General features: G+C 72.0%; 52 protein-coding genes (2 of these 52 running past the window's edge). 21 read left to right on the plus strand and 31 right to left on the minus strand.

The window, feature by feature from the left end; all coding sequences use genetic code 11:
* The 3 genes in view from ABIC61_RS06275 to ABIC61_RS06285 are tightly spaced (each overlapping or abutting the next) and all read left to right on the plus strand, a layout consistent with a single transcriptional unit that may run on beyond the window.
* A protein-coding gene (locus ABIC61_RS06275; RefSeq protein ID WP_079239036.1) for a 3-oxoacyl-ACP synthase III crosses the window boundary here: on the plus strand, nt 1-432 show its 3' portion. The gene continues 642 nt to the left of window position 1, outside the view; only the last 432 of its 1,074 coding nucleotides appear in the window; the start codon falls outside the window, past its left edge; it ends in the stop codon at nt 430-432.
* Nucleotides 429-3,146, plus strand: a complete 2,718-nt coding sequence (locus tag ABIC61_RS06280; protein WP_354029218.1) for an alpha/beta fold hydrolase — start codon at nt 429-431, stop codon at nt 3,144-3,146. Before ABIC61_RS06275 ends, ABIC61_RS06280 begins: the two co-directional genes overlap by 4 nt.
* Nucleotides 3,143-4,114 carry an NAD-dependent epimerase/dehydratase family protein gene (locus ABIC61_RS06285; RefSeq protein ID WP_354029219.1) on the plus strand — a complete coding sequence of 324 codons (972 nt, stop codon included), beginning with the start codon at nt 3,143-3,145 and terminating at the stop codon, nt 4,112-4,114. Before ABIC61_RS06280 ends, ABIC61_RS06285 begins: the two co-directional genes overlap by 4 nt.
* A 119-nt stretch (nt 4,115-4,233) precedes the next feature.
* Here the strand turns inward: ABIC61_RS06285 and ABIC61_RS06290 are convergent, their stop codons facing one another.
* The 11 genes from ABIC61_RS06290 to ABIC61_RS06340 all read right to left on the minus strand — a co-directional run bounded on the left by ABIC61_RS06290 (nt 4,234) and on the right by ABIC61_RS06340 (nt 10,292).
* Nucleotides 4,234-4,821, minus strand: a complete 588-nt coding sequence (locus ABIC61_RS06290) for a gamma-glutamylcyclotransferase family protein (protein WP_354029220.1) — start codon at nt 4,819-4,821, stop codon at nt 4,234-4,236.
* A gap of 99 nt (nt 4,822-4,920) precedes the next feature.
* On the minus strand, nt 4,921-5,112 hold the full coding sequence (locus ABIC61_RS06295; RefSeq protein WP_144751077.1) for a hypothetical protein: 192 nt from the start codon (nt 5,110-5,112) through the stop codon (nt 4,921-4,923).
* Nucleotides 5,113-5,151: 39 nt separating this feature from the next.
* Nucleotides 5,152-5,568, minus strand: a complete 417-nt coding sequence (locus tag ABIC61_RS06300) for an MFS transporter permease (protein WP_354029221.1) — start codon at nt 5,566-5,568, stop codon at nt 5,152-5,154.
* Complete coding sequence (locus ABIC61_RS06305; RefSeq protein ID WP_354029222.1) at nt 5,565-6,500, minus strand: Asp23/Gls24 family envelope stress response protein; 936 nt, start codon at nt 6,498-6,500, stop codon at nt 5,565-5,567. Before ABIC61_RS06305 ends, ABIC61_RS06300 begins: the two co-directional genes overlap by 4 nt.
* A 76-nt stretch (nt 6,501-6,576) precedes the next feature.
* Entirely contained in the window at nt 6,577-6,750 is a 174-nt protein-coding gene (locus tag ABIC61_RS06310) for a CsbD family protein (protein WP_144751083.1), read from the minus strand.
* 88 nt (nt 6,751-6,838) lie between these two features.
* Nucleotides 6,839-7,402 (minus strand): Asp23/Gls24 family envelope stress response protein, encoded by a 564-nt coding sequence (locus ABIC61_RS06315; RefSeq protein WP_354029223.1) that lies wholly within the window; start codon nt 7,400-7,402, stop codon nt 6,839-6,841.
* Nucleotides 7,399-7,974, minus strand: coding sequence for a DUF6286 domain-containing protein (locus ABIC61_RS06320; protein WP_354029224.1), 576 nt, complete (start codon nt 7,972-7,974; stop codon nt 7,399-7,401). The genes ABIC61_RS06315 and ABIC61_RS06320 overlap by 4 nt, the downstream gene beginning before the upstream one ends.
* A 9-nt stretch (nt 7,975-7,983) precedes the next feature.
* A complete protein-coding gene (locus ABIC61_RS06325; RefSeq protein ID WP_144751091.1) occupies nt 7,984-8,298 on the minus strand; it encodes a hypothetical protein in 315 nt (104 codons plus the stop codon).
* Nucleotides 8,295-8,486 (minus strand): DUF2273 domain-containing protein, encoded by a 192-nt coding sequence (locus tag ABIC61_RS06330; RefSeq protein WP_123291766.1) that lies wholly within the window; start codon nt 8,484-8,486, stop codon nt 8,295-8,297. The genes ABIC61_RS06325 and ABIC61_RS06330 overlap by 4 nt, the downstream gene beginning before the upstream one ends.
* Nucleotides 8,483-8,944: an Asp23/Gls24 family envelope stress response protein gene (locus ABIC61_RS06335; protein WP_354029225.1), complete on the minus strand. Its 462-nt coding sequence runs from the start codon at nt 8,942-8,944 to the stop codon at nt 8,483-8,485. Before ABIC61_RS06335 ends, ABIC61_RS06330 begins: the two co-directional genes overlap by 4 nt.
* A 160-nt stretch (nt 8,945-9,104) precedes the next feature.
* Nucleotides 9,105-10,292, minus strand: a complete 1,188-nt coding sequence (locus ABIC61_RS06340) for a helix-turn-helix domain-containing protein (protein WP_354029226.1) — start codon at nt 10,290-10,292, stop codon at nt 9,105-9,107.
* A gap of 81 nt (nt 10,293-10,373) precedes the next feature.
* Here ABIC61_RS06340 and ABIC61_RS06345 point away from each other — a divergent pair, with 81 nt between their 5' ends.
* The 5 genes from ABIC61_RS06345 (at nt 10,374) to pgi (ending at nt 16,007) form a co-directional block, all read left to right on the plus strand.
* Nucleotides 10,374-10,664: a metal-sensitive transcriptional regulator gene (locus tag ABIC61_RS06345; protein WP_305739908.1), complete on the plus strand. Its 291-nt coding sequence runs from the start codon at nt 10,374-10,376 to the stop codon at nt 10,662-10,664.
* Nucleotides 10,665-10,693: 29 nt separating this feature from the next.
* Nucleotides 10,694-10,912 (plus strand): heavy-metal-associated domain-containing protein, encoded by a 219-nt coding sequence (locus ABIC61_RS06350; RefSeq protein WP_354029227.1) that lies wholly within the window; start codon nt 10,694-10,696, stop codon nt 10,910-10,912.
* Nucleotides 10,909-13,125, plus strand: coding sequence for a heavy metal translocating P-type ATPase (locus tag ABIC61_RS06355; RefSeq protein WP_354029228.1), 2,217 nt, complete (start codon nt 10,909-10,911; stop codon nt 13,123-13,125). Before ABIC61_RS06350 ends, ABIC61_RS06355 begins: the two co-directional genes overlap by 4 nt.
* A 16-nt stretch (nt 13,126-13,141) precedes the next feature.
* Nucleotides 13,142-14,152 carry a nitronate monooxygenase gene (locus ABIC61_RS06360; RefSeq protein WP_354029229.1) on the plus strand — a complete coding sequence of 337 codons (1,011 nt, stop codon included), beginning with the start codon at nt 13,142-13,144 and terminating at the stop codon, nt 14,150-14,152.
* A gap of 145 nt (nt 14,153-14,297) precedes the next feature.
* Nucleotides 14,298-16,007 (plus strand): glucose-6-phosphate isomerase, encoded by a 1,710-nt coding sequence (pgi, locus tag ABIC61_RS06365; RefSeq protein WP_354029230.1) that lies wholly within the window; start codon nt 14,298-14,300, stop codon nt 16,005-16,007.
* Nucleotides 16,008-16,215: 208 nt separating this feature from the next.
* On the opposite strand, the gene ABIC61_RS06370 is transcribed toward pgi, so the two are convergent.
* Both ABIC61_RS06370 and ABIC61_RS06375 read right to left on the minus strand, forming a co-directional pair.
* Nucleotides 16,216-17,121, minus strand: coding sequence for a LysM domain-containing protein (locus tag ABIC61_RS06370; protein ID WP_354029231.1), 906 nt, complete (start codon nt 17,119-17,121; stop codon nt 16,216-16,218).
* 82 nt (nt 17,122-17,203) lie between these two features.
* Entirely contained in the window at nt 17,204-17,782 is a 579-nt protein-coding gene (locus ABIC61_RS06375) for a DUF937 domain-containing protein (protein ID WP_354029232.1), read from the minus strand.
* Nucleotides 17,783-17,931: 149 nt separating this feature from the next.
* On the opposite strand from ABIC61_RS06375, the gene ABIC61_RS06380 reads away from it, so the two are divergent.
* Both ABIC61_RS06380 and ABIC61_RS06385 read left to right on the plus strand, forming a co-directional pair.
* Nucleotides 17,932-18,477 carry a hypothetical protein gene (locus ABIC61_RS06380; protein ID WP_354029233.1) on the plus strand — a complete coding sequence of 182 codons (546 nt, stop codon included), beginning with the start codon at nt 17,932-17,934 and terminating at the stop codon, nt 18,475-18,477.
* Nucleotides 18,478-18,606: 129 nt separating this feature from the next.
* Nucleotides 18,607-20,064, plus strand: coding sequence for a sugar porter family MFS transporter (locus tag ABIC61_RS06385; protein WP_354029234.1), 1,458 nt, complete (start codon nt 18,607-18,609; stop codon nt 20,062-20,064).
* A gap of 73 nt (nt 20,065-20,137) precedes the next feature.
* On the opposite strand, the gene ABIC61_RS06390 is transcribed toward ABIC61_RS06385, so the two are convergent.
* Genes ABIC61_RS06390 through ABIC61_RS06400 form a run of 3 tightly spaced genes read right to left on the minus strand, consistent with a single transcriptional unit; the run spans nt 20,138 to nt 22,035 of the window.
* The gene (locus tag ABIC61_RS06390; protein WP_354029287.1) at nt 20,138-21,112 is read right to left on the minus strand and encodes a zinc-binding dehydrogenase; all 975 of its coding nucleotides are present in this window, start codon (nt 21,110-21,112) and stop codon (nt 20,138-20,140) included.
* Between the two features lie 23 nt (nt 21,113-21,135).
* The gene (locus ABIC61_RS06395) at nt 21,136-21,558 is read right to left on the minus strand and encodes an organic hydroperoxide resistance protein (protein ID WP_144712794.1); all 423 of its coding nucleotides are present in this window, start codon (nt 21,556-21,558) and stop codon (nt 21,136-21,138) included.
* Between the two features lie 21 nt (nt 21,559-21,579).
* Nucleotides 21,580-22,035 (minus strand): MarR family winged helix-turn-helix transcriptional regulator, encoded by a 456-nt coding sequence (locus tag ABIC61_RS06400; RefSeq protein ID WP_354029235.1) that lies wholly within the window; start codon nt 22,033-22,035, stop codon nt 21,580-21,582.
* A gap of 142 nt (nt 22,036-22,177) precedes the next feature.
* On the opposite strand from ABIC61_RS06400, the gene mvk reads away from it, so the two are divergent.
* Genes mvk through ABIC61_RS06425 form a run of 5 tightly spaced genes read left to right on the plus strand, consistent with a single transcriptional unit; the run spans nt 22,178 to nt 27,489 of the window.
* Complete coding sequence (gene mvk / locus ABIC61_RS06405; protein ID WP_354029236.1) at nt 22,178-23,170, plus strand: mevalonate kinase; 993 nt, start codon at nt 22,178-22,180, stop codon at nt 23,168-23,170.
* The gene (mvaD, locus tag ABIC61_RS06410) at nt 23,170-24,195 is read left to right on the plus strand and encodes a diphosphomevalonate decarboxylase (protein WP_354029237.1); all 1,026 of its coding nucleotides are present in this window, start codon (nt 23,170-23,172) and stop codon (nt 24,193-24,195) included. Before mvk ends, mvaD begins: the two co-directional genes overlap by 1 nt.
* A complete protein-coding gene (locus ABIC61_RS06415) occupies nt 24,192-25,271 on the plus strand; it encodes a phosphomevalonate kinase (RefSeq protein ID WP_354029238.1) in 1,080 nt (359 codons plus the stop codon). Before mvaD ends, ABIC61_RS06415 begins: the two co-directional genes overlap by 4 nt.
* Nucleotides 25,268-26,332: a hydroxymethylglutaryl-coenzyme A reductase family protein gene (locus tag ABIC61_RS06420; protein WP_354029239.1), complete on the plus strand. Its 1,065-nt coding sequence runs from the start codon at nt 25,268-25,270 to the stop codon at nt 26,330-26,332. The genes ABIC61_RS06415 and ABIC61_RS06420 overlap by 4 nt, the downstream gene beginning before the upstream one ends.
* Nucleotides 26,329-27,489 (plus strand): hydroxymethylglutaryl-CoA synthase, encoded by a 1,161-nt coding sequence (locus ABIC61_RS06425; RefSeq protein ID WP_354029240.1) that lies wholly within the window; start codon nt 26,329-26,331, stop codon nt 27,487-27,489. The genes ABIC61_RS06420 and ABIC61_RS06425 overlap by 4 nt, the downstream gene beginning before the upstream one ends.
* 175 nt (nt 27,490-27,664) lie before the next feature.
* Here the strand turns inward: ABIC61_RS06425 and ABIC61_RS06430 are convergent, their stop codons facing one another.
* Both ABIC61_RS06430 and ABIC61_RS06435 read right to left on the minus strand, forming a co-directional pair.
* Nucleotides 27,665-28,651 carry an SRPBCC family protein gene (locus ABIC61_RS06430; RefSeq protein ID WP_354029241.1) on the minus strand — a complete coding sequence of 329 codons (987 nt, stop codon included), beginning with the start codon at nt 28,649-28,651 and terminating at the stop codon, nt 27,665-27,667.
* The gene (locus ABIC61_RS06435; RefSeq protein WP_354029242.1) at nt 28,651-29,070 is read right to left on the minus strand and encodes an ArsR/SmtB family transcription factor; all 420 of its coding nucleotides are present in this window, start codon (nt 29,068-29,070) and stop codon (nt 28,651-28,653) included. The genes ABIC61_RS06430 and ABIC61_RS06435 overlap by 1 nt, the downstream gene beginning before the upstream one ends.
* Nucleotides 29,071-29,131: 61 nt before the next feature.
* Here ABIC61_RS06435 and ABIC61_RS06440 point away from each other — a divergent pair, with 61 nt between their 5' ends.
* Both ABIC61_RS06440 and ABIC61_RS06445 read left to right on the plus strand, forming a co-directional pair.
* Entirely contained in the window at nt 29,132-30,256 is a 1,125-nt protein-coding gene (locus ABIC61_RS06440) for an alpha/beta hydrolase family protein (RefSeq protein WP_354029243.1), read from the plus strand.
* A 25-nt stretch (nt 30,257-30,281) separates the two neighbouring features.
* Nucleotides 30,282-30,656, plus strand: a complete 375-nt coding sequence (locus ABIC61_RS06445) for a DUF7882 family protein (RefSeq protein ID WP_144751125.1) — start codon at nt 30,282-30,284, stop codon at nt 30,654-30,656.
* 703 nt (nt 30,657-31,359) lie between these two features.
* Here ABIC61_RS06445 and ABIC61_RS06450 read toward each other — a convergent pair.
* The 12 genes from ABIC61_RS06450 to ABIC61_RS06505 all read right to left on the minus strand — a co-directional run bounded on the left by ABIC61_RS06450 (nt 31,360) and on the right by ABIC61_RS06505 (nt 51,498).
* Nucleotides 31,360-33,726, minus strand: coding sequence for a glycosyl hydrolase family 28-related protein (locus ABIC61_RS06450; RefSeq protein ID WP_354029244.1), 2,367 nt, complete (start codon nt 33,724-33,726; stop codon nt 31,360-31,362).
* 97 nt (nt 33,727-33,823) lie between these two features.
* On the minus strand, nt 33,824-35,611 hold the full coding sequence (locus ABIC61_RS06455) for a sulfite reductase subunit alpha (protein ID WP_354029245.1): 1,788 nt from the start codon (nt 35,609-35,611) through the stop codon (nt 33,824-33,826).
* Nucleotides 35,608-41,163, minus strand: coding sequence for a glutamate synthase-related protein (locus tag ABIC61_RS06460; RefSeq protein ID WP_354029246.1), 5,556 nt, complete (start codon nt 41,161-41,163; stop codon nt 35,608-35,610). The genes ABIC61_RS06455 and ABIC61_RS06460 overlap by 4 nt, the downstream gene beginning before the upstream one ends.
* 185 nt (nt 41,164-41,348) lie before the next feature.
* On the minus strand, nt 41,349-42,623 hold the full coding sequence (locus ABIC61_RS06465) for a bifunctional glycosyltransferase family 2/GtrA family protein (RefSeq protein WP_354029247.1): 1,275 nt from the start codon (nt 42,621-42,623) through the stop codon (nt 41,349-41,351).
* 162 nt (nt 42,624-42,785) lie between these two features.
* Nucleotides 42,786-43,061, minus strand: a complete 276-nt coding sequence (locus ABIC61_RS06470) for a hypothetical protein (RefSeq protein ID WP_144751133.1) — start codon at nt 43,059-43,061, stop codon at nt 42,786-42,788.
* Between the two features lie 122 nt (nt 43,062-43,183).
* Complete coding sequence (locus tag ABIC61_RS06475) at nt 43,184-44,749, minus strand: sensor histidine kinase (RefSeq protein ID WP_354029248.1); 1,566 nt, start codon at nt 44,747-44,749, stop codon at nt 43,184-43,186.
* Complete coding sequence (locus ABIC61_RS06480; protein WP_144751136.1) at nt 44,746-45,468, minus strand: response regulator transcription factor; 723 nt, start codon at nt 45,466-45,468, stop codon at nt 44,746-44,748. Before ABIC61_RS06480 ends, ABIC61_RS06475 begins: the two co-directional genes overlap by 4 nt.
* A 10-nt stretch (nt 45,469-45,478) precedes the next feature.
* Entirely contained in the window at nt 45,479-47,614 is a 2,136-nt protein-coding gene (locus tag ABIC61_RS06485) for an ArnT family glycosyltransferase (protein ID WP_354029249.1), read from the minus strand.
* A 123-nt stretch (nt 47,615-47,737) separates the two neighbouring features.
* Entirely contained in the window at nt 47,738-48,550 is an 813-nt protein-coding gene (locus tag ABIC61_RS06490) for a fructosamine kinase family protein (protein WP_354029250.1), read from the minus strand.
* A gap of 91 nt (nt 48,551-48,641) precedes the next feature.
* Nucleotides 48,642-49,703 (minus strand): hypothetical protein, encoded by a 1,062-nt coding sequence (locus tag ABIC61_RS06495; protein ID WP_354029251.1) that lies wholly within the window; start codon nt 49,701-49,703, stop codon nt 48,642-48,644.
* Between the two features lie 416 nt (nt 49,704-50,119).
* On the minus strand, nt 50,120-50,542 hold the full coding sequence (locus ABIC61_RS06500) for an excisionase family DNA-binding protein (protein ID WP_144751142.1): 423 nt from the start codon (nt 50,540-50,542) through the stop codon (nt 50,120-50,122).
* Nucleotides 50,543-50,649: 107 nt separating this feature from the next.
* Nucleotides 50,650-51,498: a LysR family transcriptional regulator gene (locus tag ABIC61_RS06505; RefSeq protein WP_354029252.1), complete on the minus strand. Its 849-nt coding sequence runs from the start codon at nt 51,496-51,498 to the stop codon at nt 50,650-50,652.
* Between the two features lie 70 nt (nt 51,499-51,568).
* On the opposite strand from ABIC61_RS06505, the gene ABIC61_RS06510 reads away from it, so the two are divergent.
* The 4 genes from ABIC61_RS06510 to ABIC61_RS06525 are packed head-to-tail and all read left to right on the plus strand — an operon-like array spanning nt 51,569 to nt 55,937.
* Entirely contained in the window at nt 51,569-52,501 is a 933-nt protein-coding gene (locus ABIC61_RS06510) for a DMT family transporter (protein ID WP_354029253.1), read from the plus strand.
* A 59-nt stretch (nt 52,502-52,560) separates the two neighbouring features.
* The gene (locus ABIC61_RS06515; protein WP_354029288.1) at nt 52,561-54,141 is read left to right on the plus strand and encodes a long-chain-fatty-acid--CoA ligase; all 1,581 of its coding nucleotides are present in this window, start codon (nt 52,561-52,563) and stop codon (nt 54,139-54,141) included.
* A gap of 1 nt (nt 54,142) precedes the next feature.
* Nucleotides 54,143-55,015, plus strand: a complete 873-nt coding sequence (locus tag ABIC61_RS06520) for a GNAT family N-acetyltransferase (RefSeq protein ID WP_354029254.1) — start codon at nt 54,143-54,145, stop codon at nt 55,013-55,015.
* Nucleotides 55,016-55,067: 52 nt separating this feature from the next.
* Nucleotides 55,068-55,937, plus strand: a complete 870-nt coding sequence (locus ABIC61_RS06525; RefSeq protein WP_354029255.1) for a UbiA family prenyltransferase — start codon at nt 55,068-55,070, stop codon at nt 55,935-55,937.
* 53 nt (nt 55,938-55,990) lie between these two features.
* Here the strand turns inward: ABIC61_RS06525 and ABIC61_RS06530 are convergent, their stop codons facing one another.
* On the minus strand, nt 55,991-56,537 hold the 3' end of the coding sequence (locus ABIC61_RS06530) for an FAD-dependent oxidoreductase (RefSeq protein ID WP_354029256.1). The gene runs 605 nt beyond the window's last position; only the last 547 of its 1,152 coding nucleotides appear in the window; its start codon lies off the right edge, out of view; the stop codon is at nt 55,991-55,993.

Raw genomic sequence — 56,537 nt, forward strand, 5'->3', positions numbered from 1 at the left:
CCGGCGGACGCGCACCCGGGCGGACACCGGATCGTCGGCGGCGTCACCCGTGCGGCGACCCAGTGGTACGACCTGTGCGTCGGCAGCGTCGACGGCATGTTCACGGACGCCAAGATGCTGCTCAAGGGCGGCATGGAACTCGTGGTCGCCGCCTGGAACGAGGCCCGTGCGCACTTCGACTGGGCCGACATGGACCGGTACGTGCTGCACCAGGTCTCCGACGTGCACACGAACGCCTTCGTCGAGGCCATCGGCGTCCCGCGTGACAAGGTCCCCACGACGTACGAGCGGTTCGGCAACGTCGGCCCGGCGTCGATCCCGATCACCCTCGCCGACGAGGTCGCCCGCGGGTCGATCCGCCCCGGTGACCGCGTCTTCCTCGGCGGCGTCGGCTCCGGCATCAACACGGCGATGATGGAACTCCGCTGGTGACAGCCGGGCTGCCCCGCGTCGCCGCGAGCACCGCTCCGGCGACGCAGCCGCCCTCCCTGCCCGGGCTCGACCCCGCCTGGTCGCGTCTGATCACGGTGCCCGAGTGGTCCGGAGACCGTCCTGGAGGCACGGATCGCGCCGCGCGCACCTGGCACCTCCTCGACACGGCCGGCTCCCTGGCCGCACTCGGCGCGGAACCGGTCGGGACGCTGCTGTGCGTGCACGGCAACCCGACCTGGTCGTACCTGTGGCGGTCGGTGCTCCGCACCTCGCTCGAGGTCGCTGCCGCCGGCGGTCCCGCCTGGCGCGTGGTCGCGGTCGACCAGCTCGACATGGGCTTCTCGGAGCGCACCGGGGTCCAGCGGGGGCTGCCGCAGCGCGTCGCCGACCTGGGCGCCCTGACCGAGGAACTCGGACTGACCGGGCCCGTCGTCACCCTCGGCCACGACTGGGGCGGCGTGGTGTCGCTCGGGTGGGCGGTCGACCACCCGGACCTCGTGGTGGGCGTCACGACGTGCAACACCGCCGTGCACCAGCCGGACGACGCCCCGATCCCCGCGCCCTTGCGCCTCGCTCTCCGCCCCCAGCTGCTCGGCCGGGCGACCGTCGTGACGCCGGCGTTCCTCGAGACGACGCTCGCGATCGCGCACCCGCGGCTCGACCGTCCTGTCGCCGACGCGTACCGGGCGCCGTACCGCGGTGCTGCCCGCCGTGGTGGTGTCGGTGGCTTCGTGGCGGACATCCCCGTCGACGCGGCACACCCGAGTGCACCCGCGCTCGACCGGATCGCCGCGGGGGTCGCGGCGCTCGAGGTCCCCGCGCTGCTGATGTGGGGGCCGCGCGATCCGGTGTTCCTCGAGCGGTACCTCGACGACCTCGCGGAGCGCCTGCCGCAGGCCGACGTCCACCGCTTCGAGGGCGCCGGGCACCTGCTGCCGGACGACGCCGACGTCGCCGGGACGGTGTTCGACTGGCTCGGCGACCACCTGCCGGACGGCCACGCGCCCGCCGGAGCCGAGCAGCGCCTCCAGTCCGACGACAGCGACCACAGCGCCGACGCGAGCCGCCCGCTCTGGGCGGCACTCGACGACCTGCGCCACAGCGACGAGGCCGCGCTCGTCGAGATGGCCGCCGCCGGCGGACCCCGCACCGTGTCGTGGCGACTGCTCGCCCGACGGGTGGAGGAGATCGCGGCGGGACTCGTCGACCTCGGTGTCCGTCCGGGTGATCGCGTCTCGTTGCTCGTGACGCCCGGTGCCGACCTGACCGCCGTCCTGTACGCGTGCGTGCGGATCGGCGCGGTCGTCGTCGTGGCCGATGCCGGGCTCGGCCTGCGCGGGCTGACCCGTGCCGTCCGCGGTGCCCGACCCGACTGGATCATCGGTGCGCTGCCGGGTCTCGGTGCTGCCCGTGCGCTCGGCTGGCCGGGTCGACGCATCGCGACCGTGGCGCTGCCCGCGCCCGCGCGTCGTGCTCTGCGGGTGGAGCACACGCTCGTCGACGTCGCCCGTCGCGGTGCCCGGCGCCTCGCGCACGGTTCCGCCCTGCCCGAGGCCCCGTCGTCCGACGCGCCCGCCGCCGTGCTCTTCACGTCGGGGTCGACCGGTCCGGCGAAGGGCGTCGTGTACACGCACGGGCAGCTCGGCGCCGTCCGCGACGCCCTTGCCACCCAGTACGACATCGGTGTCGGCACCGGACTCGTCGCCGGGTTCGCGCCGTTCGCCCTGCTCGGCCCCGCGCTCGGCGCCCGTTCGGTCGCACCCGACATGGACGTCACCGCACCGCGGACCCTCACGGCGACGGCCGTGGCGGCGTCCGTGGCCGCAGCCGACGCGACGGTCGTGTTCCTGTCGCCCGCTGCACTGGCGAACGTCGTCGCCACCGCGTCCGCGCTCACCGAGGCCGATCGTGCTGCGCTCGGTCGGGTGCGGCTGTTCCTGTCGGCCGGCGCTCCCGTGTCGGCCGCGCTGCTGACCGCGGCGACGGCGCTCATGCCGAACGCGAGCGCGCACACCCCCTACGGCATGACCGAGGGGCTGCTCATGACCGACGTCGACCTGGACGGCGTGCGGGCCGCCGGCGCCTCGGACCAGGAGGGCATCTGCGTCGGGGTCCCGGCCGCGAACGTCCGCGTGCGGATCGCACCGCTCGACGGTTCCGGGGAGCCGACCGGTGCGCTGACGGACGTACCGGGCGTCACCGGCGAGATCGTCGTGGCCGCGCCGCACGTCCGGGAGCGCTACGACCGCCTCTGGCGGCAGAACCGGGTCTCCCGACTCGGCGTGGAGGACCCTCGCGGGCACCGCACCGGCGACGTCGGGCACCTGGACGACTCCGGGCGGCTCTGGGTCGAGGGTCGTCTGCAGCACGTGCTCACCACGCCGGACGGTGTCGTGACGCCGGTCGGTCCCGAGCAGCGCATCGAACGCGTCGACGGTGTCGGTCGTGCGGGGCTCGCGGGCATCGGCCCGAGCGGGACGCAGCAGGCCGTCGCCGTCGTGGAGACGACCGGTGGTGGCGCCGCACGACGACCCGCGCTCGCTTCGCCCGCGTTGGCGGGAGCCGTGCGGGCAGCCGCCGGGATCCCGCTCGCCGCGGTGCTCGTCGTGCCCGTGCTGCCGACCGACATCCGACACAACTCGAAGGTCGACCGGGCGCGGTTGTCCCGGTGGGCGGCCTCGGTGCTGTCGGGCGGACGGATGGTCCGGCCGTGAGGGTCCTCGTCACCGGCGCCAGCGGGTTCCTCGGCCGGGCGACCGCTGCCGCCGTGCGGGACGCCGGGCACGAGGTCCGGACGTTCCAGCGCCGTCCGTCGGGAGTGTCCGGGGTCTCCGACGTCCTCGGCACGATGACCGACGGCGCCGCGGTCGCCCGTGCTGTGGCAGGAACAGACGCCGTCGTCCACCTCGCCGCGAAGGTCTCCCTCGCCGGCGACCCCGCCGACTTCGCCCGCGTGAACGTCGACGGGACCCGGACGCTCGTCGACGCTGCCCGTGCGGCGGAAGTCAGCCGGTTCGTGTTCGTGTCCTCGCCGTCGGTCGCGCACACCGGTTCGTCCCTCGTGGGCGCCGGTGCCGGGCCCGCCGAACCCGCGCGTGCCCGTGGGGACTACGCCCGCACGAAGGCCGCCGCGGAACTCGTCGCCCTCGGCGCGGACGCCCCGGGCTTCGCGGTCGTCGCGGTCCGCCCGCACCTGGTGTGGGGGCCGGGCGACACGCAGCTCGTCGGCCGGATCGTCGACCGTGCGCGGAAGGGCCGGCTGCCGCTGCTCGACTCCGGCGCAGCGCTCATCGACACGCTCTACGTCGACAACGCGGCGTCCGCGATGGTGGCGGCCCTGGAGCACGCCACCGACGACGACGTGCACGGGAACGCGTACGTCGTGACGAACGGTGAACCCCGCCCCGTCGGCGACCTGCTCGCCGGCATCTGCACCGCGTCCGGGGTGTCGGCGCCGCGGGTGCACGTGCCCGCCGGGGTCGCCCGGGTCGCCGGGTCGGTCGTCGAGGCCGTGTGGCGTGTGCGTCCGGGGGAGGACGAACCGCCGATGACGCGGTTCCTCGCCGAGCAGATGTCGACGGCGCACTGGTTCGACCAGCGTCGGACCCAGCAGGACCTGCAGTGGGCGCCCGCGGTGTCGATCGACGAGGGCCTGGCGCGCTTGGCGGCGGCCGCGCGCTGAGGCCGCCGCGACCCGAGTTTCGCGCTGGGCGACAGTTCTCGGACGCTCCGCCCCGAGAACTGTCGCCGAGCCCGAGTCTCGCGCCCCGGTGGCCGAGTCTCGGCCACAGGCGCCGACGGTCAGGCGTCCTCGGCGGCCACGTAGACCCACGCCGTCGTGCCGGAGGCCAGGCGGACCTCGATCCGCTGGTAGTCCGCGACCTCGTAGTCGTCGACCGCGCGGAGGTGCCACTCGTACCCGAGCGTCAGGACCGAGCCCTCGACGACGTCACTCGACGAACCGCGTCGGAGGATCGGGTGCCGGTCGGACCCGCTCGTCCGGATGACGTCCGGGTCGGTGATCCTCACCCAGTCGAGTCGCCACCCCGGCAGTCCGTCCGGTTCGGTCGGCACGTGCTCGCCGAACAGCGACTCCTGCACGAGCGGCTGGCGGAGCGTCCCGTACGAGAACACCCGGTGCGCGGTGCCGGCAACGGGTCGCTCGATCGGCTCACGGCTGATGGTCGGCGACGCGGTCCACACGAGCGCACCCGCGAGCCCAGTGAGGCCGAGGTGCAGCAGGCCGACGACACCGAGCACGCTGCCCCAGATGACACCCGAGTCGTCCGTGCGCCCGACGACGAGCCCGATGATCCCGACGACGAGGCAGACCAGCGCGAACGCGCCGAGACCGAGGACCCAGCGCTGGCCGGGCGAGAGACGTTTCACGTCGCGAGGGTAGCGGACTGGAGGCGGGGGGGGGGGGGGGGGGCCCCCGGGCGCCCCCCCCCCCCCCCGCCCCCCCCGCCTCCAGTCCGTCACGTGGCGTCAGCGCCCGCTGCGGGCTGCCTTCGCGATCTTCTTGCCGAGCTTCTTGCGGCCCTTGCGAGCACGTGGGTCGTTCCAGATCCGACGAGCGGTCTCGGCCTTGGAGGTCTTGATCACCGGGCGGTTGGCGCGGGAGCCGAACCAGAACCCGATGAGGACGACGGCCCCGATGACGATGATGCGGTTGCGCATGTGGAACTCCTTCGTTGGTGGTGCACGTGGTCCGGCGGATCAGCCGGTGAAGCGTTGCCAGAGCTCCGTGACGATGGGCCAGACGTCGCCCGCGCGGTCCGCAGATCCCACGGCGACCAGGACGACCGGGACGGCGGTGACCGCCAGGCTCACCAGGACCGCGAGCACGACGGCGATCGAAGCCGTGGTGGTGTGCCGACGCGTGAACGCGAGGAGCAGGAGCGCGAGCACGACGACTGCTCCGAGCAGTGCGGCGACGGTGACGCGGAGGAACGGGAACGGCACGAGCCCCGCCGTGGTGGCCGTCACGCCACCGAGGAACCCGACGAGGGGGAGGAACACGCCGAGCACGGTGCCGACGACCAGGACGGTGCCGATCCCGCCCGCGATCCAGACGCCGCGCGGGCGGGGCCGACGGACCTTCGTCCGTCGGTTGCCCGACCACGCGGTCGTCACGGTCGGTCCTGCCGCTCGACGGCTTCGGCCGAGCGTGCTGCGGACTCAGCGGCGTCCGCAGCGTCCTCCGCTGCGTCCGCTGCGTCGCCGGCAGCGTCCGCTGCTGCCGCGGCACGGTCGGCCGGCACCGCGGCCGTGGCTGCGTCCCGGGCGCCGGCGGCGGCGTCCTTCGCGGACTCCGCCGCGTCGGCGGCGAGCTCGGACGACCGGGCGAGGGCCCCGGCGGCGGCGTCGCCCAGCCGGTCGGTGGTCTCGGCTGCGCCGTCGACCACGCGCTTCGCAGCGTCGGCCGTGGCGTCGGCCGCCTGACGGGTGACGTCCGCGGTGGCCTCAGCGGTGCGCTTCGTCGCGTCCGCGGTGGCCGTCGCGGCGCGCTTCGTGGCGTCGCTGGTGGCCTCGGCGGCCTGCTTGACGGCGTCCCCGGTGGTGCTCGCGGCCTGCTTGACCGCGTCGCTCGTGGCGGTCGCCGCCTGCTTGACGGCATCACCCGTCGCCTCGGCGGCACGACCGAGCGGCGAGGGCTCGTCGTCGAACGGGCCGTGCACGTCGAGCACCCGGACGTCGACGGTGGTCGGGAGGTCCGACACCTGCCTGGTGGCCGCGGACACCTGCTTGCGCACCTCGTCGGCGACCGCGATCACCGGGTGCGGGTAGCTGACGATGACGGAGACCTGCACGCCGAGCGCGCCGTCGTCCTCGTCGACCTGGACCCCGGCGGTGCCCGCGCTCCGGCCGAGTTGCTTGCGCAGCTGGTCGGCAGCTCGGGCGGCGATCCCGCCGAGGTGGTGCACGCCGGGCACGGCCAGAGCGGTCTCCGCCGCGGTCCGCGCGACGATCGTCACGGTGCTCGCGTCGTCGGGCAGCGGCTCCGTGAGCTCCGCGGGCAGGGTCACCTCGGTGACCTGCGTGTGCGCGTTCGGGTCGTGCTGCATGGTTCCTCCTCGTTCGGTTCCGCCGGAACGCATCGGGGCACCCGACTCGCGGGTGCCCCGACACGGTTCGAGGGTCTTACTTCTTGAAGACGTCCTTGACGTCCTCGCCGGTCTGCTTGACGCTCGCGGAGGCCTGGTCGGTCTTGCCCTCGGCGACCTTCTGGTCGTCACCGGTCGCCTTGCCGACGGCCTCCTTCGCCTTCCCGGCGAGGTCCTGAGCAGCGTTCTTGATCTTGTCGTCGAGTCCCATGACGGGTCCTTTCGTCAGTCGGGCGTGCGCCCGGTGGATGGTGCGGTGGTGGGCCGGGAGGCCCGGGGTCGCGTCCGGCTGACGGCTGTCAGCGGACGCGGGTCGGCTTCGCGAGCGCCGAACGGGTTCCGCCGGTCAGGTGCACCAGGACGGGCACCTGCCGACCGAGGGTCCGGTCGAGCACGGAGACGGCACGGTCGACGGCATCGAGGACGGTGACGGCGTCACCACCGCGGCGAACCGCGACCCGGATCCGTGCGGCACGCTGCCGACGGACGAGGTAGGTGTCGACCCGGGAGCCGACGACGTCACGGACACCGGCGAGCTCGTGCTCGACGACGTCACGGACGAGGGCGACGTTCACGGTCACGGCATCGTCGCCCGTGCGCTCCCGGACGGCGACGGACGTGCCGCCCCCACCGCGGGTGGTCGCCCACACGAGGGCGAGCACGATGACGACGAGGCAGACGCCGGCGACGATCCACAGCGACGACACGGGGACGTCGAGGCTCCGGGGGATGTCGACGTAGGGGCCGATGGCGTCACGGACGGCGGGCAGGACGCCCGCGCCGATGACGAGGCCGACCACGATCGCGACGAGTCCGAGGACGAAGAGGATGATCCGGTTGAGGGTCCGGTTGCTCTTGGTCATGCGAGGGTTCCCTTCTCCTCGACCCGGACGCGGACGCGCTGGCCGAAGCGTTCGTCGAGCCCGCTGAGGCGCGCGCGGACGGCGTTACGGACGACGTCCTCGTCGACGGGGACACCCGTGACGGGGACCACGCGGACGTCGGTCCGGCGGCCACGGGCGGTCGCCGAGGCGTTGCCCTCCGGGACACCCGCTGCCGATCCGGCTGCGTTGGCCGCGGTGGAGGCGACGATGCGGGTGTCGATGATCACGGCCCCGCGGTCGTGCTGGACGACCGAGCGGTGCTGCCGACCGGGCTTGAGGGCCAGGACGACGAGGACGACGCCGACGACCACGAGCACGACGGCGATGACCTCGGCGATCGTGACGAACGCGGCGTCCGGCCGGAGTGCGGCGTCGACCGCGGTCTGCGGGTCGGCGAGGAGCGGAGGCCGCCCGATCGCTCGCAGGACCGATTCGGTGCCGATCCAGGCGGCCACCAGGGCGAGCACCACGAGCGACACCGCCACTGCGGTCGAGCGGGAGCGGTGCACGCTCCGACGGCGGATGCGTCGTTCGACGGAACCGTTGCTCATGATGGCCTCCTAGCGGATCCGGGTCTCGCGCTCGCGCACGATCCCCGTCAGTTCGATGTGGGCGCTGCCGACGCGGCGGCCGGTGAGTTCGCTGACGCGGACCTTGACCGTGTCGGCGACCTGTCCCGCGTGGGCGACGAGGTCGTCGTGCGCGGCGATCGGGCCGGTGATGTCGAGGGAGATCGCCCCCGCGGCGTCGCCGAGTCCGACCCGCACCCGCTTGGCGGGGGCGCCGAGCCCTTCGGCTGCGACGGCCCGCGCCAGCGAGGTCAGCGCGCGAGCAGTGATCTCGACGCGGCCCGGGACGTCCGGGCCGGCGTTCACCGGGAGCTCCGGCGCCCGGTCAGCACGTCGGTCAGGGCACCGCGGTCGATCTTGCCGGTGGCGAGCGCGGCCACGAGGGCCCCGATCGCACCGAAGACGATGACCAGGACGAAGCCCCAGAAGCCGAACTGCAGTGCGACGACGGCGAGGACTGCGCCGATGAGGGCGCCGATCAGTGTGTTGCTCATGCGACTCGCGCTTCCTTCTTCTCGTCGTCCTTGTCGTCGTCGTCGCCCGGGATGAAGACGTCCTGGACGGTCACGTTGACCTCGGCGACCTCCATGCCGACGATCTGCTCGAGGGCACGTGCGACGCTGCTGCGGACGCCGTCGGCGACCTGCTGGAGCGACACCGGGTACTCGGCGACGATGACGATGTCCGCGGCGACCTGCTTCTCGCCGACCTCGACCTTGACGCCCTGACCGAAGTCGCGCTGGCCGATCGCGTCGCGGAGCGCACCGATCGCACGGGCTGCACCGCCACCGAGCGAGTGCACGCCGTTGACCTCGCGTGCGGCGATGCCGGCGACCTTCGACACGACGGTGTCGTCGATGACGGTCTTGCCGGTGACGCCGCCGGTCGAGGTGTTGTTGGTCGTCGCGCGGGTCGCGGTGGCGGCCGGGGTGGTGGTCGTGGTGTCAGCCATGTTCGTTCCTTCCGTTGTCCCGCCGGGCGTTCCCAGCGGTTGCTGTTCACGGATGAGACGGGGCTCACCTGACGTTCGTCACACCCGGTCATCCGGATTCAGGAACTTTCCAGAGACACCGACCGATGCCAGTGTTTCCGTACCCCGGAGGGTGGCTGCGTCAGCCGCGGTCGCCGGAACCGTCTGCTGCGTTGCGTGTGGACGCACCACGGATCGACCGCACGGCCGCCATCGGGGACTCGCCCCGTTCCTCCAGGAAGAGCTGCTGGAGGCGTCTCGGACGCACGCCTGCAGCGTCGGCGATCGCCTGCAGGGTCAGGTCCTCGTCGAGGTGTTCCTCGATGAACGCGACGGCCCGTCGGAGCCGCCACGATGCCCTGCCCGGCCGGGCGGCGCGCGCGGACCGGAGCGTCGTGGCGGGGTCCTCGCCGAACCGGTCGCGGTACGCGACGGCGAGGCGGCCGTGGTTCGTGAAGCCCCAGCGCTCGGCGATCACGGCGACGGTGTCGCCCCCGTCGGCGTGCAGGAGCTCGCGGCGGACGCGGTCGAGGCGGTGGTCCCGCAGGAACCGGTGCGGGCTGGAGTCGAGCGTCCGTGCGAAGACGTCCTGCAGGCCGCGCTGGCTGAGCCCGCACGCCGCGGCGATCTCGGGGACCGACGGCCGCTCGGCGGCGTGCTCCTCGATGAACCGCACGGCGTCGCGCAGCCGGTTCGCGACCGGCACGTCGGTGCCGCGGTTCCGGATCGGGAACGTGTCGAGCACGACGATCGCCAGCCGCCGGTTGAGTGCCGTGCGCATCCGACCGACCACGCGGTCGTCGACGAGCATCGGGCCGATCTCGCCGATGAGGTGCCGGAGGGGCTCGTGCCGGGCGACGGCCTCGTCCTGCTGGTCGAAGAGCAGCGGGCCGTCCGGCAGGCGGAAGCCGAGGTCACGACCGACCTCACGGAGGAACCGGTCGGCGACGTGCACGCCGTTGTAGACGGTCCCGGTCGACTCGAAGCGGTACGCCTCGGACGCCGAAGCGATGTACGGGCTCCCGGGTTCGACCACGCGGGAACGGTCGGCGAAGTGCATCTCGAGCCGGCCCCTGGTCAGCCAGAACACCACGTGGTCGTCCCGGGCGCCGATCACCCCGCCGCGTCGGCCACCCTCGGCGCGCATGGTCCGCAGCGTCAGGTCGTCGTCGCCGATCACCGTGTACTCGTACCGGGCGTCCTCGGTCGCGAACGTCTCCGAGGCGAAGTCGGAGCCGTGGTACTCGGCCTCGAAGATGGCGGAGTAGTCGGATCCGTCGGCGTCGGTGAACCGCAGTCTGCGGAAGCCGTTCGTCGCCGCCTCGGTCATGCGCGCATCCTCCCACGGTTGCGCATTTCGTGCGAAGAAATACCCTAGGGGGGTACCGTATTGAACTCGACGGAGGCCAGCATGCACGAACACGTCGGCTACATCGGCGACAAGGACGACCTGCTCAAGCGACTCCGTCGTGCCGAGGGACAGGTGCGCGGCATCGCCCGCATGGTCGAGGACGAGACCTACTGCATCGACGTCCTCACCCAGATCTCCGCGGCGAACCGCGCACTCGAACGCGTCGCGTTGTCGCTGCTCGAGGACCACCTCAAGCACTGCGTCGCCGAAGCCGTGGCCGAGGGCGGCGACGCAGCCGACGCGAAGGTCCGCGAAGCCAGCGATGCGATCGCCCGGCTCGTCCGCTCCTGACCCCGATCCGCATCCAGAAGGGAACCACCGTGAACACCGAACTCCTGCTCGTCGAGGGCATGACGTGCGAACACTGCGTGATGAGCGTCACCGAGGAACTCAACGAGGTCGACGGGGTGTCCGGCGTCACCGTGCAGCTCGTGCCTGGAGGCCGCTCCGAGGTCACCGTCACGTCGGGTGTCCCCGTCCCCGCCGACGCCCTCCGCGGTGCCGTGGCCGAGGCCGGGTACGAGGTCGTCCGGTCATGACCGACGGTGCCGTCGAGCTCGACATCACGGGGATGACCTGCGCCTCGTGCGCGAACCGCATCGAACGGAAGCTCGGCAAGCTCCCCGGCGTCACCGCGACGGTGAACTACGCCACCGAGAAGGCCACCGTCTCCGGCACCTCGGACACCGGGGCCCTCATCGCCGCCGTGGAGTCGGCAGGGTACGGCGCCTCCGTGCCCGCGCCGCCGGCATCGTCCTCGCCGTCCTCGCCGGACGACCCGTCCGCGCCGCTCCGGCAGCGCTTGGTCGTCTCGGCGGTCCTCGCGGTGCCCGTCGTCGTGCTGTCGATGGTGCCCGTGTTGCAGTTCCCGAACTGGCAGTGGCTGGCCCTCGCGCTCGCCGCCCCCGTCGCGGTGTGGGGTGCGCTGCCGTTCCACCGCGCCGCGTGGGTGAACGCCCGGCACGGCGCTGCGACGATGGACACCCTCGTCAGCGTCGGCGTCCTCGCCGCGTTCGGGTGGTCGCTGTACGCGTTGTTCCTCGGCGACGCCGGGATGCCCGGCATGCACATGACGTTCTCGTGGTTCGCGACCGACCCCGAGGCGAGCGACCTGTACCTCGAGGTGGCCTCCGCCGTCACGGTCTTCATCCTCGCCGGGCGGTACATGGAGGCCCGCGCGAAGCAGCAGTCCGGCGCCGCACTCCGTGCCCTGCTCGAACTCGAGGCGAAGGACGCCACCGTGCTGCGCGGGACGATCGAGACCCGCGTGCCGGCTGCCTCGCTCGTCGTCGGCGACGTGGTCGTCGTGCGCCCGGGGGAGCGGATCCCGAGCGACGGCACCGTGCGCGAGGGTTCCTCCGCCGTCGACCTCAGCATGCTCACCGGCGAGTCCGTCCCCGTCGAGGTCCGCCCCGGCGACGCCGTGACGGGCGCCACGATCAACGTCGGCGGACGGCTCGTCGTCACGATCACCCGCGTCGGCGCCGACACCGAACTCGCCCGCATGGGCCGGCTCATCGAGGACGCCCAGACCGGGAAGGCCGAGGTCCAGCGCCTCGCCGACCGGGTCTCCGGGATCTTCGTGCCGATCGTCATCGGCCTCGCCGTCCTGGCCTTCGTCGGCTGGCTCGTGTTCGGCGGTTCCCTGACCGCTGCGTTCACCGCCGCCGTCGCGACGCTCATCATCGCCTGCCCCTGTGCGCTCGGTCTGGCGACTCCGACGGCGCTCCTGGTCGGCACCGGCCGTGGTTCGCAGCTCGGCATCCTGATCGGCGGGCCCCAGGTGCTCGAGCAGACCCGCGGCGTCGACACGATCGTCCTCGACAAGACCGGCACCGTCACCACCGGGTCGATGACCTTCCGCTCGGTGACCGGCACGCCGGACGTCGACGACGACACCGTGCTGCGGCTCGCGGCGGCCGTGGAGGACGGTTCGGAGCACCCCGTCGCCCGTGCGGTCGTCCAGGCGGCGCGTGCGCGTGGTCTCGACGTGTCCGGAGCCGACCAGTTCACCGCGACCCCCGGTGCCGGCGTCCAGGCAGTCGTGGACGGCGACGTCGTGCTCGTCGGCACGGTCCGGTGGCTCGTCGACGCGTGGTCGATCACCGTCCCCGCCGGGGTGTCGGACGCCGTCGACGCTGCCGAGGCGGAGGGCGGCACCGCGGTGGTCGTCGCGCGCAACGGATCCGCACTCGGCGTCGTCGTGGTCGGCGACACCGTCAAGCCCGAGGCCGCCGATGCGGTGCGTCGCTTCGTCGACCTCGGCCTGCGCCCCGTCCTGCTCACCGGCGACAACGAGGGAGCCGCCCGTGCGGTGGCGTCCGCGGTCGGCATCGACGAGGTGCACGCCCGGGCCACCCCGGCCTCGAAGCTCGACACCGTGCGACGGCTGCAGGCCGCGGGGCGGAGCGTGGCGATGGTCGGGGACGGCGTGAACGACGCCGCAGCCCTCGCCGCGGCCGACCTCGGCATCGCGATGGGTGCCGGCACGGACGCGGCGATCGCGGCGAGCGACATCACGGTGGTCAGCGGCCGCCTGACGGTCGTGGCCGAGGCGATCCGGTTGTCCCGGGCCACGCTGCGCACCATCAAGGGGAACCTGTTCTGGGCGTTCGCGTACAACGTGGCGGCGATCCCGCTCGCGATGGCGGGGCTGCTCAACCCGGTGCTCGCCGGCGCGGCGATGGCGTTCTCGTCGGTCTTCGTCGTGACGAACAGCCTGCGGCTCCGTCGCTTCACGCCGCTCCCCTGACGGGCAGGATGGGGACATGGTGCAGCTGCCAGGGGTCCTCGGTTCCGTCGGGTCCGTCCACGTCGCGCCGATGGCCGGAGGCCCGACCACGCCGGCCCTGGTCACGGCCGCTGCGCGAGCGGGTTCGTTCGCGCAGCTGGCCGGCGGGTACGGGACGGCGGAGTCCCTCGCCGCCGAGATCGCCGCGGTCCGGGCAGCCGGGACCTCGGCGTTCGGCGTGAACCTCTTCGTGCCGAACCCGGTGCCGATCAGTGATGCCGACTACGACCACTACAGATCGCTCCTCGCGGACGAGCCCGGCGCCACCGCAGTGGCCAAGCGCGAGGACGACGATGCCTGGCACGAGAAGGTCGCCCTGCTGCTCGACGACCCCGTGCCCGTCGTGTCGTTCACGTTCGGGCTGCCCGACACTGCGACCGTGGAGGCGTTCCGGCGGCGTGGCACGGTCGCCGTCCAGTCGGTGACGGACCCCGACGAGGCGCGGCAGGCCGAGGACCTCGGTGTCGACGCCCTCGTCGTCCAGGGCATCGCCGCGGGCGGCCACTCCGCGGTGCTCGACCCCGCGCGGGTGCTCGCCGACCGACCGTTGCCCGAGCTGGTGCGGGCCGTCGTGGCCGCGACCGCGCTGCCCGTCGTGGCCGCGGGCGGCATCGGCACCCGTGACGACGTCGCCGCCGCGCTCGCCGCCGGTGCGAGCGCCACCGCCGTCGGCACGTTCGTGCTCCGCACCGAGGAGGCCGGCACGAGCGACACCCACCGTCGCGCGCTCGCCGACCCGGCGTTCCGGGAGACCGTGCTCACCCGGGCGTTCACCGGCCGGCCGGCGCGGGCGCTCGTGAACGACTTCGTCCGCGCGCACACCGACGCACCACTCGGCTACCCGGCGCTGCACCACCTCACGAAGCCGATCCGGAGCGCGGCCGCGGCCGCCCACGATCCGCAGCACCTGCACCTCTGGGCCGGACGCGCCTGGCGTGACGCACCCACCGGATCCGTCGCGGACGCACTCGCCACGCTGCTCGGGTGACGCGCGGAGCGAACGCACCCCGTGCCTCCAGTCCGGCGGTGCGCACCACCGGCCGGACGGCGCTACGCTCGAAGGCGGTCCGCGACGCAGCGCTGCGGTGACCCGCGGGCTTGTACGTCTTGAAGGTGATCCCAGGAGGACCCAAGTGACCGAATCCGCTCCCGTCGACCCCACATCGACCGACGGCTGGAAGAAGCTGGCGCACGTCGCCGCCGACTTCACCCCGGACCTGCGCGGCTGGTTCGACACCGACCCCGGTCGTGCCGAGCGCTACACGTTCCAGGCCGCCGACCTGACCGTGGACCTGTCGAAGGGCCTCGTCACCGACGAGATCCTCCAGGACCTGCTGCAGGTCGCGAAGGACACCGGCGTCGCCGAGCGCTTCCAGGCGATGCTCGCCGGTGAGCACATCAACGCCACCGAGGACCGCGCCGTCCTGCACACCGCGCTCCGCCGTCCGAAGGGTGCCTCGCCGGCGCTCGTCGTCGACGGCCAGGACGTCGATGCCGACGTGCACGCCACGCTCGACAAGGTCTACGCCTTCGCGGAGCAGGTGCGCAGCGGCGCCTGGACCGGTGTCACCGGCAAGCGCATCGAGACCGTGGTGAACATCGGCATCGGTGGGTCGGACCTCGGTCCGGTCATGGTCTACGAGGCCCTCAAGCCGTACGTGCAGGCCGGGCTCGAGGCGCGCTTCGTCTCGAACATCGACCCCGCTGACATCTACGAGAAGACGGCGGACCTCGACCCCGAGACCACGCTCTTCATCGTCGCGTCGAAGACCTTCGGCACCCTCGAGACCCTGACGAACGCCCGCCTCGCGCGTCAGTGGCTCTGGGAGAAGCTCGGGCTGAGCGACGCCTCCGACGACGAGAAGTCGAACGCGGTCGCGAAGCACTTCGTGGCCGTCTCGACCGCGCTCGACAAGGTCGCCGCGTTCGGCATCGACCCGGAGAACGCCTTCGGCTTCTGGGACTGGGTGGGTGGCCGCTACTCGGTCGACTCCGCGATCGGCACGAGCGTCGTGATCGCCATCGGCAAGGAGAACTGGGAGCAGTTCCTCGCCGGGTTCCACGCCATCGACGAGCACGTCCGCACGACGCCGCTCGAGCGGAACGTCCCCGTCCTGATGGGCCTGCTCAACGTCTGGTACTCGAACTTCCTCGGTGCGCAGAGCCACGCGGTCCTGCCGTACACGCAGTACCTGCACCGCTTCGCCGCGTACCTGCAGCAGCTCACCATGGAGTCGAACGGCAAGCGCGTCCGCTGGGACGGCTCGCCCGTCACCACCGAGACCGGCGAGGTCTTCTGGGGCGAGCCGGGCACGAACGGCCAGCACGCGTTCTACCAGCTCATCCACCAGGGCACGCGCCTGATCCCGACCGACTTCATCACGGTCGCGAAGCCGGCTCGTCCGCTCAAGGACGAGACCGGCGACGGCAAGGCCGTGCAGCCCGGGCAGGACGTCCACGCGCTGTTCCTGGCGAACTTCTTCGCGCAGACGAAGGCGCTCGCGTTCGGCAAGACCGCCGACGAGGTCCGCGCCGAGGGCACCACGGACGAGGCCATCGTCTCCGCCCGGACCTTCACCGGCAACAAGCCGTCGACGTCGATCCTCGCGCCGGAGCTCACCCCGAGCGTCCTCGGTCAGCTCATCGCGCTGTACGAGCACATCGTGTTCACTGAGGGAACCATCTGGGGCATCGACTCGTTCGACCAGTGGGGCGTCGAGCTCGGCAAGCAGCTGGCGCTGCAGATCGCTCCGGCGGTCGACGGCGACCAGGCTGCGCTGGACGCGCAGGACTCCTCGACGAAGGCGCTCATCGCCAAGTACCTGGAGCTGCGCGGCGAGTAACGCACGCACCTGACGGACGGGAGGCGCGGTGCCAGCCGGCACCGCGCCTCCCGTCCGTCTGTGGGTCGCGCTGCGGCCGGGGGGCCGGCGCGTGCCCGAGTCTCGGGGTGAGCGACGGTTTTCGCGTTCCGCAGCGCGAGAACTGTCGCTGAGCGCGAATCTCGGCAGGGCGGCGCCGCGCACGGGCCGCGCCGCCCGCGGCGCCGCGTCAGCGGCCGAGCGGGTCGAGGTTGAGGGACGTGCCCTCGTAGAGGTGCTGGTCCTCGCCGAAGACCTGCACGCCCTCGTTGAGCCACACGAGCGCCCGCACCGTGATGCCGAAGCGTGCGGCGACGTCGCCGATCAGATCGTTCGGCGCCACCGTGTACGACTTCGGAGCTCCGCCGGCGGCCGTCGCGGTGACGGATCCGGTGGCGTTCGCCCGGGCGCCGGCGTCCTTCGGGTGCACGTTCGTCTGCCGTGCCGGCACGGACCAGCGCACCGAGGTGACAGCGAGCACCTTGTCGGCGGCGATCTCGACGGGGACGTCCTGCCCCGGCGTCGCTGCCGAGTACGTCACGAGGGTGCCGAGGTGCGACGGGTCGACGCCCGATCCGCTGAGCGGCACGTTCGCAGCGATCGCCGTGCTGGTCGGACCGCCGAGTGTGTGGTCCCCGACGCCCCGGTAGGTCAGGCCGTCCCCGACCTTCCGGGACAGGTCGAACAGGCCGACGCCGACCGGGACCGGCAGCGTCGAGGTCACACCGGAGTACTGCGCCGTGAAGGTGTCGTCACCGTTCGCGACCATCCGGAAGTGGAAGTGGATGCTGCCCTTGGGTGAGGCGACGTCCCCCTGCGCCAGGACGGTCCCGGCCGGGATCGGCGTGAGCGTCGGTGCGGGTGCGGCGGCCTCGGTGGGGGCGGGGGTCGGCGTGCGGGGGTTGGCGGACGCCTCGAGCAGGTCGGCGGCCGATTCGCCGTCGGGTGTCGCGGTGTCGCTCGGCGTCGGCGTCGCGGTGGTCGCCGGCGGGCTGGACGGAGCGGGCAACGCTCCGTCCGACCCGCGCAGCAACGAGCAACCGGACAACGCGACGGTGGTCAGCACGACGGCACCGACCGTCACGATCCGCTTCATGATTCCCCCTCGGCTCGACGCTAGCCGAGCACCGGGCGGTGCAGGAAGGGCCGTGATCGAGATGTGTCCTCGGGTACAGCGCCTACTTCTTGCCGCCGCCGAGCAACCCGCCGAGACCGCCGAGGATCCCGCCGATGTCGAGTCCGCCGCCACCCGCCTGGGAGCCGCCGGACTGCCCGCCGGCCTGGCCGCCCGATCCGCCGAGGAATCCGCCGAGCAGGCCACCGAGGTCGAACCCGCCGCCGCCCGACTGGGTCGCCGCGGCCTTCTGGTTGCCGAGCTTGCTGAGCACGAACGGCGCCACGAGGGGGAGCACTTTGCCGATGATCCCGCCGAGGTCGACCCCGCCACCGCCGCCATCGGACCCGGCCAGGGCGGCGGCCACGTCCTGCTGCTTGCCGCCGAAGACGTTCGCGACGATCTTGTTGCCGTCCTCCTCGTCGACGTCGTCGATCGTGGTGGGGTCGGCGAGGGCGGCGTGCTTGTCGAGCGCCTTGTCGAGCGAGGCCGCGCCCCCGTTCTCGACGTTCTTCTGCAGTCCGCCGACGAGGGCGGGGACCGCCTTCTGCACCGCGGCGGTCGCGGTCGCCTCGTCCACGCCGAGCTTCTTCGCCAGGTCACCGATCGGGATCTGGGAGAGGAGGTCTTCGATTCCGGCCACTTCGCACACCTTCCAGTCGTCGGCAGGTCGTGCGGACCGCACGTGGTGCCGCTGCTGGGGCGAGGCTATCCGGGTGCCGCGCCGACCGTTCCGGCGCTCGACCCGCCCCCCACACGCCCGTGTCGGTCGGACGGGCTACCGTCGAGGGCATGGAGCGTTCGGAGATCCTCGCAGCGGCCGCCGCCGCACACGCCGCCCGCATCGCCGAAGCCGGTGGGGACGACGCCGCCGCCCGGGAGCGGGCCGAGGCGGTCCGCAAGCGTGCGGACGGCCTGACCGACCGGATCGAGCGGAGCGAGGCAGCAGACGCTGATCGGGATGCCCAGCGTCGTCGTGCGGGCGAGGCAGACCGTGCGGCCTCACGCACCGAGGGTGCGCTGTCGGACTGGCATCGGATGGGCACGCGTCGCGGGGTCACGCCGGACGACCAGGTCCGCTCGGCGTGGTCGATCGCGGGAGTTCCGGAACCGGGTGAGGCCCGGGCGCTGGCGAACGTCCTGCTGTCCACCGCCGGACACGCCGGTCGGGTCGCCGACGCCGCGAAGCGGAACCCACGACTCTCGGGTGCCGCGAGTGCCGCAGCCCGCCGGACGGTCCGCCGCTACACGGACCACGGAGCGGACATCCCTTCGCTGGGGGACGTCCTCGACCAGCCCGCCCAGGACCCCGAGGAGCCGACCGAAGCGGGGGACTGACCGCTGACCAGGGGTTGTGTGGACCGATCCAATGGTCCGGATGTCTTCATGACCGATTGACAGGACATGGAAACGGGTTACGATCCTTCCAAGCGATGCAGCCTGATCACTGACGAAGGAGTCACCCGCATGGTCGACATCAAACCGACAGCCCCGAGCGTCCCGCTCCCGCCGGTCGGGCAGGGGCCACACGTCCGCCGCCTCGGCGTCCTCGCCCTCGTCGCCACCTTCGGTGGTCTGCTCTTCGGCTACGACACCGGCGTGATCAACGGCGCGCTCCTGCCGATGAAGCAGGAGCTCGGCCTGACGAACCTCACCGAGGGCGTCGTCACCAGCTCGCTCCTCTTCGGTGCCGCGATCGGCGCCATGCTCGGCGGTCGGATCGCCGACGGCTGGGGTCGCCGCAAGACGATCATCCTGCTCGCGGTCACGTTCTTCGTCGGCACGCTGATCTGCGTCTTCGCCCCGGTGTTCGGCGTGATGGTGGTCGGCCGTGTCCTGCTCGGTCTCGCCGTCGGCGGTGCGTCGACGGTCGTCCCGGTGTTCCTGGCCGAACTCGCCCCGTACGAGATCCGCGGGTCGCTCTCCGGCCGCAACGAGCTCATGATCGTCATCGGGCAGCTCGCCGCCTTCGTCGTGAACGCGATCATCGGCAACCTCTGGGGTGAGGGCAACGGCGTCTGGCGCGTCATGCTCGCCGTCTGCGCTCTCCCCGCCATCGCACTGTTCATCGGCATGCTCCGCGTCCCCGAGTCGCCCCGTTGGCTCGCGTCGAAGGGTCGCAACGACGAGGCGCTCGAGGTCCTCGGGCAGATCCGCTCGAAGGAACGTGCCGAGGCCGAGCTCGAGGACATCAAGCGTTCGAACGAGTTCGAGGCGAACGTCCAGAAGCAGAGCGGCTGGCGCACCTTGCTCGGCAACAAGTGGCTCATCCGGATCGTGCTCATCGGCGCCGGCATCGGTGTCGCCCAGCAGCTCACCGGCATCAACTCGATCATGTACTACGGCCAGACCGTGCTCATCGAGTCGGGCTTCCAGCAGTCGGCGGCACTCATCGCGAACATCGCCCCGGGCATCATCGCGGTGATCGGTGGCGTGATCGCGATCTACAACATGGAGAAGATCAACCGACGCACGACGCTCATCCTGGGCTACTCGCTGACGACGGTGTGCCACTTCCTCATCGGCATCGCGTCGATGACCCTCGTCGAGGGCAACCCGGCCCGTCCGTGGGTCATCCTGTTCCTGGTCGTCGCGTTCGTGGGCTCGATGCAGACGTTCCTCAACATCGCGACCTGGGTGATCCTGTCCGAGATCTTCCCGACGCAGATCCGCGCGCTCGGCATGGGCATCTCGGTGTTCTGCCTCTGGATCGCGAACGCGTTCCTCGGGCTGTACTTCCCGACCATCGTCGCGGCGACGGGCATCACGGGGACGTTCTTCGGCTTCGCGATCGTCGGCGTGCTCGCACTGCTCTTCATCTGGAAGTTCGTACCGGAGAGCCGCGGCCGCACCCTGGAAGAGGTCGAGGAGGGCGTCACCACCGGCAACATCTTCACGGTCCCCGCGAAGAAGGCGCGGCGGTAGAACCCACCGACGCAACGGACGGGAGGCACGGTGCCAGCTGGCACCGTGCCTCCCGTCCGTCCTGCAGTCGCGTCTACGGGCGCAGGAGCACCTTGCCGACGCGGCCGGCGGTGTCCGAGGCGCGCACCGCGTCGCGGACGTCCTCGAAGGCGAAGGTCTCGGCGACGGGGAGCGTCAGCGAACCGTCGAGCACGCGCGTGATGAGCTCGCCGAAGAGCTGCCCCTTCGTCTCGGCCGGCATCGTCCTGCTGACGACGCTGCCCCAGAAGCCCTTCACCGTGAGCTGGCCGAAGATGACCTTGCCCGACGGGATCTCGAGCGTGGGCGAGGCCATCGCGCCGAACACGACGAGCGTCGCGTTCTCGCCGAGCACCGATGCGATGTCGCCGGCGGCCTTCCCGCCGACCGACTCGACGCCGGCGACGATCGGCGCGCCTCCGGTGATCGCGGCGACCTGGTCCTGCCAGTCGTCGGCGTCCGTGGCGACGATGCGCTCGATGCCCTGCTCGCGGAGCTCCTCGACGCCGGCAGCGCGGCGGACGAGCCCGATGACGTTGATGCCACGCGCGGCTCCGAGCTGGGCGACCATGCGCCCGACCGCACCGTTCGCGGCGTTCTGGATGAGCCAGTCGCCCTCGTGCAGGTCGAGCGAGTGCAGCAGGCTGATGGCGCTGAACGGCATCGACACGAGCTGCGCCGCGGCCTCGTCGGGCATGGCGTCGGGCACCGGGACGAGCCCGGCGGCGTTCGCGGTGTAGTACTCGGCCCAGACGCCGAACGCCCCGCCGGCGACGCGCTGGCCGACCGTCAGGTTCGTGACACCCTCGCCGAGGGCCTCGACGACGCCGAGCGCCTCGGTGCCGGAGGCTGCGGGGAGCTCCGGCTTGAAGCCGTAGGTGCCCCGGACGGTCCAGAGGTCGTGGTTGTGGATCGGGGAGAGGACCGTACGGACGAGGACCTCGCCGGCGCCGGGCGTCGGGACCGGGCGCTCCTGGACGCCGAGGACCTCGGCGGGCTCGGCGAAGGTCTCGTGGACGACGGCGCGCATCGTGGTGGGGGTGGTGCTCATGCTCAGTCCTCCGAGACGGTGATGGTGACGTCGATGTTGCCGCGGGTCGCGTTCGAGTACGGGCAGACCTGGTGTGCGGCGTCTGCGAGGCCCTGTGCGACCTCGTGCGAGAGCCCGGGCAGGACGACCTCGAGCAGGACGGCCAGCTGGTAGCCGCCCTCGCCGTTCGGGCCGATCTGCACACGGCCGCCGACGGACGAGTCCTCGATCTTCACCTTCTGGCTGCGGGCGACGCCCTGCAGTGCGGAGTGGAAGCACGCGGCGTACCCGGCGGCGAACAGCTGCTCGGGGTTCGTGCCGGCGCCGGAGCCACCCATCTCCTTCGGGATCGCGAGGTCGAGCGCGAACGAGCCGTCGCTGGTGGCGACGCGGCCGTCGCGGCCGGCGCCGGTGGAGAGGGCCTCGGCGGTGTAGAGGGCTTCCATGGTGTTCCTTCCTTCGTGGGGTCAGCGGTCCGCGGCGGCGCGGTTCGGCGCCGCGGCGGCGTGCATGGTCTCGGTCAGCCGGTGCAGCGTCGCGATGAGCTCCATCGCGGCGTGCTCGTCGGGCAGGCCCATGCCGGCCGCGATCGTCGACGGGATGTGTGCCAGTTCGCCACGGACCGAGCGGCCGCGGTCGCCGAGCGTGATCGTGACGACGCGCTCGTCGGTGCTGCGGCGTTCGCGGCGCACGAGGTCGCCCTGCTCCATGCGGCGCAGGAGTGGCGAGAGCGTGCCGGAGTCGAGCTGCAGGTGGTCGCCGAGGGTCGACACGGTCTGGTCGCCCTCGATCCACAGCGTCACGAGGACGAGGTACTGCGGGTACGTGATGCCCCACGGTTCCAGCAGGGTCCGGTACGCCTGCGTGGTGGCTCGGCTCGCAGCGTAGAGGGAGAAGCACACCATCTCGTCGGTCACGGGCATGCCGTAAGCATTGCACGCAACTCAGTTGTGCACAACCTTCCCGCACAACCTTCCCGCACGACCGTGGAGCCGGCTCACGGCCGGGGTACGGACACCGTCGAGCGCGCGCATGGTCCGGACGGTTAGGCTGACGGGACCCACGATGACCAGCAACGACCTCGACAACTCAGCGACCACGGGAGCCGGCACCACTCGCCGCACCGGTAGGGCGTCGTCCCACGGCAAGACGATCCTGATCGGGGAGCACGCCGTGGTCTACGGCGCACCCGCGCTCGTGCTGCCGGTCATCGATGCCGTGGTGGTCGCGACGGTGACGCCGATCGACGACGACACCGAGGGGCACCACCTCGAGTCCGCGGTCCACACCGGGCCCCTCGACCTCGCTCCCGCCGCCGTCATGCCGACCGTCACCGCGGTCACCGCGACGCTCCAGCACTTCGGGGTCACGGACCGCCGCTTCCACGTCCGGGTCGACAGCGACGTGCCCACCGCCCGCGGGATGGGTTCGAGCGCCGCCGTCGCCGCTGCCGTGACCGCAGCGGTCGCCGACGCACTGGGCGAGACGCTCGACGTCGAGGCGCACCACGAGCTCATCCAGGCGTGCGAGCGCGTCGCCCACGGCCGTCCGTCCGGCCTCGACGCACGCGGTGTCGTCGCGGACGCACCCGTATGGTTCGAGGCCGGCCGCATCGAACCGGTCGAGCTCGGCGCACCCTTCACGTTCGTCGTCGCCGACACCGGGGTGCCCGGCCACACCCGCGAAGCCGTCGCCGCCGTCCGGGAACGACACGACGCGGACCCGGCAGCCGTCGACGGCGTCGTCGACCGCATCGGCGCGCTGGCCCGACGTGCCCGGGGGACGCTCGTGGACGGCGACGCACAGGGACTCGGTGCCACGATGGACGCCGCGCACGACCTCCTCACCGCCCTCGACGTGTCGAGCGACGACCTGGACCGACTCGTCGGCGCCGCACGTGCTGCGGACGCCCTGGGCGCGAAGCTCACCGGTGGCGGGCGCGGCGGATGCGTCCTCGCCCTCGCCACGGACGGCGAACACGCGGACCGCATCGCGGCCGCACTCCGCGGCGCAGGTGCCGCAGCCACCTGGACCACCACGATCGGAGCCCGCGCTTGATGACCGCCACCGCCGTCGCGCACCCCAACATCGCCCTCGTCAAGTACTGGGGCAAGGCGGACGCGTCCCTCGCGCTGCCGGCCACCGGCAGCGTGTCGATGGGACTCGACGTGTTCCCGACGACGACGACCGTCACGGTGGACGGCGGGTCGGGTGACGGCCTGGAGGCGCGTGATGCGTTCACCCTGAACGGTCGCGTCGTCGAGGACGCTGCGCTGGTGCGGGTCCGGGAGTTCCTCGACCTCGTGCGAGACCTCGCCGGCAGCGACGCCCGCGCGAGCGTCGTGTCCGAGAACACGGTGCCGACCGGTGCCGGCCTGGCCTCGAGCGCTTCGGGCTTCGCGGCGCTCGCCACGGCGGCCTCCGCGGCGTTCGGCCTCGACCTGTCCCCGCGCGATCTCTCCCGCCTGGCCCGCCGTGGCTCGGGTTCGGCCACGCGGTCGATCCCCGGCGGGGTGGCGGTCTGGCACGCCGGCGACGACCAGGGTTCCTACGCCGAGCCGATCCCCGCACCGCCGATGACGATGGTCGTCGTGACGATCGACGCCGGCCCGAAGCCCATCGGGTCGCGCGAGGCCATGCGGCGGACCATCGCGACGTCGCCGTTCTACCCGGCCTGGGTGACCTCGACCACCGAGACCGTCGGCGACATGCTCGACGCGTGCGCCGCCGGGGACTTCACCCGCATCGGCGAGATCACCGAGAGCAACGCTCTCCGCATGCACGCCACGATCGAGGGCGCGTTCCCCCCGATCCGCTACCTGAACGCCCGCAGCGTCGCCGTGTTCGACGCGGTCGCCGAGCTCCGTTCCGCAGGGGTCGAGGCCTACGCGACCGCCGACGCCGGGCCGAACGTCGTGGTGCTCACAAAGCCCGAGGACCGTGGTGCCGTCGCGTCGGCGCTGGCCGGGTTCGGCGACGTCATCGAGTCCGGCACCGGACCAGGCGCGCGCCTCGTCCGCTCCGAAGGAACGGGGACGCCCGAGCCGGGTGTCGTCCCCGACCAGGAGGAGAGCGCCGAGTGATCGAGTTCCGCGCCCACGGCAAGCTGTTCGTCGCGGGGGAGTACGCCGTCGTCGAGCCTGGCCAGCCGTCCGTCCTCATCGCCCTCGACCGCGCCATCACCGCCCGGGTGACCGAGGGCCACGGCTCGGGCAGCGTGCACTCCGAGGAGTACGGGCACCTGCCCGTGACGTGGACGCGAGCGGACGACGGCATCGCGCTCGACACCGAGCACCACCCGTACGACTACGTGATGGCGACCATCGACCTCGTCGAGAAGCTCCGGCAGGAACGGGGCATCGCCCCGCGCTTCCACGACCTGCGCATCCACAGCCAGCTCGACGACGCCAGCGGCCGGAAGTTCGGGCTCGGGTCGTCGGCGGCCGTGACCGTGGCGACCGTCGGCGCGCTCGACCGCTTCTACGGACTCGGTCTGTCCCAGCGACAGCGGTTCCAGGTCGCCCTCCTGGCCACCATCCGGGTGAACCCGCGAGCGTCCGGTGGCGACCTCGCAGCGAGCACGTTCGGCGGCTGGCTGCGGTACAGCGCGCCCGACCGTGAGCACCTCGCCGGCATGCTCGACGGTCGGACGGTGTCCGAGATCCTGACCGACGCGGACGCGTGGGAGGGCTTCGACGTCCAGCGGCTGCCCGCGCCCGAGAACCTCGAGCTGCTCGTCGGCTGGACCGGTTCGCCGGCGTCCACCACGAAGCTCGTCGGCGTCGTCCGTCGACACCGCAACGGCGGGTACCGGGCGTTCCTCGACGAGAGCCGCACCTGTGTCGACGACCTGACCACGGGCCTCCAGACCGGCGACGCGTCGATGACGTTGGACGCCCTGCGTCGCGCGCGCGTGCTGCTGCAGCGCCTCGGCACGTCCGTCGGGTCGCAGATCGAGACCGAGCGCCTCGCCACCCTGTGCGACGTCGTCGAGGCGGCCGGCGGGGCGGCGAAGCCGTCCGGTGCCGGCGGCGGCGACTGCGGCATCGCGCTCGTCCCGGCGGACACCGACCTCGCCGGCATCCACCGCGCCTGGGAGGCGCACGACATCAGACACCTCAGCGTCGCGGTGCAAGCGCCCGAAGGGAGCGTCGAATGACCGACCTGCTGACCCCGATCCCCACGAAGTGGGTGGGGCCGATCCGCATCAGCGGCAACGCAGTGGAGGGCGAGCACGAGGTGCCGCTCGCCACGTACGAGTCGCCCCTCTGGCCGTCCGTCGGCCGTGGCGCCCGCATCTCGCGCATGGTCGAGGGCGGCATCGTCTCGACCGTCGTCGACGAGCGCATGACCCGTTCCGTGGTGGTCCGCGCGGACAGCGCCGCAGCCGCGCACCTCGCGACCGGGCGCATCCTCGCCCGTCAGGACGAGCTCGAGCAGATCGTCGCCGGGCAGAGCCGCTTCGCCAAGCTCATCGAGGTGCACCCGGAGATCGTCGGGGACCTGCTGTTCCTACGCTTCGCGTTCACCACGGGCGACGCCTCCGGGCACAACATGGTCACGCAGGCGGCGGACAAGCTCCTGCCCGCGATCCTCGCGTGGGAGCCGGGCCTGCGCTACGTGTCCGTCTCAGGGAACTTCTGCACCGACAAGAAGGCCACCGCCGTGAACGGCATCCGTGGCCGCGGTCGGAACACGATCGCCGAGATCGTGATCCCGGGCGAGATCGTGTCGAAGCGGCTCCGCAGCACGCCCGAGCGCATCGCCGAGCTGAACGTCGCGAAGAACCTCGTCGGGTCGACCATCGCCGGAGCCATCCGCTCCGCGAACGCGCACTACGCGAACATGCTCCTCGGCTTCTACCTGGCAACGGGGCAGGACGCGGCGAACATCGTCGAGGGCTCGCAGGGGATCACGTCCGCCGACGTCCGCGGCGACGACCTGTACTTCTCGACCTCGCTGCCGCACCTCATCGTCGGCACGGTCGGCAACGGCAAGGGCGGCGACCTGCCCGTCGTCGAGGACGCCCTCGTGCGCCTCGGCTGTCGTGACGACCGCGAACCGGGTGCCAACGCCCGTCGTCTCGCGGCCCTGTGCGCCGCGACGGTCCTCTGCGGAGAGCTCTCGCTGCTCGCCGCGCAGACCAACCCGGGCGAGCTGATGGCTGCCCACGTCGCCATGGAGCGCCGCGGCGCCAAGCCCGCCGGAGGCGCAGCATGACCCGCATCGGCATCCACGACCTCGCCGTCGCGACCGGGCACCACGTCCTCGAGCTCGACGACCTGGCGGAGCGCCTCGGCGTCGACCCGGCGAAGTACCACGTCGGCATCGGGCAGGACGCCTTCAGCGTGCCGGCCCCCGACGAGGACATCGTCACGATGGGCGCGGCCGCGGCGAAGGAGCTCGTCGACCGGCACGGCGTCGACGGCATCCGCACGGTGCTGTTCGCGACCGAGTCCGGCGTCGACCAGTCGAAGGCCGCCGGGGTGTTCGTGCACGGTCTGCTCGGCCTGCCGCAGAACGTCCGCGTGGTCGAGCTGAAGCAGGCCTGCTACGGCGGGACCGCTGCCGTGCAGCTCGCCCTCGGCATCGTCGCTCGTGCACCGCAGGAACGCGTGCTCGTCATCGCCGCCGACGTCGCCCGCTACGACGTCGACACCGCCGCCGAGCCCACCCAGGGTGCCGGCGCGGCCGCGATCCTCATCGCCGCCGACCCCGACCTGATCGAGATCGAACCCGCGGCGGGTGTCTTCACCGCGGACGTCGACGACTTCTGGCGCCCGAACGACCGCTCCACCGCACTGGTCGACGGCCGCCTGTCGGTCAGCGCCTACGTCGACGCCTTCGTCGGCGCGTGGGACGACCTCGCGGCCCAGGGCGGCCCGGCGTACGAGGACATCGTGCGCTTCGTGCACCACCAGCCGTTCACGAAGATGGCGCTCAAGGCGCACCGGAAGCTCACGCAGCACGTCGGCGTGCCGTTCGACGAGTCCGAACTCGCGCTCGGCTTCACGTACAACAAGCAGACCGGCAACACGTACACGGCGTCGCTCTGGATCGGTCTCGCGGCGCTGCTCGACCTCGACGACGACCTCGCGGGGGAGCGGATCGGCCTGTTCAGCTACGGCTCGGGCAGCGTCGGCGAGCTCATCACGGGCATCGTCCAGCCGGCGTACCGGGAGCACCGTCGGCAGGGGCGCGTCCGCGACCTCCTCGCGGCCCGGGTACCGCTGACGGTGGACGCGTACCGGGAGCTGCACGCGGCGGGTGCCGCGACGAGCGAGGACGTCGAGCGTCCGCACGTCACGGCTGCGCCGTACCGGTTCGCCGGCGTGCGTGGCGGCGCACGCCGCTACGAGGCGACCGCCTCGGCCTGACGCGACCCCCTCGCGCAAGCGACAGATCCCCGCGGAACATCCGCGGGGATCTGTCGCTTTCGCGGACCGGACGTGGCCACTGCGCGCGATCTGTCGCTTTCGCGGGTCCACCCGAACCGGAGACGGACTGGAGGCGCGGTGCGGGCCCGCCACGCGCCTCCAGTCCGTCCAGTGCTCACGCCGCGGCGGTCAGCACCTCGCGTTCCAGGCGCGCGTAGCTGGCCTCCATGCCGTCGGTCATGCCGGTCGCCAGGACCATGTCCCGCTGTGCCTGGTCCGGGTACGTGATGAGCAGTGTCATGAGCGTGACGCCGTCCGCTTCGTCCAACTGCAGGTCGTTGACGTTCGCGGGGAACGGCGCGCCGGTCATCCGCTCCGTGCTGACCATCCGCCGTTCGGGCTCGATGACGAGGTTCTCGCCTTCGAAGCCGAACGCCTCGCCCTCGGTGTCGCCGACCGGGGCCCAGGCGTTCCGGAACGAGCCGCCGACGACCAGGTCGTTCTCGCACACCGTCATCTCCCACCCGTCCGGGCCGAGCAGCCACTGCCGCATGAGCTCCGGCTCGGTGTGTGCGCGCCAGAGCAGGTGCCGAGGCGCTGCGAACGCGCGGGTGATCTTCACGTGCGTGTCGTCGACGACGTCGGTGACCGTGCCCTTGCCGAGGGCGTACTCGCGCAGGTCGGCCAACACGGTGTCGAGCTGCCCGAACGCCTGCTCGTAGCCCTCGAGCATGCCCATCCGGATCATGGCGTCGAGGTCGGCGGAGGACTCGAACGAGGTCAGCACCGTGACCCGGGAGCCCTCCCCGACGCGCTCGAACGACAGGACGGTCTCGCTCGCCGGCAGGGACTCGTCGACCGTGCCGTCCGCGTCGGCGAACAGGTCGCGGAAGGCGATCCGCTCGGGTTCATCGACCGCGGTGACCTGCCAGAGGGCGTGGAACCGTTCGCCCTGCGGTGAGGTCATCCGGTAGTCGGCGCGGCCGCCGGGGCGGAGGTCGAACGACGTGAACGTGGCGGGGAACCCGGGCGGACCCCAGAACCGCTCGAGCTGGCGCGGGTCGGCGAACGCATCCCAGAGCCGTTCGACGGGGACGGGGAACTCGGCCACGAGGGTCATCGTGAGTTCCTCGGGGTCGGTGTGGACGGACGTGGTCGGCATCAGTGGCTCCCTTGTTCGCGGTCGTGGTCGTGGTCGTGGTCGCTGCGCGGCGCGTGGTCTGCGTCTTGGTCGCTCCGCGGCGCGCGGTGGGCTCCCAGCAGTGCGTCGAGGCGGTCGATCCGCCCGCGCCAGAGGTCGGCGTAGGTGTCGAGCAGCCCGCGGACCCGGTCGATCTGTCCCGGTTCGGCGCGCACGATGCGGGTGCGTCCCCGGGGTTCCTTGGTCACGAGTCCTGCTCCTTCGAGGACGGCGACGTGTTTCTGGACGGCGGCGAACGACATCGCGTAGGCGTCCGCCAGCTCGCTCACGGACGCCTCGCCGACTAGGGTCCGACGGATGATGTCGCGCCTCGTCGCGTCGGCCAGGGCGTGGAACACGCGGTCGACCTCGGCATCGCTCAGTTCGATTCGTACAACCATTTGGTTGCACGTTACGCCGGTCGGGAGCGCTCCGCAACGGCTTCATCGGTATCGTTCGCGGGTGACGATCGTGTGGTGGGTCCTCGGTGGACTGGCGGTGGTGCTCACGGCGTCCCTCCTGGTGGTCCGGGCCGTGGTGGGGCGGATCGTCCTGCCCGGGACGGACCGCTGGACCCCGGTGCTCGAGGTCTCGGACGACTCGGTGCTGCTGCCGATCACGGACGACACCCTGCAGGCGGGGGAGTACGGCCTGTGGCACGACGGCGATGGGCACACCACCGTCGGACCCGTGCTCGAGGTCGATGAGTCCGCGGGCACCGTGCGACGCGCCGTCCTGCGGACCACCGGCGACGTGGGGTCCCGGGTGCGGTGGAGCGGGCACGTGCACCCCGACCCTGCCGCGATGGGGGTCGACTGGTCCGAGGTCGCGCTGGACACCCCGGTCGGACCGGCGCCGGCGTGGATCGTCCGACCGTCCGACGGCGCCGACCGGTCCTCGCGCACCTGGGCCGTGCACGTCCACGGCATCCGGACCACCCGGGTGACCGCACTCCGGACCGTCCCCGCTGCCCTGGAGCTCGGCTGGACCTCGATCGTGCCCTCGTTCCGCGGTGACGGTGAGGCCCCGCGGGAGGGCCGCGCGTCGCACCTCGGCGCTCGCGAGTGGCCCGACGTCGACGCCGCGCTCGACCACGCCGTCGTCCACGGTGCCGAACGGATCGTCGTCGTGGCCTGGTCGATGGGCGCGACGATCACCCACGAACTGCTCGGCAGGTCGGCGCACCGGGACCGCGTAGCCGGGGTCGTCCTCGTGGCACCCGCACTCGACTGGGAGGCCACCGTGCGCTCCCAGGCCGCCCGTGCCGGGGTGCCCGGTGTCGTGGTCGGGGCGGCGCTCGGCGCGATGGCGTCCCCGCTGCTCTGCCGTGCGGTCGGGCTCCGGTCCCGCGTCGACGTCCGGACGCTGTCCTGGCTGCGGCGTCCACCGGCGCTGCCCCCGGTGCTGCTCGTGCACTCGACGGGGGACACCACGGTGCCCTTCGCCGTGAGCGAGGAGTTCGCGTCGCGCCACCCGGACACGGTCACCCTCGCGGTGAGCGCGCCGGCCGAGCACGCCTGGGAACGCAACGCGGACGCGGTCTGGTTCGACGAGCAGGTCACCGCGTGGGCGGACCGGCTCGGCTGACAGCCCGTCCGGTGTACAAGGACACATGGGCCATCTGATCTACGCGGGCGAACAGCTCGACCTCGCCGTGGACGACCGCGCTCTGACGCACCTGCAGATCGTCATCGTGAACCTGCTCCGTCGGGAACACCGCTTCGTGTTCTCGTGGAAGGACGACGTCCTGCGTGGCGACGGCCGGAGCGCGATCTGGCTCCACCCGGACGTGAGCCTGCACTTCAAGTTCTCCGGCAGCCGCGTCCCCTCGATCAACCGCAGTTGGCTCGAGGAGCTCTACGCGGCCGCGACCTCCGGCTCCGGTCTGGTCCTGACCCCGGAGCCGCCGGACACCAGCACCGCGGAGGACTCGGCGTGGTCGCGAGCCGTGGTGCCGGGCGACGCACCGGACGGCTCGGGGCGCTAGCACGACCCGTGTGTCCGGTCAACGGGTTCCGCACGGACGTGCAAGGCCGTAGGTTGTGTGTCACCGCGAGCGTCCGCGCCGGCCCAGGGAGCCGGAACGGGTCCGCCGGCGGTCGAGGGGGGAACCACGCGTCGCGCGAGGGAGTCCCGGATCAGGAGTCTCCCAGCCCCCAGCGCCCCCTCACCGTCGTCCCGGTCGCGGATTCGGGTTCCGCACCGGGACGACGGCGTCGGGCCTGCGCACGCGCCGTCGCACGGTGCGACGGATCTGCCGCAGCGTGCGAGGTTCCGCGCACGGTGGGACGCCTGTCCCCTCGCACGGAGCACGGAACCTCGCACACTGCCGAGCCGGCCGTCGCGCCGCCCCGGGCACGCGGCTCAGTACACGTCGCGGACGTACCGCTTCCCGCGGCGCATGTCGGCGAGGTACGCCTGCGCGTCGTCCTCGCCCTTGCCGCGCTGGGACCCGATACGGGGTTCCCTCGTCGCGCTGCGCCACGTACGGTGCTCGTACCGCGACCGCGGCTGGCGTCGGAACAGGGAACCGACGCAGACGGGCGGCGTGGCCGAGGGGACCCGCGTGGTGGGAGTCCCGGATCAGAGGCCTCCCGGGCCACGACGCTCCCTCGCCGCCGCCCGGCGTGGATTCGGGTTCCACACGGGGCGGCGGACTGCCTCCTTCCGCGCGTCCGGTGTCGGACGCTTCACGGGTTCAGGACGACGCCGCGCACTGCGATCTCCACCTCGTCCGCCGGAGTCCGCTGCGTGACGTCGAAGCGGTAGCGGCCGGTACCGATGAACCGACGTGCACTCCACGAACCGTCGGACCGGACCACCGTCTCGACGTCGGGCGACGAGAAGTTGGTCACGTGGAGTCGGATGGTGCGGCCCGGAGTCCCGTGCCCGGAGAACTCGACCGTCCGTCCGGGGAGCGACGACCCGGACGTCGGGGAGCCCAGCAGGGGCAGAGCGCGGAGCTCGAGCGGGAGTTCGCGTGGCGTTGCCCGCCCGGTCGTCTGCCGGACGACGAACCGGTACGGGCCCGTCCCGAGGAACCGGTCGATACGCCAGGTCCCGTCGTCGTCCACCCTGCCGGACGCCGGCGCCTGGCCGGCTTGGGCTGATTCGAGTGCCACCTCCGCTCGAGGCGTGCCGGTCCCGGTGAACCGGACGGAGGTCCCTGGGACGTACTCCGCGTGCCGGTCGTGGCTCGTGACGGCGAACTGGGGGTCGGACGCGTCTGCGAAGGCCGAGGCCGGGTACCGGAAACGCTGACCGCACGCGCGGTCGTCGGGGTCCCATCCGGTGGTGCCGACACGGTCGGTGAGCTCGAACCCGCTTGCGCACCGTTCGTCCCAGACGTCGTGAACAGCACCGACGTCGCGCGCGGAGACGCCGTGGATCCGAGCGGAACCCTGCGTCTCGATCTGCAGCGCGTACGTGCCCGTCCGCCGGATGACGACGTCGTCGAGGGACACACCGTCGATCCGGTGTCCGAACTGGAACTGCACCGCACCGAAGGGGCTGTCCTCGACCAGCAGGTCCTCGAAGACGACCGGACCGGCGACAGGGCCTTCCTCGGCGAAGACGTTCACCGCTCCGGTGCCCTGGCCCCAGATCCGGGAGTACTCGCCGCTCCGCACCACGGTGTTGGCGGTGAACCGGACGTCGCCGACAGGTCGGGACCCGTACCGCTGTCCCACGTGCATCCCGGCGCCCCCGGCCACGTCCCCGAAGTGGTTGCCGGTCACGAGGGCGTCGCCGCCGTAGACGGCGACACCGTTGCCGCGGACGGTCGTCCGGACCGTGTTGGCCCGGAACACGTTCCCGGTGTTCTCCGCCTGCTTCGGCGTCGACAGCGTGGTGAACGCGTCGTCGGCGGTCCCACGGACGTCGCTCTGCTCCACGCGGCTGTCCGTCGTCCCCGGACCGAAGGCGATCCCGTCCGCGAGCGTGTTGCGGACACGGACGCCGTCGAAGAGGAGGTTCCGCGTCGGACCCTTCATCCACGCGCCCGTCTTGAAGTGCTCGATCCACACCCTCGTGACGGAGGAGTCGACGAGCGCACCGCCGACGGCGTTGGTCGGGTGGGCGTCGTTCCGTTCGGTCACCTCCCCGGACATCGCGAGGTCGGCGATGTGGACGTTGCGCGATGCCGTGGTCGAGCCGGCGTCGTCGCGGACGTGACCCGAGAAGAGGCCGGTGCTGCCCACGATCGTCGTGTGCCACATGCCGGCGCCCTGGATGCTCACGTCGTCGACGAGGAAGGTCGGTTGGAACCGGTCGGCGGGGTCGCTCACCCGGAACACGCCGGCCGGCATCCACACCGGGACCCCTGCTCGGCGTGCTCTCTCGATCGTGGTCCGGATCGCCTCCGTGGAGTCGCGGACCCCGGTCGGATCCGCACCGGCCTCGATGACCGAGATGCCCGTAGCCGGCCTGCTCGACGGTGGCTCCACGGACTCGACCTCGACCAGGTCGACGGTGACCGGGACCGCCGAAGTCGTCGTCAAGCGGAGCACGGCGCCCGCCGGGTGCGTGGCGTCGAGGAGGACCCGCGCATCGTCGAACAGGTGGCTCGGCCCACCGACGTTGGCTTCGTCGTCCCGCTTGTGGGTGAAGGCGTTGGTGAGGGCCAGGGGGGTCTGGGCAACACCGTCGACGGTGAGGCCGAGCGACACCCTCGCCTGACCACCGTCCTCGTCGCTCGGGATGCTCGCTCTCACCACGACGGCGTTCGCAGCGCGCGGCAGCACCAGCGCGAGGGACGATCCGGCAGACCCGAGCGTCACCGCGCGTCGACCGGACGCCTCGTTCGCGAGGGTGCCCTGACGCTGCGACGGGCCGATCACCTGACCATCGGTGTGGCCGGTCTCCGCCTCGACGACGTCGTACGCGACTGTGGCACCCGCGCCACCGCGACCGTCCGTGCCGGGGGCTGGTGCGCCCGTGGAGCCCGGAAGAGCGGAAGCGGCCAGTGCCCTCGGCACCGACGCGGAGCCGGTCGCCCCGGTGGTCGCGGCGACCCCGACCAGGACCGACACGAGCGCATGATGTGCAGACCATCTCATACAGGCAGGCTATGCACGGGCACGGCGCCGCACGGCATCGTCTGGATACGACATGTGCACGTGCGACGCGACGGCCTCGAGTGCCCGTCGGTCGGGCTCAGTACACGTCCCGGACGTACCGCTTCCCGCGGCGCATGTCGGCGAGGTACGCCTGCGCGTCGTCCTCACCCTTGCCGCGCTGGGACCCGATGACGGACAGCAGGGCCGACTCGACGTCCTTCGCCATCCGGGAGGCGTCGCCGCACACGTACACGTGCCCGCCGTCCTCGAGCCACCGGTACAGCTCCGCGCCCTGTTCGAGCATCCGGGTCTGCACGTAGACCTTCTCGGCCTGGTCGCGCGAGAACGCCAGGTCGAGGCGGTTCAGCACGCCCTGCTCCTGCAGCGTCGTGAGCTCGTCCTCGTACACGAAGTCGGTGTCGCGGTGCTGGTCGCCGAAGAACAGCCAGTTCCGGCCGCTGGCTCCCGCGATCGCACGTTCGTGCAGGAACCCGCGGAACGGTGCGATGCCGGTTCCGGGGCCGATCATGATCATCGGCGCGGACGGGTCCGCCGGCACCCCGAACGAGGCGTTCGGCTGCAGGTACACGTCCACGGTGCAGTCGGGTGAGACCCGGTCGGCGAGGAACGTCGACGCGACACCGGCGTACATGCGGTGCGGGTCGCCGTAGCGGACGGACGCGATCGTCAGGTGGATGCGGTCCGGGTGCGCGAGCGGGCTCGACGAGATCGAGTACTGGCGGGCCTGCAGCGGTCGGAGGTTCGGCAGCAGTTCGTCGAGGCCCGGTGCCGCGGGACCGGCGTCGCGCAGGAGGTCGAGCACGTCCCGTCCCCAGAGCCAGCGGTCGAGTTCGTGCTTGTCCCCGTGCGAGACGACCGCGGCGAGCTCGCTCGACGGTGCGCGCTGGACGAGGTCGGCGATGAGGTCCTTCGAGGGCGTCCGGATCTCGCGGTCGGTCCGCAGGACCTCGGTGACCGGTCGACCGTCCAGCGACTCGGAGCCGTTCGCGCCGACCTGCTCGAGCAGCTCGCCGACGAAGACCTCGTCGTTGACCGGCACGACCGCCAGGGCGTCGCCGGCCGCGTACTCGATGCCGGAGTCGCCGAGGTCGAACTCGTAGTGCCGGATCTCCTTCGCGCTGCGCGGCGAGGAGAGCAGCCGGTTCTCGACCAGCTTCGACGGGAACGGATTGCGCTTGTTCCACTGGGAACCCGGCCTGGAGGCACGGCTCGCGCCCGCCCCGCCGGACGCGGTCGCCGACGTGGCCGGGTCGCCGGCGGGGCCGGACGCGCCGGGTTGCGCGCCCGCTTCTGCCGCGAGTCGGTCGAGCACCGCAGCGGTCCACAGCGCAGCCGGGTCCTCGAAGTCCACGTCGCAGTCGACACGGTCGTGGATCCGCGTCGCGCCGAGCTGTTCGAACCGGGTGTCGAGGAGCTTGCCGGCCTGGCAGAACTCGTCGTAGCTGGTGTCGCCGAGCCCGAGCACCGCGTACTGCAGCCCTTCGAGCCGCGGCACGGTGGTCGCCTGGATCGCGTCCCAGAACAGTCCGGCGTTGTCGGGCATCTCGCCCTCGCCGTACGTCGAGGTGACGACGAGCACGTGGGACATCCCGGCGAGCTGCTCCGGCGTGACGGCGTCGAGCGCGGTGGCACGACCGCCGAGCCCGCGGGCCTTCGCGCCGGAGACCAGCTCGTCGGCGAGGAACTCCGCGTTGCCGGTCTGCGTGCCGAACAGCACGTCGATCGTCGTCGTCGGAGCGCCGCCCGAGGCACGCTTGCCCGCGGCGGCGATGCCCGCGATGAAGCCGGCGAGCCAGGATTCCTGGGCGGCCGAGAACGGTGCGTCGACGGGGATCAGCGATCCGGTCGGGGGCAGGAGGCTCACAGGGACACCGCCTCGGTCGGCGCCAGCGGTGCACGGCCGGCGATGTCCTCGAGCGCCGCGTTCGCGAGCAGCTCGTCGAAGCGGGCCTCGCGGACGCGGCCGTCGTTCTTGGCGTTCTGGTGCATGATCCACCCGGTGGTGCCCGGCGCGTCCATGCTGCGGTTGTTCCGCTGCGTGAGCGCGCGCTTGTAGTCGTCGAGGCGCTTGATGGCGATGAGGGTCGCGAGCTGGTCGTCCGCGAACCGGTCGAGCGTGCCGCGCAGGTACTTCACGACGCGCTGCTTCACGAAGAAGTCCTCGGTGAGGACGAGGTTCTTGACGGCCTCGGTCACGCGCGGGTCGTTCGGACCCGCGGCACCCGGGACCCGCTCCAGCGCGAGGTCCTGCGCGACGCCGAGCACCGTGTAGGACGACAGGAGCGAGAACATGTCGTCGCCCTGGTCGCCGAGCGACGGGGCACGGCCGCCGAGCACGGCACGCTGGTCGCGGTAGTCGACCTTGAACGCGCGGAGCTTGTCCGTCGCGATCGAGGTCGCCAGCTCGTCGAGCAGCTCGTTCCGGCTCGCCGCGGCCAGGATCTCGCCGGCGTCCTGGGTGAGCAGGAGCGCCCGGGGCATGCCGACGTACACGTGCTGGCGCGTGGTCTCCCAGTCGGCGAGCAGACGCTCGGCCAGCGGCGAGCCCGTCGCCTCGAGGTGCCACTCGAGCAGCAGGCGCGCGGCGGCCTCGTGGAAGGACCCGCGCTCGGTGTCGGTGACGGGGAACACGAGGAGCGAGTCGGTGCTCGCGCGCTCGGTGACCTGACCGGACGGGTCGTACTGGTACAGGAACCCGCCGGACATGCCGTTGCCGAGGCCCTTGCCGAACGCGCCGAGGTTGAACACGGCACCGCCCGTCATGTACTCGCAGCCGAAGTCGCCGACGCCCTCGACGACCGCGGTCGCCCCGGAGTTGCGCACGGCGAAGCGGTCGCCGGCCTCGCCCTCGACGAACGTGCGGCCGCCGGTCGCGCCGAACAGGGCGAAGTTGCCGACGAGGACGTTGCCGCCCTGGTCGGTGCTGCCGCCGCCGGGCGCTCGGACGACGATCCGGCCACCGCTCTGGCTCTTGCCGACGCCGTCGTTCGCGGTGCCGGTGTGCTCGAGCACGATGCCGTCGTTGTTGAACACGCCGTAGGACTGCCCGGCCGACCCCTGGGTACGGATCGTGACCGCGCCGTCCACCAGGCGACGGCGGCCACGGTCGTCCGTGGTGATCGCCGGGTGCCCGGACAGGTCGGTGTCGCGCAGCTCGTGGTTGAGGAGCCGCTCGACGTCGATGCCGAGCTGACCGCCGACGGACTTGTCGCTGTTGCCGAGCAGCACGCCGTGCACGAGCACGTGCTCCTGCTCGTGGTCGACCAGGGCCGTGCGGACCCGCTCGAGCAGCGCGTCGTCGGTGTGGAAGTCCTTCTCGAGGTACTCCGGGTCCTCGACGACCTTCTCCGGGACCTGCGCGAGGAGCGCCCGGACGTCGAGGCGCCCGACGCTCGCCGGGTGGTCGAGGAGCTGCAGCAGGTCGGTCCGGCCCCGGGCCTCGCGGAGGGAGCGCAGGCCGAGGCGGGCGAGGATCTGCCGCACGTCGTGCGCGATGTTGAGCAGGTACTGCGCGAGCGCGCGTGGGTCGCCCTCGAACGCCTCGGCGTTCGTGGTCAGGCCGGCCGGGCACTTCACGTTGCAGTTCTTCGCCATCACGCAGCCGAGCATCATGAGCGCGGTGGTGCCGAACTCGAAGCTGTCGCCGCCGAGCAGGGCGCTGGTGACGACGTCGCTGCCGGTCTGGTGCGCGCCGGAGCAGCGCAGCGTGACCTTCTGGCGGAGGCCGTTCGCGACGAGGGCCTGGTGGACCTCGGCCACGCCGATCTCCGCGGAACGACCCGCGTACTTCAGGCTCGTGACGGCCGCGGCGCCCGTGCCGCCGGTGTTGCCCGCGACGTTGATGACGTCCGCGCCGGCCTTCGCGACACCCACGGCGATGGTGCCGATGCCCTCGGAGGACACCAGCTTCACGATCACCCGGACACGGGCGGCCTTGCAGTCGTGGATGAGCTGCGCGAGGTCCTCGATCGAGTACGTGTCGTGGTGCGGCGGCGGGGAGATGAGCTCGACACCGGGCGTGCCACCACGGGCCGCGGCGATGTCCACCGTGACCTTCGGCGCGGGCAGCTGACCGCCCTCGCCGGGCTTCGCGCCCTGGCCGATCTTGATCTCGAGCTCCTCGAGCATCGGGTCGGCGAGGTAGCCCGCCCAGATGCCAAAGCGACCCGAGGCGAACTGCTTGATGCGCGAGCCGCGGATGGTGCCGTAGCGGGAGTGGTGCTCGCCGCCCTCGCCGCTGTTCGACATGCCGCCGACCATGTTCGTGCCGTGCGCCACCGCCTCGTGCGCGGTCGCGACGAGCGCGCCGTGGCTCATCGCGCCGGACGCGAGGGTCCGGGTGATCTCGTGGGCCGGCTGGACCTCGTCGAGCGCGACGCTGTCCGGGGCGCTCTCGAGCAGCACGAGCAGGTCGACCGCCGTGCCGGTGGCGCGCAGCGTCACCTGGGTCTCGTCGACGGAGTCGACGTCGACCTGGCCGGGGTGCAGCAGCGCGAGGCCGTCTGCCAGGGCCGCGTGGCGCAGTGCACCCGTCGTCCCCGTCGACGTGAGCTGCAGGCGGAAGCGCTCCGTGCCTCCAGGCAGAGCGTCGGACGACGACGGACGCGAGCCGGACAGACCGCGCACCGTGACGCTCGCGTTGCCGGTCGTGGCGAAGCGGCCGAGTTCGCGGGCGAAGTCCTCTGCCGTGTCGATGCCGGTGACGTCCGCGGGCAGCGCGAGCACGTCGCGGAGGGCCGCGGGACGGCGCGAGCGCTCGTCGTGCGTGGTCTGCAGGAACGTGACGTAGCCCGGGGTGATCCGGTGCGCGTCGATCTCGGCGTCGCTCAGGCGGTCGTACCCGGTGTTCCGGTACGCCGTGTCGGTGATGCCGAACGCGTCGTCGAGCTGCCCGAGGGTGAGGAGCCGGAGCGCCTCGGAGTCGCCGGAGCGCTCGAACGACGGACGTTCCTCGGTCATGCCGCCGAAGCCGCGCACGCTCGCGACGCCGAACGAGTGCCCGGCGCCGTCCGAGCGCTCCTTGAAGAGGCCGAGCATGGGCACCTGGCCCTCGGACTCGACGCTGCGGGCGCGCTCGTGCCAGTCCGTCGCAGCCTGGGCGATGCGGGCGAAGCCGACACCGCCGACCGGGGCCTGCATGTGCGGGAAGACCCGGGCGAACAGGTCGTCACGGGTGTCGAGGTAGTTCGGTTCGAAGAACTCGCCGCCGATGTAGCTCTCGGCGGTGCAGAGCCCGACGCGACCCATCGTCTTGGCGAGGGCCTTCTCGGCGGCCTTCCGGAACTGCTTGAGCGCGAGGTCGGTCGCGGTCAGCTCGCCGGCCGGGGCGGGCGCGGCGGGGTACTTCTCCTCCGCACGCAGCCGTGCCGACAGGCTGTACACAGCCGCGGCACCGAAGCCGAGCGCCGTCGCCACGTGGTGTGACGATGGCAGCTGACCGGACTCGGCGACCACGGAGACCCGCAGCCGCAGGCCGGTTTCGATGAGTCGCTGGTTGACGGCGGCGACGGCGAGGATGACCGGGAGGGGCGCATGCGTCGACGACACGTTGCGGTCGGTGAGCACGGCGATCCCGCCGGTGTGCTCGGCGAACTGCTCGACGGCGGCGCAGAGCTCGTCGACCGCGGTGCGCACGGCGGCCGCGTTCGCCTGCTCGTCACCGAGCACCGGCACGTAGAGCATCTCGAACCGCTCGAGCGGCACGATGTCCTGGTCGCGCAGTCGGACCATGTCGAGGTGCCCGAGGATCGGGGACTGGACGACGAGCTGCCGGGTCGCGGAACCCGTTCCGTCCGGCTTCGCACCGAGGGCCACGCGCATCGACATGCCGTCGGCCTCGCGGATCGAGTCGAGCGGCGGGTTCGTCACCTGGGCGAAGCGCTGCGAGAAGTACTTCGCCATGCCGCCCTCGGTGTCGCTCAGGGCGTTGATCGCGTTGCCGTAGCCCATCGCCGAGATGCGCTCCGAGCCGTTCTGCAGCATCGGGTCGAGCATGAACCGGAAGCTCTCCTGGTTCAGCGAGTACGCCACGTAGCGGCCGGCGAGCGACAGGTCTCCCTCGTAGCCGAGCGTCGTCGTCGTGCGCTGGTACTCCGGCGCCGGCAGGTCGTCGAGGTTCACGCGGGCGGCGTCGAGCAGGGCCCCGTAGGGCTTGCGCGCTGCGAGCATCTCGAGCACCTCGCGGGTGCGCATCAGCGTGCCGGTGCGGTGGTCGACGACGAGCATGCCGCCCGCCTCGATGCGGCCGCGGTGCACGACCTCGTCGGCGTCGAACTCGACCTGCCCGGCCTCGGACGACACCATGAGGTACTCGGCGGTCTGCACCGAGCGCAGCGGGCGGAGGCCCAGGCGGTCGAGGCGCGCGCCGACGACGTCGCCGTCGCTGAAGATCACGGCGGCGGGCCCGTCGTTCTTCTCCTCGTACAGCGAGAAGAACTCGAGCATGTCCCGCACGTCGGGCGTCAGTGTGCGGTCGTTCTCCCACGCCGGCGGCATGAGCGACACCACGGCCTCGACGATCTCGAGTCCGTCGTCGAACACCCGGCTCTGCAGGGTCTGGTCGAGGCGGCTCGAGTCGGACTGCCCGGGCGGGCGGACGATGCTGCGGGTGCGCGCGCGGGCCAGGGCCTCGTCGGACAGCCGGTTCTTCCGGTCGGTGTTCAGCTCGCCGTTGTGCGCCATCAGGCGGAACGGCTGCGCCATCGTCGGGTGCGGCTCGGTGTTCGTCGAGAACCGGGTGTGGAAGTACAGCGTCCGCACCGAGTGGCGGGGGTCCCGCAGGTCTGTGAAGTACCCGATGACCTCGCCGGAGTTCAGACGCCCCTTCAGGATCTGGGTCCGCGCGCTGAGCGAGAGCGGGTACAGGGCGGCGTGCTCGGCGTGGTCGGCGGCGGCCTGTCCGTACGAGACGGCCTCGATCGCGAGCAGGGCACGGTTCGCCGCGGCGTCGACCTCGGTGCGCGCCCAGTCCGACGGTGCGCGGAAGACCCACTGCACGATCGGCAGCTGGTACTGCTCAGCCTCCGGGCGGGCGACCGAGTGGTCCACCGGCACGTCACGGACGAGCAGGAGCTCGAAGCCCTCGTGCTCGATGGCGTCGGTCACGGTCTGCTGGGCTGCGGCCCGCTCGTCGTCGCCGGACGGCACGAAGCAGTTCGCGACGCCGAAGTGGCCGGCGCGGAGCTCCTCGCCGGTGATCGCGCTGAAGAACTCCACCGACAGGTCGATGCTCACGCCGGCACCGTCACCGACGCCCTCGGCGGACTTGCCGCCGCGGTGGGGGATGGCGCACAGCGCTTCGTCGCCCTTGCGGATGACGTCGTGGCTCGGCGTGCCGTCGAGTCGGGTGATGAAACCGACGCCGCAGTCGCTCGATTCGCGGGCAGGGTCGTAGAGACCGAAGGAGGAGGGGTTCACGTGTGCGGGTCCAGTGGGGCGTTGCCGGCAGCGGACGGCCAGGCTGCATCAGTGGAGCGCTCGCCGCGGGCAGACCGGTGGTGGCAGTCGGGCCCTGTGGGGTTGTGGTGCGGTGAGGCGATGCTACGGCGCGGTATACCGCCCGCGCAACACCGCGACGACCGCCCGGCCCGCCGCTCGCGTGATCAGGCTGCGCGCTCGTCCACCGCGGCGATCGGCTCGGTGACCGCGGTGCTCGCGTCCGCGGCCGGGGTCGTGCCCGGGCGGATGAGTTCCGGCCGCCGACGGGCCCGGAACACCCACGCCTTGAACAGGACGAACCGGACCCCGGTGGCGACGAGGTTCGCCGCCGTCAGCACCATGATCTCCGCACCGTGCGACGAGGTCGGAGCGGTCGCGTGCAACACCACGAGCGACCCCGACGTGATCGCCCACGCGATACCGAAGACCACGAGTCCCTGCACGTGGTGCCGGCCCGCACCCGCCCGGCCCCGCACCCCGAAGGTGAACCGCCGGTTGAGCGCGGTGTTGCCGATCGCGGTGACCAGCAGCGCGAGGAAGTCCGCCGTCTGGGCGCCGATCGCTGGCCGGAACAGCGCGTACAGCAGGGCGAACGCGACCGTCGACAGCACCCCGATCGCGCCGAACCGCAGCACCTGGCCGAGCATCCCGACGTGCGGCGGGGTGAACGGTCGACGGCCGATCGCCTCGTACACGTCGGCGACCGGCACCCGGCCGGACGCGATGCCCCGGGACACCCGCCACATGCCCTTGAGGTCCTCCGTCGCGGTCGAGGCGATGTGCACCGACGAGTTCACGTCGTCCACCCAGTCGACGGGCACCTCGTGGATGCGCAGCCCCGCGTGCTCCGCCAGCACGAGCATCTCGGTGTCGAAGAACCACGCGTCGTCCTCGCAGAGCGGCAGCACGTGCTCGGCGGCCTGGCGGGTGATCGCCTTGAACCCGCACTGCGCATCGGAGAACGAGACCCCCATCGTGGCCCGGAGCAACAGGTTGTACGAGCGGGAGATGAACTCGCGCTTGCCGCCGCGCACCACCCGCGCCGAGTCGGCCAGCCGGGTGCCGATCGCGACGTCCGAGTGGCCGGACAGCAGTGGTGCCACGAGCGGCTCGAGCGCGGCGAGGTCCGTCGACAGGTCCTCGTCGACGTAGACGAGCACGGAAGCCGGGGACGCGCTCCACACGGCCTTGAGCGCTCGGCCACGTCCCTTCTGCGGGAGGTGCACGGCCTGCACGTCGGGCAGCATCGCGGCGAGGTCGTCCGCGATCCGGGCGGTGTCGTCCGTCGAGGCGTTGTCCGCGATCGTGATCCGCCACGAGTGGTGCAGCGACGTACGGCAGAACGTGTGCAGCCGTCGGACGTGGGCGGCGAGCGTGTCCTGCTCGTTGTAGCAGGGGACGACGATGTCGATGTCGAGGGTCTGGTTCGTCTCCGTCATGCGCTCATGCTCGGCAGCGGGCATACGGGGAGCGAAGCAGTGGCCTGTGCCGTCCCTAAGAACGCGCGCTCGGGCGGCGCGGGCCCGAGTTTCGTGCTGAGCGACACTTCTCGGGCGCAGGGACCCGAGAACTGTCGCTGGGCCCGAGACTCGTGGCCCGGGTCAGCGCGGGAGCAGGACCTGCACGACGGCGATCACCGCGAGCACCGCGATCGGGACACCCGCGATCCACGCACCCGCGCGGATCTGCGTCCGGCGGATCGTGGGGCGGGCGTGCGAGGTCCGGGCGAACTCGGTCGCGGCGACGAGCTCCGGGGCGGCAGCGGGTGGCGCGGGCTCTGGCTGGGGCCGGTCGTCCTCGAACGCGGGCACCTCGACGACGAGGTCGTCGGCGCGTGGGCGCTCCGGCAGCCGTGCGAAGCCGTTCGCGTCCGTCATCGTGGCCCCTTCGTTCCGGTGCTCCGCAGTATGCGTCCCGGTGCTCCCCAGTATGCGTCCCGCGGCCGCCTTCGAGTGAGCAGGAATCGTCGAGTACACGGCGGCGACCCGACGATTTCTGCTCAGTCGACGCCGCCCGCGCCGCCCGCGCCGCCCGCGCCCGCGCCGCCCGCGCCCGGACCGGGCATGTCGACCGTGAAGGCCGTGCGGCCCGGCTCCGAGGCCACGCGGACGAGCCCCTCGTGCGCCGTCACCACCGCTCGGACGATCGCGAGGCCCAGGCCGCTCGTCCCGGCCTCCCGGGAGCGAGAGGCCTCGCCACGGGTGAACCGGTCGAACAGCGTCGGCAGGGCCTCGGCGGGGATCGGCGGCCCGTCGTTGGCCACCACGAACCGCACGACGTCGCCCACCCGCTGCAGTGACACGACGACCGCGGTGCCGGTGGGCGTGTGCGTCCGGGCGTTCGCGAGCAGGTTCGTCACCACCCGGCGGAGCTGTCGCGGGTCGCCGGACACCACGAGCGGGTGGTCGTCGAGCACCTGCAGTGTCCACCGGTGTCCGGGCGCGGTCGCGCGGGCGTCCATGGTGGCCTCGACGACGAGCGACGTCAGGTCGACGGGCTCGCGCGCGGGTGCCGGCCCGGACGCCATCGCACCGGCGTCGAGGCGCGCGAGCAGCAGCAGTTCCTCGACGAGGTCGCCCATCCGCACCGCCTCGCGCCCGATCCGGTCGACGTTCCGGTGCATCGCGTCGACGTCCGACGACGACGCGGTCAGCTCGGCGTACGCCCGCACGGTGGCGATCGGCGTCCGCAGTTCGTGGGAGGCGTCGGCGATGAAGGTCCGCATCCCGGCCTCGGCTTCGCGTCGGACGGTGAGGGCGCGGGCGACGTGTCCGAGCAGTCGGTTCAGTGCGGTGCCGACCTGCGACACCTCACGGTTGGCGGCGAGGTCGGCCGGGCCCACCCGGACCGGGATCGCGGTGTCCCCGCGTTCGAGGTCGAGCGCGCTCACGTCGGATGCGACCGCCGCGACGCGCTCGAGGGGCCGGAGCGACCGCCGCACGAGCAGGGTCAGCGCCCACGCGGCGATGACCAGCCCCAGGACGGTGACGACGCCGATGACGAGCAGGAGCCGGGTGATCGCAGCGTCGAGGTCACCGAGTGGCAACGCCGTGACGAACACGTCACCGTCGTCGCCGACCGCCTGCACCCGGTAGGTGCCGAGCGTGCCGAGGTCGATCGTCGTCGGGTCGCCGTCGCTGGCCACCGCGGCGAGCGTCCGCTCCTGCGCCGAGGTCAGCCCGTGCTGCTGCCCGTCGCTGTCGGTGTACCCGCCGAGCACCGCCTTCCCGTCGCGGAAGATCGCGACGACGGTGCCGGCCGACTGTCCGGGAGCGCCGATGAACGCGTTGTCCGGGTCCGTCCCCGTTCCGTTCGTGGGTGGCGGCGGTCGCTGGCCGTCCGGCCCGCCGACGGTCCGGTTCGCCGCCGTCGAGAGTTCGGCGTCGAGCCGCTGCACGAGGTACCCGCGGAACGCGACGACGGTCACGGCTCCCACGACGACGTTGGTCGCGACGAGCAGGAGCGCCACGGCCGCCACGATCCGCCACCGGAGCGACGGCACGCGTCTCGTCCGGTCCGTCGGCTTCGGTCTGGAGGCGCGGATCGCCTCGGGCCGTCGGCTCACGTCGTCGGCCTGAGCACGTACCCTGCACCGCGGACCGTCTGCAGCATCGGCTCGCGTCCGGCGTCGAGCTTCTTCCGCAGGTACGACACGTACATGTCCACCAGGTTCGAGGACGTCCCGAAGTCCATGCCCCACACGTTCGCGAGGAGCTGTTCCCGGGACAGCACCCGGTTCGCGTTCCGGGCGAGGTGGCGCAGCAGCTCGTACTCGGTGGGGGTGAGGTCGATCGGGTCGCCCGCGCGGCTCACCGTCCGGGCGTCCTCGTCGAGGTGGAGGTCGCCGACGGTCGTCTCGGAGGCGCCCGCGGCGGCCGTCACCCGGGCGGAGGTCCGTGCGAGGATCCGGGCCCGCACGAGCAGCTCGTCGATGCCGAAGGGCTTCGTCAGGTAGTCGTCGCCCCCGCCGGTGAGTCCGGCGAGCCGGTCCTCGGGGGCGTCCCGCGCGGTGAGGAACAGGACGCGGACGTCGTCCCGGGCGTCCCGGAGCCGATCGAGCACCTCGAAGCCGTCGATGTCCGGCAGCATCACGTCGAGCACGATCACGTCGGGCTGGAACTCCCGCGCCGCGAACAGGACGTCCCGGCCGCGGTGCACGGCCCGCACGGACCAGCCGTCGCCCTCGAACGCGAGGGCGACGGCGTCCGCGAGGGCGTGCTCGTCGTCGACGACGAGGGCACGGACGGGAGTGCCGTCGGTGCGCTGCAGCGGTGACGCGGGCATGTCCCGGAGCCTACTTCGGGTCGCTCAGGTCGTAGACCGTCTGGCCGCCGACCGTCGTGTTGTCGTAGTTCGCCGCGACCCACTCCTGGATCGCCGAGGCGGTGGACGAACCGCCGCCCATCCCGCCACCGGTCCCGGAGGAGATGTAGTAGCCGATGTCCCCGGCGGCGACGTACGCCTTGAACTCGGCGAGCGTCGGTGCCGGGTCGCTCGACCAGCCGCCGATCGCCATCACGGCGGTGTCGGTGTCGAGCTCGATCTGGGCGGCGGACTGCGAACCGTTCACCGCGGCGGCCCACTTGGCGTCCGAGGCCTCGAGGAGCTTCTGCAGTGCCGACGAGGTCGTCGATCCCTCGCCGCCCATGCCGCCTCCGGTGCCGCTCGGCGCGTCGTCGGACGTCCCGTCGGTCGATCCACCCGGCATCTCGCCGGTCGTGCCCTCGGGCGGTGTGCCGCCGGGACCCTGCTGGGTGCCGTCCGTGCTGTCGGAGCCGTCCGTCTCGGAACCGGAGGCCGACCCACCCGGTCCCCCCGCGCCTCCAGGCAGACCGCCACCCGTGCCGCCGCCACCCGTCCCACCGGAGCTGCTGCCCGCCGGACCGACGCTCGGGATCGACCCGGAGTGCGCGACGGTCGTCGTCGCGAGGGCGTAGGCCGTGGTGCCGGTGAGCCCGAACAGCGTGCCGGCGAGGGCACCGACGGTGACGAGCTTGCGGAGCGTCGGCACGCTGCCGATGACGATCGCGGCGGCGGACAGCAACCCGCCGAACAGCATCGCCCAGCGCAGCCACGGCAACCAGGTCGGGTTCTCGTTGAGGAGGCACCAGCCCCAGAACGCCGTGATCCCGATCATGGCCGCCAGACCGAGGCGACCGAGGAAGCGCTCGCGTGCGTGCCACAGCAGCGCGCCGCCGGTGCCGACGAGGCCCGCGATGGCCGGCGCCAACGCGACCGTGTAGTACGGGTGGATCGTGCCGGACATGTACGAGAACACGAGCCCGGTGACGAGGAGCCAGCCGCCCCACAGGACGAGACCGGCGCGTGCCGGGTCGGCGAGGTTCCGGCGGCCGACGACGACCAGGCCGACGATCAGCGCGATGAGCGCAGCGGGCAGCAGCCACGAGATCTCGAGGCCCATCTCGGACGAGAACAGCCGGTTCAGACCGGTCGAGCCGCCGAACGAGGAGCCCGCGGTCCCGCCGGTCATGCCGCCGCCCCCGCCCCCACCGCCGTTGCCCGAACCGCCGAAGATGCGGCCGAGGCCGTTGTAGCCGAACACCAGGTCGAGCACGGTGTTGTTCGTCGAGCCGCCGATGTACGGGCGGGACTCCGCGGGCCAGAGCCACACGGCGACGACCCACCACCCGGCGGAGACCACGAGGGAGCCCGCGGCGATGAGCAGGCCGACGACCCGCTTGCCCCAGGTGGTGCGGGCGGCGAACAGGTACACGAGCCCGAAGGCGGGCAGGACCAGGAGCCCCTGCAGCATCTTCGTCAGGAACGCGAAGCCGAGGGCGACACCGGCCAGGGCGATCCACTTCCAGCTGCCCCGCGGCAGCGCCCGGACCGTGCAGTACGCGCCAGCGGTCATCAGGAACACGAGCAGTGCGTCCGGGTTGTCGAACCGGAACATCAGCGCCGCCGCGGGGGTCGCCGCGACGACGAACCCGGCGAGCAGGGCGCCGACGTTCGCGGTCGTCGCGCCGAGGCGGCTCAGGGTGCGGCGGACGGTGCCCCACACGAGCGCGACCGAGCCGACGGCCATGAGCGCCTGGGGGAGCAGGAGGCTGGAGCTCGAGAAGCCGAACAGCCGGGCCGACAACACCATCACCCAGAGCGAGGCCGGCGGCTTGTCGACGGTGATGAAGTTCGACGAGTCGAGGGAGCCGAAGAAGAACGCCTCCCACGACTTCGTGCCGGCCTGGACGGCTGCGGCGTAGAAGCTGTTGGCGTACCCGGAGACGCTGAGGTCCCAGAGGTACACCACGGCGGTCACGACGAGGAGTGCCCAGAACGCCGGGCGGAGCCAGCGGGCGTCCTCGCGTTCACCGAGGAAGAGTCGTGCGAGGGGCTTCCGACGCCGATCCCGCGCGTCACTGTGCGCGCGGTCGCGTCGATCGGTCACGGGTACCGGGTACGTGGTCATGCCAGTGAGGATTCCGGGCGTTCCCCGAACGACCCGATGGCCGGGCTTGGCGGTTCCTAAGAGCGGCGGGCGCGCTTCCGCGTGCCTCGCACCGTGCCGCGGTTGCCCTCGCACCGCGCGAGGTCAGGCGTACCGCTGCGCCGCCCGGATCGCCGCACCCGTGTACGAGCCGCCGAACAGGAACACGTGCAGCAGCAACGGCGCGAGCTGGTGCAGCTCGACGCGCTCCTGCCAGCCCGCGGCGAGCCGGGACTCGGCGTCGTAGGCGGCGAGGACGGTCTCGAGCCGGGGGAGTCCGAAGAGCCCGAGGAGCGCCAGGTCGGTCTCCGCGTGGCCGCCGTGCGGGTTGGCGTCGATGAGCACCGCGCCGGTGGGTTCAGCGGGGTCGCCGGGCCAGAGGACGTTCCCCGCCCAGAGGTCGCCGTGCAACCTCGCCGGACGGTCCCCGACCAGCGCGGGCTGCGGCGACCCGAGCGTCCCGTCCTGCACCCGATCGGCGACCCGGTCGAACACCGCCGCCTGCGCGTGGTCGAACCCGCCTCGGTCGACGATCCGGCGGACGAAGTCGCGGATGCGGTACTCGGCGAAGAACTCGCCCCAGGTCGCCGGTGCGTCCGCCGCGGTGACGAAGGGCGTGCCCGAGCGACCCATCCGGAGCGGACCGGCCGTCGGGAAGCCCGGAGCGGGCGTTCCCCATCCGTCAGCACCCGCGGCGTGCGTGTGTGCGAGCGACCGTCCGAAGCGCTCCGCCTGCGCCGAGCTCGGCGAACCGTCGTCGATCAGTTCCAGTTCGAGCACGGTCGGGGAGGGGCGTCCGAGGACCCGGGCGACCCGGGTGCCGCCGGACTCCTCGGCCGAGGCCAACCAGGCCAGACCGGCGGCCTCGGCGGCTGCTTCGTGCGGGTCGGTGAAGGTCTTCACGTGGGTCTCGGCCATCGCCCCATCCTGCCGGTGGCTCTTTGTCGGACCCTCAGCGGCGGGGATCGTGCAGAGGAGAGCGTGGTTCCTCGTCGGAGAGTGAGAGGGGCTACACCGGTTCGCTCGAGGGGCCTTGTACCTGGGCCCGGTCCGAAATCTCTGTCTTGGGCAAGCGTGGAATCGCTTCTCGAAGGCCAATCAAGAGTTCGTCAAAGACCTTCGACGCGTCGGTGGTCACGTGGACGAAGCTGATACCGGCAGCCGCGAGCCGGTCGGCAGCAGTACGGGAGGGTTCCTCCGGGCTTTGGATGACCAGCAGCGTCGAGTGAACATTTTTTAGGGGGAACCGAGAGTGGCGTCGGATCACTGACAGAACGAATTTGATGTTGTTCGTGAACCGTGCCTCGACACCGTATCGCAACCCCTCCGAATCGAACGACGCGTCAAGGTCGCGGGAATCGCCTTTCTGAACCTCATCGACAAGTCCTTCATCAGCAAGGGTTCGGAGAGCGACAATGAGTTGAAGTGTGAGTAAACGTGATCTGGCTGCTACGAGGTTTCGCCTGTCGTCCGCCTCGGTGCTTCCGCTGCGTTCTACCTGTCTGATGTAACTGCCGAGCGCGTGCATAGCGGACGCCTCGTCCTTCGTGGACGTCTCGATCGGCGGGATCGTCGAGATCTGATTCACCAGGGCATCGCAAGTCACGCGTTGCTCCTCGGTGCGTGCTCGAGACTTGAGGGCCGTTGCGAGCGAGTATGCGAGGTTGTCGTCGATCTTTCGGGTCTCGTCCTCCCCTGCGGGAAAGATTCGAGCCGTCGTCCACTCGAAACTCTTCCACCAGTCCGCGGTCTGCGATTCTTCGATCTCGCGCTCGCGTGAGGCCACTCCGTCCTCACTGGACTGGCGAAGCTGTCTTGACACTCCAGACACCGCCAGACCCGCGGCAACGATCGTCGCGAGTCCTCCGAGTCCCGCGCTAGTTAAGAACTCTTTGACGAAAGCTCCGAATCGAGCGCCGTTGAGTACCGCCGTCCACTGCAACGCTGTGCCGATTCCAACGATGATTCCGATGACAAGCGCCGAAACGCCTATCCACCACAGGCTTGCAGTCGGCCATCCAATGAACCGGTCCCGGGCGGGACCCGGTTGACGCTTCGTACCTTCTCGCACTCAGTGATTCTGTCAGACATGAGGGCGGATCGAGATTTTTGCTGGTCGAAGCATGTCGGCCCATCGGCGATAGGCGTCATGCGCGACGATGGCGAGCTGCTCGCGGTTGTGCGAAGCCTACGAAGAGACGTCCGCGGCGATCCGCGTTCGAGCATCGAGTGCGACAAGATCGAGCCTCCGTCATTGACCGCTCGATCGGCGGCGACGAGCCCGTACGGCGGGGTGTGCTTGAAATGGAAGCCCCGGGCGACGCGGCGCGGGGTCCCGAGCACCGGGTCCTCGCTCGGGAACGCGTTGAGGATGGGCGCGGCGGAATTCGCACTTGGCGAAGGTTCGTCGTTCTGCTGCAGAACACGTTCGCATCGACGAACACCCGCTGGAGCATCACATTTCACACCGTAGCGGGCGGGGCCAGCTCAGTCGAACGCCTCGCCCGCTTCGAGCAGCTCTTGTGCGGCGATCCGACGTGCATCGCGACGCGTGACCCGAGCGGCGAGGACGTCCTCGCGTCGGAGCCGTCGGTGGGTCCCGACGCTCCGTGCTGCGATCTCACCGCGATCGATCATCTTCACCAGGGTCGGCCGCGAGACCCCGATCACGTCGGCTGCGACGGTCGTGGTCATCTCTTCGGGGAGCACGCTCGTGGACACTCCCGCACCGCCGGCCATGCTCTCGACCAGGTCGGCCAGGAAGGTCCCGAGTCGGTCCGGGAGGTCGATCGAAGAGCCGTCGTCGAGCGTCATCCTGACCGTGACGGCACGTCGGTCACCGGCCGAGGTCACGACGTCCGCTGCTTCGGCCCGCGCGACTTCGTCGACCGGGACTGCTCGACTCGTCATGGTTCCGGCGCGCAAGGTGTTCCTCCGATCGACGTCGCGACTGCGGGTGTGCAACTCACTGCACACCGTACGGCGGTTGCACTTGCAAATGCAACCCCGGCCACTGCTCAGACCGCGTCGACCAGTGCCTGCGCCAACGGGTGCCACTCGCGCGACACCGGCCCGCTCAACACCAGCGTCCGCTCGAGTCGCCGGGCCATCGGCACCATGACGAGGTCCGGCGGCAGCATCCCGCGCCCGAGCGTCGGCACGATCGACACGCCCTCGCCGCGTTCGATCATCCCGAACATGGTGTTCATCTCCCGCACCCGGTGCGCCCACCGGAACGGCTGCCCCTCGAGCTCGTGCAGCCGCTGGATCTGCCGTTCGCAGCCGCCGCCGCCCGCGACGAGCCCGTCCTCGTGCAGGTCGTCGAGGGTCAGCGCCGGCAGGTCGGCGAGCGGGTGGTCCCGGCGGACGACCGCGGCCATCTCGTCCTGCGCGACGACGACCCCGCCGTCCGGCACCGGCGACGGGTCGACGAGGACCGCGGCGTCCACCGTCCCGGCCTCGAGCCACTCGGGCATCTCGTCGTCGTCGCCCTCGTAGACCTGCACGTCCACGTCGGGCAGGGTGACCGCCCAGAGCTCGCGGAGCCGCGGCAGCAGGCCCTGGCAGACGGTGGGGACGGCGGCGAGTCGCACGGTGCCGCGCGCCGTGGCGGGCCGGACCACTGCCTCCAGGGCGTCGACGGAGGCGAGCACGCTGCGGGCGTGGGCGAGCAGGCGGTCGCCGAGCGACGTCGGGACCGCGGCGGCGCCGCGGCGGACCACCGGGCCGCCGACCTCGCGCTCGAGCCCGGCGACGGCGTGCGACACGGCGGACTGGCCGACGCCGAGGGCTGCGGCGGCGTTGGTGAAGGAGCCAGCGTCGACCGTCGCGACGAACGCGCGGAGCTGCGGCACGGAGACGGTCATGCGTCTTCCTCATCTGATCATGAGTCGCATGCGTTTGCCGCATGCGTCGAGGATGTCGACACTAGGCCACATGAACGCGGTCCTCTACCTCCTCGTGGCACTGACCTGGGGCTCGAGCTTCCTCTTCGCGAAGATCGGCCTGGACGGACTCGCTCCGCAGCAGGTCGCCACCGTCCGTACGGTCCTCGGAGCCCTCACGCTCGTCGTCGTCCTGCTCGTGACACGTCGTCGCTGGCCCCGCGAACCGCGCGTGTGGGGACACCTGCTCGTCGTGTCCGTGTTCCTCAATGCCGTGCCGTCCTCGCTCATGGCGTGGGCGGAGCAGACGGTGCCGTCCGGCCTCGCGAGCATCTACAACGCGACGACGCCGATCATGACGATGGCCGCGCTCGCCGTGCTCGTGCCGTCCGAGAAGCTCCGCGGGCGGCAGGTGCTCGGGATCGTGCTCGGCATCGTCGGGGTGCTCGTACTGGTCGGACCGTGGAACGTCGTCGGCGACCCGGCGGTGCTGGCGAGCGTCCCGGGGCAGGTCGCGCTGCTCGGGATGACCGCCTGCTACGGCATCGGACTCGCGTACCTGCGGCGGGTGGCGGTCGGCAGCGCGTACGACCCGGTCACGCTCGCGACGGTCCAGCTGACGCTGGCCTCCGGACTGCTCCTGGTCGTCGCGCCCGTCATCGCCACCGGTCCGGTGCAGTTGGACTGGAGGATCGTGGCCGCGATGGCAGCGCTGGGTTGCGTCGGCACGGGGCTGGCCTACGCCTGGAACACGCGGCTGGTGCAGGCGTGGGGTGCAGGCCGCGCCTCGACGGTCACCTACCTGACGCCAGTGGTCGGGGTGGTGCTCGGCGTGCTCGTCCTCGGCGAGCACGTGCGGTGGAACGAACCGGTCGGGGGACTCGTGGTCCTGCTCGGGATCGCGCTCGCCTCCGGGGTCGTCGGGCGCCGTCGCTCGGCATCGGGCACCCCGGATCCCGTACTGGGGACAGTCCGTCACGGCTGACGAGGAGGGCGGCGTCCTAGGATCGCGACATGTACTCGTCAACGGAGACGGAGACCGGCATGTCGTCCACCCAGCAGTCCAGCACCACGCCACGGACGCACGCCACCGCCTCCGTCGCGGCGATCCTCGCCGAGTCCGCCGCGCGGTACCCGGACGACGTCGCGGTCATCGTGGGCGACCGTCGCACCACCTACGCGGAACTCTGGTCGCAGACGCTCGCCTACGCCGGGGCGCTCCGTGCAAGAGGCGTGCAGGAGGGCGACCGCGTCGCGATGCTCGTGCCGAACGTCGAGGACTTCCCCCGCGTCTACTACGCGACGCTCGCACTCGGCGCCGTCGCCGTGCCCGTGCACGCCCTGCTCAAGCGGCGCGAGATCGAGTACGTCCTGCGCGACAGCGGGGCGACCCTGCTCGTCTGCGCCGCGCCGCTGCTCGCCGAGGGAGCGGCGGGTGCCGACCTCGCGGGGGTCGACGTCGTGACGGTGCTCGCGCCGGACGAGGCGGAGACCGGCCGTGACCGGCTCGAGGACCTCGCGCAGCAGGCCCAACCGCTCCGGACGTACGAGCCCCGCGACCCGTTCGACACCGCCACGATCCTGTACACCAGCGGCACCACCGGCAAGCCGAAGGGCGCCGAGGGCTCGCACTTCGCGCTGCTCGAGCAGGTGAACACGAACCTCATGACGACGTTCGACATGCACCGCGGCGACGTGCTGCTCGGGGCACTGCCGCTGTTCCACACGTTCGGACAGACCTGCACGATGAACACCGGGTTCCGGGTCGGCGCGACGATCGTCATGCTGCCGAAGTTCGACGGGGACTCGGCGCTCGCCGCGATGGTCGAGCACGGGTGCGGCGTCTTCATGGGCGTCCCCACGATGTACATGGCGCTCCTCGACGCGGCGACCCGCTCCGACGCCCGACCGTCGCTGCGCTACGCCATCTCCGGCGGCGCCTCGCTGCCCCTGGCCGTGCTCGAGCGGTTCCAGCAGGTGTACGACGCGCCGATCCACGAGGGCTACGGCCTCACCGAGACCTCGCCCGTCGCGACGTTCAACCACGTGGGGACCCCGCCGCGTCCCGGCACGATCGGCACGCCCGTCTGGGGTGTGGACGTCGAGATCGCCGACCCGGAGGTGCCCGACCGGATCGCCCTGCTGCCGCACGGCGAGATCGGTGAGCTCGTGATCCGCGGCCACAACCTGATGAACGGGTACCTGGACCGTCCGGAGGACACCTCGGCGGCGATCGTCGACGGCTGGTTCCGCACCGGCGACCTCGGCACGAAGGACGACGACGGCTACCTGACGATCGTCGACCGGACGAAGGACATGATCATCCGCAACGGCTACAACGTGTACCCGCGGCAGGTCGAAGAGGTCCTCGCCACCCACCCGGACGTGGCGATGGCCGCGGTGTTCGGGGTGCCGCACGAGGTGCACGGCCAGGAGATCGAGGCCGCCGTGGTCCTGCGTGCCGACGGCACGGCGACCCCGCAGGAGCTGATCGACTTCGTCGCCGCGGAGATCGCCGCGTACAAGTACCCGCGGGCCGTGCACGTGCTCGACGCGCTGCCGCTGGGGCCGAGCGGGAAGGTGCTCAAGCGCGAGCTCGTCGACCGGTTCGGCGCGGCGGGGTGACGTGACCGTCGCGGTGTCCACGCCGACGGTGTCGGAACTCGGCGCGGTGGTCCGGACCCTGCGCTCGTGGCAGCGCGACGACGCCGTCGTGCAGCTCCACCCCGGTGACCTCGGGTGGGCCTGGCGCCACGGGCCGGACGCGGTCGGGCGTGCAGTCCGCACCTGGGAGGACGACGGGCAGATCGTCGCCGTCGGCTTCCTCGACGGACCGAGCACGCTCCGCATGACGGTGGCGCCGGAGCGTTGGACGGACCCGGATCTCGCGCGCGCCCTGACAGTCGACGCCTCCGACCCGAGCACCGGCGTGCTCCCGAGCGGGCCCGCTGCGATCGAGGTCCCGGACGGCACCGCGCTGCGGGAAGCACTGCACGCGGCGGGATGGGGCGCCGGCGAGGCCTGGTCGCCGCTGTCCCTCGACCTGTCCGAGCCGGTCGTGGCGCGCGGGCCGGCGCTGCACGTCGAGGTCGTTCCCCCGGGTGACACGTCCGACTTCACGGCGGTCCACCGTTCGGCCTGGGACAACGGGTCCTTCACGAATCAGCGCTGGACCGAGATGTCCGCCGGCGCACCGTTCGCCGAGGCTCGCTGCCTGCTCGGCAGGGACGACGCGGGAGTCCCGGTCGCCGGGATCACCGTCTGGTCGGCGGGCCCCGGCCGTCCCGGACTCATCGAGCCGCTGGGCGTCCACGCCGACCACCGGGGGAAGGGGCACGGGACGGCGATGTGCGTCGCGGCCGCCGCCCTCCTCCGTGAACTGGGCGCGTCGGTCGCGTGGGTCTGCACCCCGAGCGACCTCGACAGCGCCGTCGCGACCTACCGGTCCGCCGGGTTCACGGCGATGCCGGAACGGCTCGACTGCGTCAGGACGCGGTGACGCGACCGGTGCGCAGGCGCCCCGCGCAGCACCCCGTCCGTACGCTGACGATGTGACCCCCAGCCACCGACCCTCGACCGCCCGGCTGCTGTTCGCGTCGTCGCACCCCGGCCCGACCGTCACCGTGACGGTGCTCGCCGCGGTCATCGCCGCCGCCGTCGGGCGCCCGGCGTGGCTGGTCGTCCTCGTGGCGCTCACCGTGGTCGCCGGGCAACTGTCGATCGGGCTCGCCAACGACTGGATCGACGCGGATCGCGACCGGACGGTGGGGCGCTCGGACAAGCCCGTGGCCCAGGGCCTGATCGCCGTCGGCACGGTCCGGACCGCGGCGTTCGTCACCGCCGGCGTCGCGGTCCTGCTCTCGGTGTTCCTCGGGCCGGTCGCCGCCGTCGCGCACCTCGTGCTCGTCGCCGCGGGGTGGGCCTACGACGCGGGCCTGAAGCGGACGGTGTGGTCGGTCGTGCCGTTCGTGGTCGCGTTCGGGCTGCTCCCGGTCGTGGCGGTCTCGGCCGGACCCGACGGCGACTGGCCGGCGTGGTGGGCGATCGCGACGGGGGCCGTGTTCGGCGTCGCGATCCACTGCACGAACGTGCTGCCGGACCTGGTCGACGACGCGGCCACCGGAGTCCGCGGGTTCCCGCACCGGCTGGGGCTCCGCGGCGCCGGGGTCACGGCGTTCGGTGCGCTCGTCGTCGCCGCGCTGCTCGTGCTCGGCGGGCAGGTGCTCGGTGACGACGCCGTCGGCGGTGCCGGGGTGGCGCTGGCGGTACTGGGCGCGGTCGTGGTGATCGCCCTCGCAGCGGCTGGGGTCCGGCTGGTGGTGCTGGGGCTGGCCTCGCGGACACTCTTCCGTCTGGTGATCGCGTCGTCGCTCGTGCTGGTCGTCGAACTCGGCCTCGCCGGCGCCCGCCTGGTGGCGTGACCCAGCAGACAGCAAGCAGCAAGCAGCAGCGGCCAGCAGCGAGCCGCGACCCGTCAGGCCCAGCGCATCGCGTAGATCCCGGCCAGCCCGTCCGCGGCCGGGAGGGACAGGACCGACCGGAGCAGTGCCTCCCGGCCGACCGTTGCCCACCCGCCCAGCGGACGGCCGAGTGCCATGTTGACCTCTGCCTGCCGCGCGGCCCGGCGGGCCACCGCCTGGCGCCGACGGGCGTAGTGCGGCCACGGGCCGGGCGCGCCGGTCGCGACGGCCTCCGCGAGCAGCGGCGCGAGTTCGGCGGCGTCGAGCCACCCGAGGTTCATGCCCTGCCCGCCGATCGGGCTGATCTCGTGCGCGGCGTCGCCGACGAGGACCACACGACCGACCCCGACCCGGTCCGCCTCGCGTCGCCGGACCCGGAATCCGCTGAGCATCGTGCAGCTCGCACCGTCCGGCCAGGTGCCGGTGCGCTCGGCGACGATCGAGGCGAGCCGGGGCGCGTCCACCGCTGATCCGTCCGGGACCAGGACGACGTAGCGGCGCCGGCCCCGCGGCAGGGGGAAGGACTCGACGACCCCCGCGGGTCCGACGTCGACGATCGCC

The organism is Curtobacterium sp. 1544, assembly GCF_040544915.1.
In the GTDB taxonomy this organism is placed as follows: domain Bacteria; phylum Actinomycetota; class Actinomycetes; order Actinomycetales; family Microbacteriaceae; genus Curtobacterium; species Curtobacterium pusillum_C.

What these genes read in the sequence shown, in the direction of transcription:
- ABIC61_RS06340 (WP_354029226.1), bottom strand. Translation starts at nt 10,292, where the DNA reads ATGACCGAGGCGGCGACGAACGGCTTCCGCAGACTGCGGTTCACCGAC.
- ABIC61_RS06450 (WP_354029244.1), bottom strand. Translation starts at nt 33,726, where the DNA reads ATGAGATGGTCTGCACATCATGCGCTCGTGTCGGTCCTGGTCGGGGTC.
- ABIC61_RS06345 (WP_305739908.1), top strand. Translation starts at nt 10,374, where the DNA reads ATGCACGAACACGTCGGCTACATCGGCGACAAGGACGACCTGCTCAAG.
- ABIC61_RS06490 (WP_354029250.1), bottom strand. Translation starts at nt 48,550, where the DNA reads ATGGCCGAGACCCACGTGAAGACCTTCACCGACCCGCACGAAGCAGCC.
- ABIC61_RS06380 (WP_354029233.1), top strand. Translation starts at nt 17,932, where the DNA reads ATGGAGCGTTCGGAGATCCTCGCAGCGGCCGCCGCCGCACACGCCGCC.
- ABIC61_RS06465 (WP_354029247.1), bottom strand. Translation starts at nt 42,623, where the DNA reads ATGACGGAGACGAACCAGACCCTCGACATCGACATCGTCGTCCCCTGC.
- ABIC61_RS06430 (WP_354029241.1), bottom strand. Translation starts at nt 28,651, where the DNA reads ATGCCGACCACGTCCGTCCACACCGACCCCGAGGAACTCACGATGACC.
- ABIC61_RS06295 (WP_144751077.1), bottom strand. Translation starts at nt 5,112, where the DNA reads ATGCGCAACCGCATCATCGTCATCGGGGCCGTCGTCCTCATCGGGTTC.
- mvk (WP_354029236.1), top strand. Translation starts at nt 22,178, where the DNA reads ATGACCAGCAACGACCTCGACAACTCAGCGACCACGGGAGCCGGCACC.
- ABIC61_RS06335 (WP_354029225.1), bottom strand. Translation starts at nt 8,944, where the DNA reads ATGGCTGACACCACGACCACCACCCCGGCCGCCACCGCGACCCGCGCG.
- ABIC61_RS06470 (WP_144751133.1), bottom strand. Translation starts at nt 43,061, where the DNA reads ATGACGGACGCGAACGGCTTCGCACGGCTGCCGGAGCGCCCACGCGCC.
- ABIC61_RS06425 (WP_354029240.1), top strand. Translation starts at nt 26,329, where the DNA reads ATGACCCGCATCGGCATCCACGACCTCGCCGTCGCGACCGGGCACCAC.
- ABIC61_RS06310 (WP_144751083.1), bottom strand. Translation starts at nt 6,750, where the DNA reads ATGGGACTCGACGACAAGATCAAGAACGCTGCTCAGGACCTCGCCGGG.
- ABIC61_RS06505 (WP_354029252.1), bottom strand. Translation starts at nt 51,498, where the DNA reads ATGACCGTCTCCGTGCCGCAGCTCCGCGCGTTCGTCGCGACGGTCGAC.
- ABIC61_RS06420 (WP_354029239.1), top strand. Translation starts at nt 25,268, where the DNA reads ATGACCGACCTGCTGACCCCGATCCCCACGAAGTGGGTGGGGCCGATC.
- ABIC61_RS06500 (WP_144751142.1), bottom strand. Translation starts at nt 50,542, where the DNA reads ATGACGAGTCGAGCAGTCCCGGTCGACGAAGTCGCGCGGGCCGAAGCA.
- ABIC61_RS06355 (WP_354029228.1), top strand. Translation starts at nt 10,909, where the DNA reads ATGACCGACGGTGCCGTCGAGCTCGACATCACGGGGATGACCTGCGCC.
- ABIC61_RS06510 (WP_354029253.1), top strand. Translation starts at nt 51,569, where the DNA reads ATGAACGCGGTCCTCTACCTCCTCGTGGCACTGACCTGGGGCTCGAGC.
- ABIC61_RS06390 (WP_354029287.1), bottom strand. Translation starts at nt 21,112, where the DNA reads ATGCGCGCCGTCGTCCACGAGACCTTCGCCGAGCCCGCCGAGGTCCTC.
- ABIC61_RS06315 (WP_354029223.1), bottom strand. Translation starts at nt 7,402, where the DNA reads ATGACCAAGAGCAACCGGACCCTCAACCGGATCATCCTCTTCGTCCTC.
- ABIC61_RS06370 (WP_354029231.1), bottom strand. Translation starts at nt 17,121, where the DNA reads ATGAAGCGGATCGTGACGGTCGGTGCCGTCGTGCTGACCACCGTCGCG.
- ABIC61_RS06435 (WP_354029242.1), bottom strand. Translation starts at nt 29,070, where the DNA reads ATGGTTGTACGAATCGAACTGAGCGATGCCGAGGTCGACCGCGTGTTC.
- ABIC61_RS06515 (WP_354029288.1), top strand. Translation starts at nt 52,561, where the DNA reads ATGTCGTCCACCCAGCAGTCCAGCACCACGCCACGGACGCACGCCACC.
- ABIC61_RS06385 (WP_354029234.1), top strand. Translation starts at nt 18,607, where the DNA reads ATGGTCGACATCAAACCGACAGCCCCGAGCGTCCCGCTCCCGCCGGTC.
- mvaD (WP_354029237.1), top strand. Translation starts at nt 23,170, where the DNA reads ATGACCGCCACCGCCGTCGCGCACCCCAACATCGCCCTCGTCAAGTAC.
- ABIC61_RS06480 (WP_144751136.1), bottom strand. Translation starts at nt 45,468, where the DNA reads ATGCCCGCGTCACCGCTGCAGCGCACCGACGGCACTCCCGTCCGTGCC.
- ABIC61_RS06320 (WP_354029224.1), bottom strand. Translation starts at nt 7,974, where the DNA reads ATGAGCAACGGTTCCGTCGAACGACGCATCCGCCGTCGGAGCGTGCAC.
- ABIC61_RS06445 (WP_144751125.1), top strand. Translation starts at nt 30,282, where the DNA reads ATGGGCCATCTGATCTACGCGGGCGAACAGCTCGACCTCGCCGTGGAC.
- ABIC61_RS06330 (WP_123291766.1), bottom strand. Translation starts at nt 8,486, where the DNA reads ATGAGCAACACACTGATCGGCGCCCTCATCGGCGCAGTCCTCGCCGTC.
- ABIC61_RS06395 (WP_144712794.1), bottom strand. Translation starts at nt 21,558, where the DNA reads ATGGAAGCCCTCTACACCGCCGAGGCCCTCTCCACCGGCGCCGGCCGC.
- ABIC61_RS06400 (WP_354029235.1), bottom strand. Translation starts at nt 22,035, where the DNA reads ATGCCCGTGACCGACGAGATGGTGTGCTTCTCCCTCTACGCTGCGAGC.
- ABIC61_RS06485 (WP_354029249.1), bottom strand. Translation starts at nt 47,614, where the DNA reads ATGACCACGTACCCGGTACCCGTGACCGATCGACGCGACCGCGCGCAC.
- ABIC61_RS06360 (WP_354029229.1), top strand. Translation starts at nt 13,142, where the DNA reads ATGGTGCAGCTGCCAGGGGTCCTCGGTTCCGTCGGGTCCGTCCACGTC.
- ABIC61_RS06305 (WP_354029222.1), bottom strand. Translation starts at nt 6,500, where the DNA reads ATGCAGCACGACCCGAACGCGCACACGCAGGTCACCGAGGTGACCCTG.